The 57,671-nt window shown below is 72.1% G+C and carries 46 protein-coding genes; 26 read left to right on the top strand and 20 right to left on the bottom strand.

Annotation, left to right across the window (positions count from 1 at the left end):
* Positions 1-260: 260 nt before the first annotated feature.
* Both ACZ6QO_RS11990 and ACZ6QO_RS11985 read left to right on the top strand, forming a co-directional pair.
* A complete protein-coding gene (locus ACZ6QO_RS11990) occupies positions 261-1,307 on the top strand; it encodes a hypothetical protein (RefSeq protein ID WP_465850020.1) in 1,047 nt (348 codons plus the stop codon).
* A gap of 319 nt (positions 1,308-1,626) precedes the next feature.
* Positions 1,627-3,312 carry a penicillin-binding transpeptidase domain-containing protein gene (locus ACZ6QO_RS11985; RefSeq protein ID WP_465850018.1) on the top strand — a complete coding sequence of 562 codons (1,686 nt, stop codon included), beginning with the start codon at positions 1,627-1,629 and terminating at the stop codon, positions 3,310-3,312.
* A gap of 141 nt (positions 3,313-3,453) precedes the next feature.
* On the opposite strand, the gene ACZ6QO_RS11980 is transcribed toward ACZ6QO_RS11985, so the two are convergent.
* Positions 3,454-3,912 carry an NUDIX domain-containing protein gene (locus ACZ6QO_RS11980; RefSeq protein ID WP_465850017.1) on the bottom strand — a complete coding sequence of 153 codons (459 nt, stop codon included), beginning with the start codon at positions 3,910-3,912 and terminating at the stop codon, positions 3,454-3,456.
* 191 nt (positions 3,913-4,103) lie between these two features.
* Between ACZ6QO_RS11980 and ACZ6QO_RS11975 the strand changes: the two genes are divergently transcribed.
* Positions 4,104-4,679, top strand: a complete 576-nt coding sequence (locus ACZ6QO_RS11975) for an XdhC family protein (RefSeq protein WP_465850015.1) — start codon at positions 4,104-4,106, stop codon at positions 4,677-4,679.
* Between the two features lie 110 nt (positions 4,680-4,789).
* Here the strand turns inward: ACZ6QO_RS11975 and ACZ6QO_RS11970 are convergent, their stop codons facing one another.
* Together ACZ6QO_RS11970 and ACZ6QO_RS11965 are read right to left on the bottom strand one after the other, a co-directional pair.
* Complete coding sequence (locus ACZ6QO_RS11970) at positions 4,790-5,395, bottom strand: hypothetical protein (RefSeq protein ID WP_465850014.1); 606 nt, start codon at positions 5,393-5,395, stop codon at positions 4,790-4,792.
* 165 nt (positions 5,396-5,560) lie between these two features.
* Positions 5,561-8,518 carry an AfsR/SARP family transcriptional regulator gene (locus tag ACZ6QO_RS11965; RefSeq protein WP_465850013.1) on the bottom strand — a complete coding sequence of 986 codons (2,958 nt, stop codon included), beginning with the start codon at positions 8,516-8,518 and terminating at the stop codon, positions 5,561-5,563.
* Positions 8,519-8,588: 70 nt separating this feature from the next.
* Between ACZ6QO_RS11965 and ACZ6QO_RS11960 the strand changes: the two genes are divergently transcribed.
* Positions 8,589-12,344 carry a WD40 repeat domain-containing serine/threonine protein kinase gene (locus ACZ6QO_RS11960; RefSeq protein ID WP_465850011.1) on the top strand — a complete coding sequence of 1,252 codons (3,756 nt, stop codon included), beginning with the start codon at positions 8,589-8,591 and terminating at the stop codon, positions 12,342-12,344.
* A gap of 57 nt (positions 12,345-12,401) precedes the next feature.
* On the opposite strand, the gene ACZ6QO_RS11955 is transcribed toward ACZ6QO_RS11960, so the two are convergent.
* The 5 genes from ACZ6QO_RS11955 to ACZ6QO_RS11935 are packed head-to-tail and all read right to left on the bottom strand — an operon-like array spanning position 12,402 to position 18,349.
* Complete coding sequence (locus ACZ6QO_RS11955) at positions 12,402-13,850, bottom strand: DUF58 domain-containing protein (protein WP_465850009.1); 1,449 nt, start codon at positions 13,848-13,850, stop codon at positions 12,402-12,404.
* Positions 13,850-14,992: an AAA family ATPase gene (locus ACZ6QO_RS11950; RefSeq protein ID WP_465850008.1), complete on the bottom strand. Its 1,143-nt coding sequence runs from the start codon at positions 14,990-14,992 to the stop codon at positions 13,850-13,852. Before ACZ6QO_RS11950 ends, ACZ6QO_RS11955 begins: the two co-directional genes overlap by 1 nt.
* Before the next feature lie 23 nt (positions 14,993-15,015).
* Positions 15,016-16,209, bottom strand: a complete 1,194-nt coding sequence (locus ACZ6QO_RS11945) for a DUF4350 domain-containing protein (protein WP_465850006.1) — start codon at positions 16,207-16,209, stop codon at positions 15,016-15,018.
* Positions 16,206-16,886 carry a DUF4129 domain-containing protein gene (locus ACZ6QO_RS11940; protein WP_465850005.1) on the bottom strand — a complete coding sequence of 227 codons (681 nt, stop codon included), beginning with the start codon at positions 16,884-16,886 and terminating at the stop codon, positions 16,206-16,208. The genes ACZ6QO_RS11945 and ACZ6QO_RS11940 overlap by 4 nt, the downstream gene beginning before the upstream one ends.
* The gene (locus ACZ6QO_RS11935) at positions 16,883-18,349 is read right to left on the bottom strand and encodes a DUF7847 domain-containing protein (RefSeq protein ID WP_465850004.1); all 1,467 of its coding nucleotides are present in this window, start codon (positions 18,347-18,349) and stop codon (positions 16,883-16,885) included. The genes ACZ6QO_RS11940 and ACZ6QO_RS11935 overlap by 4 nt, the downstream gene beginning before the upstream one ends.
* Positions 18,350-18,653: 304 nt before the next feature.
* On the opposite strand from ACZ6QO_RS11935, the gene mtrA reads away from it, so the two are divergent.
* The 6 genes from mtrA to ACZ6QO_RS11905 all read left to right on the top strand — a co-directional run bounded on the left by mtrA (position 18,654) and on the right by ACZ6QO_RS11905 (position 25,987).
* Entirely contained in the window at positions 18,654-19,331 is a 678-nt protein-coding gene (gene mtrA / locus ACZ6QO_RS11930; protein ID WP_465850003.1) for an MtrAB system response regulator MtrA, read from the top strand.
* 40 nt (positions 19,332-19,371) lie between these two features.
* The gene (gene mtrB / locus ACZ6QO_RS11925; RefSeq protein ID WP_465850001.1) at positions 19,372-21,138 is read left to right on the top strand and encodes an MtrAB system histidine kinase MtrB; all 1,767 of its coding nucleotides are present in this window, start codon (positions 19,372-19,374) and stop codon (positions 21,136-21,138) included.
* A 64-nt stretch (positions 21,139-21,202) separates the two neighbouring features.
* Positions 21,203-22,981: an LpqB family beta-propeller domain-containing protein gene (locus ACZ6QO_RS11920; protein ID WP_465849999.1), complete on the top strand. Its 1,779-nt coding sequence runs from the start codon at positions 21,203-21,205 to the stop codon at positions 22,979-22,981.
* Positions 22,982-23,204: 223 nt separating this feature from the next.
* The gene (locus ACZ6QO_RS11915) at positions 23,205-23,948 is read left to right on the top strand and encodes a ComF family protein (protein ID WP_465849997.1); all 744 of its coding nucleotides are present in this window, start codon (positions 23,205-23,207) and stop codon (positions 23,946-23,948) included.
* Between the two features lie 517 nt (positions 23,949-24,465).
* Entirely contained in the window at positions 24,466-25,146 is a 681-nt protein-coding gene (hpf, locus tag ACZ6QO_RS11910) for a ribosome hibernation-promoting factor, HPF/YfiA family (RefSeq protein WP_465849995.1), read from the top strand.
* 136 nt (positions 25,147-25,282) lie between these two features.
* Positions 25,283-25,987 carry a response regulator gene (locus ACZ6QO_RS11905; protein WP_465849993.1) on the top strand — a complete coding sequence of 235 codons (705 nt, stop codon included), beginning with the start codon at positions 25,283-25,285 and terminating at the stop codon, positions 25,985-25,987.
* A gap of 91 nt (positions 25,988-26,078) precedes the next feature.
* Here ACZ6QO_RS11905 and ACZ6QO_RS11900 read toward each other — a convergent pair whose 3' ends face one another.
* Complete coding sequence (locus ACZ6QO_RS11900; RefSeq protein ID WP_465849992.1) at positions 26,079-27,431, bottom strand: winged helix-turn-helix domain-containing protein; 1,353 nt, start codon at positions 27,429-27,431, stop codon at positions 26,079-26,081.
* A 66-nt stretch (positions 27,432-27,497) separates the two neighbouring features.
* Positions 27,498-27,788, bottom strand: a complete 291-nt coding sequence (locus ACZ6QO_RS11895) for an HGxxPAAW family protein (protein WP_465849990.1) — start codon at positions 27,786-27,788, stop codon at positions 27,498-27,500.
* 293 nt (positions 27,789-28,081) lie between these two features.
* Between ACZ6QO_RS11895 and secA the strand changes: the two genes are divergently transcribed.
* Positions 28,082-30,883, top strand: a complete 2,802-nt coding sequence (secA, locus tag ACZ6QO_RS11890) for a preprotein translocase subunit SecA (RefSeq protein ID WP_465849989.1) — start codon at positions 28,082-28,084, stop codon at positions 30,881-30,883.
* A 120-nt stretch (positions 30,884-31,003) separates the two neighbouring features.
* Here secA and ACZ6QO_RS11885 read toward each other — a convergent pair whose 3' ends face one another.
* From ACZ6QO_RS11885 to ACZ6QO_RS11875, 3 genes are all read right to left on the bottom strand, one after another.
* Positions 31,004-31,651: an Rv3235 family protein gene (locus ACZ6QO_RS11885; protein WP_465849987.1), complete on the bottom strand. Its 648-nt coding sequence runs from the start codon at positions 31,649-31,651 to the stop codon at positions 31,004-31,006.
* A 168-nt stretch (positions 31,652-31,819) separates the two neighbouring features.
* On the bottom strand, positions 31,820-33,280 hold the full coding sequence (locus tag ACZ6QO_RS11880) for a PTS transporter subunit EIIC (RefSeq protein WP_465849985.1): 1,461 nt from the start codon (positions 33,278-33,280) through the stop codon (positions 31,820-31,822).
* 30 nt (positions 33,281-33,310) lie between these two features.
* On the bottom strand, positions 33,311-34,051 hold the full coding sequence (locus ACZ6QO_RS11875; RefSeq protein WP_465849983.1) for a GntR family transcriptional regulator: 741 nt from the start codon (positions 34,049-34,051) through the stop codon (positions 33,311-33,313).
* Between the two features lie 157 nt (positions 34,052-34,208).
* Between ACZ6QO_RS11875 and ACZ6QO_RS11870 the strand changes: the two genes are divergently transcribed.
* From ACZ6QO_RS11870 to ACZ6QO_RS11845, 6 genes are all read left to right on the top strand, one after another.
* A complete protein-coding gene (locus ACZ6QO_RS11870; RefSeq protein ID WP_465849982.1) occupies positions 34,209-35,243 on the top strand; it encodes an SIS domain-containing protein in 1,035 nt (344 codons plus the stop codon).
* A 40-nt stretch (positions 35,244-35,283) separates the two neighbouring features.
* Complete coding sequence (locus ACZ6QO_RS11865; RefSeq protein ID WP_380840265.1) at positions 35,284-35,520, top strand: PTS sugar transporter subunit IIB; 237 nt, start codon at positions 35,284-35,286, stop codon at positions 35,518-35,520.
* A 23-nt stretch (positions 35,521-35,543) separates the two neighbouring features.
* The gene (locus ACZ6QO_RS11860; protein WP_465849980.1) at positions 35,544-35,999 is read left to right on the top strand and encodes a PTS sugar transporter subunit IIA; all 456 of its coding nucleotides are present in this window, start codon (positions 35,544-35,546) and stop codon (positions 35,997-35,999) included.
* 300 nt (positions 36,000-36,299) lie between these two features.
* Positions 36,300-36,557 (top strand): HPr family phosphocarrier protein, encoded by a 258-nt coding sequence (locus ACZ6QO_RS11855; RefSeq protein WP_465849979.1) that lies wholly within the window; start codon positions 36,300-36,302, stop codon positions 36,555-36,557.
* 23 nt (positions 36,558-36,580) lie between these two features.
* Positions 36,581-38,251, top strand: a complete 1,671-nt coding sequence (gene ptsP / locus ACZ6QO_RS11850) for a phosphoenolpyruvate--protein phosphotransferase (protein WP_465849977.1) — start codon at positions 36,581-36,583, stop codon at positions 38,249-38,251.
* 68 nt (positions 38,252-38,319) lie between these two features.
* Positions 38,320-40,086: a glycoside hydrolase family 3 protein gene (locus ACZ6QO_RS11845; protein WP_465849975.1), complete on the top strand. Its 1,767-nt coding sequence runs from the start codon at positions 38,320-38,322 to the stop codon at positions 40,084-40,086.
* A 125-nt stretch (positions 40,087-40,211) separates the two neighbouring features.
* On the opposite strand, the gene ACZ6QO_RS11840 is transcribed toward ACZ6QO_RS11845, so the two are convergent.
* The 3 genes from ACZ6QO_RS11840 to ACZ6QO_RS11830 all read right to left on the bottom strand — a co-directional run bounded on the left by ACZ6QO_RS11840 (position 40,212) and on the right by ACZ6QO_RS11830 (position 41,668).
* A complete protein-coding gene (locus tag ACZ6QO_RS11840) occupies positions 40,212-40,922 on the bottom strand; it encodes a DUF4386 domain-containing protein (RefSeq protein WP_465849973.1) in 711 nt (236 codons plus the stop codon).
* 105 nt (positions 40,923-41,027) lie between these two features.
* Positions 41,028-41,246 carry a helix-turn-helix transcriptional regulator gene (locus ACZ6QO_RS11835; RefSeq protein WP_465849971.1) on the bottom strand — a complete coding sequence of 73 codons (219 nt, stop codon included), beginning with the start codon at positions 41,244-41,246 and terminating at the stop codon, positions 41,028-41,030.
* Between the two features lie 2 nt (positions 41,247-41,248).
* A complete protein-coding gene (locus ACZ6QO_RS11830; protein ID WP_465849969.1) occupies positions 41,249-41,668 on the bottom strand; it encodes a hypothetical protein in 420 nt (139 codons plus the stop codon).
* A 350-nt stretch (positions 41,669-42,018) separates the two neighbouring features.
* On the opposite strand from ACZ6QO_RS11830, the gene ACZ6QO_RS11825 reads away from it, so the two are divergent.
* The 5 genes from ACZ6QO_RS11825 (at position 42,019) to ACZ6QO_RS11805 (ending at position 45,428) form a co-directional block, all read left to right on the top strand.
* Complete coding sequence (locus ACZ6QO_RS11825) at positions 42,019-42,696, top strand: HAD family hydrolase (protein WP_465849968.1); 678 nt, start codon at positions 42,019-42,021, stop codon at positions 42,694-42,696.
* Between the two features lie 154 nt (positions 42,697-42,850).
* A complete protein-coding gene (locus ACZ6QO_RS11820) occupies positions 42,851-43,135 on the top strand; it encodes a MerR family DNA-binding transcriptional regulator (protein ID WP_465849966.1) in 285 nt (94 codons plus the stop codon).
* Positions 43,136-43,150: 15 nt separating this feature from the next.
* Positions 43,151-43,657 carry a DUF6912 family protein gene (locus ACZ6QO_RS11815; RefSeq protein WP_465849965.1) on the top strand — a complete coding sequence of 169 codons (507 nt, stop codon included), beginning with the start codon at positions 43,151-43,153 and terminating at the stop codon, positions 43,655-43,657.
* Between the two features lie 147 nt (positions 43,658-43,804).
* Complete coding sequence (locus tag ACZ6QO_RS11810) at positions 43,805-44,443, top strand: HAD family hydrolase (protein WP_465849963.1); 639 nt, start codon at positions 43,805-43,807, stop codon at positions 44,441-44,443.
* Positions 44,444-44,720: 277 nt separating this feature from the next.
* Complete coding sequence (locus ACZ6QO_RS11805) at positions 44,721-45,428, top strand: HAD family hydrolase (RefSeq protein ID WP_465849961.1); 708 nt, start codon at positions 44,721-44,723, stop codon at positions 45,426-45,428.
* Positions 45,429-45,432: 4 nt separating this feature from the next.
* Here ACZ6QO_RS11805 and ACZ6QO_RS11800 read toward each other — a convergent pair whose 3' ends face one another.
* Complete coding sequence (locus ACZ6QO_RS11800) at positions 45,433-45,651, bottom strand: helix-hairpin-helix domain-containing protein (RefSeq protein WP_465849959.1); 219 nt, start codon at positions 45,649-45,651, stop codon at positions 45,433-45,435.
* Between the two features lie 316 nt (positions 45,652-45,967).
* Here ACZ6QO_RS11800 and ACZ6QO_RS11795 point away from each other — a divergent pair, with 316 nt between their 5' ends.
* The 3 genes from ACZ6QO_RS11795 (at position 45,968) to ACZ6QO_RS11785 (ending at position 49,116) form a co-directional block, all read left to right on the top strand.
* The gene (locus tag ACZ6QO_RS11795) at positions 45,968-46,918 is read left to right on the top strand and encodes a DUF2218 domain-containing protein (RefSeq protein WP_465849957.1); all 951 of its coding nucleotides are present in this window, start codon (positions 45,968-45,970) and stop codon (positions 46,916-46,918) included.
* 146 nt (positions 46,919-47,064) lie between these two features.
* Entirely contained in the window at positions 47,065-48,945 is a 1,881-nt protein-coding gene (locus tag ACZ6QO_RS11790; RefSeq protein ID WP_465849955.1) for an acetoacetate--CoA ligase, read from the top strand.
* A 24-nt stretch (positions 48,946-48,969) separates the two neighbouring features.
* On the top strand, positions 48,970-49,116 hold the full coding sequence (locus ACZ6QO_RS11785; RefSeq protein WP_465849954.1) for a hypothetical protein: 147 nt from the start codon (positions 48,970-48,972) through the stop codon (positions 49,114-49,116).
* Between the two features lie 19 nt (positions 49,117-49,135).
* On the opposite strand, the gene ACZ6QO_RS11780 is transcribed toward ACZ6QO_RS11785, so the two are convergent.
* The 3 genes from ACZ6QO_RS11780 to ACZ6QO_RS11770 all read right to left on the bottom strand — a co-directional run bounded on the left by ACZ6QO_RS11780 (position 49,136) and on the right by ACZ6QO_RS11770 (position 52,275).
* Positions 49,136-50,086, bottom strand: coding sequence for a hypothetical protein (locus ACZ6QO_RS11780; protein WP_465849952.1), 951 nt, complete (start codon positions 50,084-50,086; stop codon positions 49,136-49,138).
* 74 nt (positions 50,087-50,160) lie between these two features.
* Positions 50,161-50,595 (bottom strand): VOC family protein, encoded by a 435-nt coding sequence (locus tag ACZ6QO_RS11775; RefSeq protein WP_465850161.1) that lies wholly within the window; start codon positions 50,593-50,595, stop codon positions 50,161-50,163.
* A gap of 165 nt (positions 50,596-50,760) precedes the next feature.
* Positions 50,761-52,275, bottom strand: coding sequence for an FAD-binding oxidoreductase (locus tag ACZ6QO_RS11770; protein ID WP_465849950.1), 1,515 nt, complete (start codon positions 52,273-52,275; stop codon positions 50,761-50,763).
* A gap of 357 nt (positions 52,276-52,632) precedes the next feature.
* Between ACZ6QO_RS11770 and ACZ6QO_RS11765 the strand changes: the two genes are divergently transcribed.
* Positions 52,633-57,546 (top strand): NAD-glutamate dehydrogenase, encoded by a 4,914-nt coding sequence (locus tag ACZ6QO_RS11765; protein WP_465849948.1) that lies wholly within the window; start codon positions 52,633-52,635, stop codon positions 57,544-57,546.
* Positions 57,547-57,671 lie beyond the last annotated feature (125 nt).

Raw genomic sequence — 57,671 nt, 5'->3', positions numbered from 1 at the left:
ACCGGGTCGCTTGATCGCGCGGACTCGGTGCTTGAGGGACCACTGACCGGCGCCGAAGCGGTGGGGCGTTGTACGGCGAATCCGGCGCCGCCGTACGGCGGTGAACCGTCGCACCCCGCGTACCTGGTGGGACTCGCGGACGGGGCGACCATGCGGATTGGCTGGACATCACCGCATCACCACCCCGGTTGACGGCATGCCAACTTTTCCGCCGAAAGGTGCGTCTCACTGATATGGGAATATTGCTTCGCGGTACCGCTGTGGCCGTCGCGTTCTTCGTCACCGCGGGGCCGGTCGCCGCCGAGGCCGAGGCGCCGGCCGGTCAGTGGAGTGTCGTCCACGACGACCGCCGCGACTCCTACGACGCGGTGACGGTGACGCCGGGCGGAGCGGTCTGGGTCGCCGGGACGAGGCGCACGCGTCCCGGATCGACCGGAGCCGAATCCCTTCTGCTGAAGGGCGGCGGGTCCACCTTCAAGCGTGTCACCGGGCCGGGCTTCCGGGTGAAGCGGCTGGCGTCGGCGTCCGACACCAGGGTGTGGGCGTTCGGCACGTCGCGATACGCCCGGTGGGACGGCAGGCGCTGGCAGGTCAAGCGGTGGAGCCACGGCCGGGTGGACCGGGCGTACGCCATCGGCGAGAACCTGTGGGTCATCGAGAACTCCAATGTGTTCCCGTCGGCCGGCAAGGCCGGATGGAAGGCGCGGTCCACGCTGCGGCGCCTGGTCGGGTCGGCGTGGCGCAAGGTCCCCACGCCGATCGTGGTCAAAGGACTCGACGGCAAGTGGGCGGCCGGCTCGGTGCGGGGCAGGGCCGCCATGGCCCGCTGGACCGGCACGGCCTGGCGCACGGTCGCGCTACCAGCGGTTCCCTCCGCGCACCCGGGCCAGATCTCTGAGCTGACGGACGTCGCGGTCGACGGTGAGACCGCCAGGGTGATGGCCGTCGGCTGGGTCGCCTGGCCGTGCGGCGGTGCGAAGCACACCTACTGCGGTGAGACCTTGCTGGTGTCCGGGTATCTGGGCAGCCTGACCTTCGAGGTTCGTAGCGAACCGGGCATCCAGCCGCGCGCCCAGGCGGAGCCCGACGGCAGAGGCGGGGCCTGGGTCGTCTACGACGCCGAAGGCGGAGGCAGCGAATATCTGCACATCACCGCCGACAGTGTCGAGCCGGGTGCCTTTCCGGCTCCGCCGCACGCGAAAGCGTCCGTCCGTGATATCGCCTTCCAGCCGGAGAACGGTTCCGTCTGGGCGGTCGGCGCGGCACCGTCCAACCGCGGCGGTGTGATCTGGGCCGACCGCCGCTGATTCGACCGGGCATCGAAGCCGGGATGTGAACGCAAGACAAGACAGGTTCGTTGGCCGGAGGGTTCGGGGGACGTGCTCCGGTCGATCTCGCTCCGTGGGACCGTCCAGCGCTGAAAGCGCGCAGGACGGTCGATACAGACGTGCAGGACGGTTGATACAGAGCGGTTGATGCGAGGCGGGGCGGGAGTTGGGTGGTCGGGAGGTAATGGGGATTAAGGGCCGGAAGTGGGGTGACAGCGCTGAATTTGTCGGTTGGGCGAGATATGGTTTTTGCGATCTTTTTCTGATTTGCACCCCTAGAAACCGGTGATGGAGACGCATGCGCACTCGGTGGCCACTGGTGATGGTCGCGGCGGTGCTGATGATCGTCGCTTTCGGCGTGGTAGCCATGCTCACCGCTCCCGACTCTCTGGAGGCGTCGCAGAACAGCGGACGGCGGTCCCCGTTGCCCACGCACAAGGCCGAGCTGACGCCGCCCGCCCCCGAGCCGGCGCCGGAGAACTCCGCCACGGTGGTCCCCGGCGTGCCCGACCCCCTGGGGACCACCGCGCCGTCGAACCCGGCCGTCGCCTCCACACCCACCGCCCCGGCGGCGCCCCTCTCGCAGGAGGGCCCGGACACAGTGGCGGCCCGGTATTTCACCGCCTGGCAGACGGGTGACTTCTCCGCCATGGCCGGGCTGGTGGCCGATCCTCCGGCGGACTTCGCCGACCGGCACCGGCGGTTCAGCGCCGAGCTGCGCATCGCCTCGCTCACCCTGACCCCGGGAACGCCTCGCCCCCAGGGCGCGGACGCCGCCGAGGTGCCGTTCCAGGGGACCCGCCAGGTGACCGGACTCGGCAGGTGGGACTTCGCCTCCGTGCTGCACCTGGCGCGGCGCGACGGGGCGTGGAAGGTGGTCTGGGGTCCCGAGACGCTGCACCCCTCGCTCAAGGACGGCGGCGCGCTGCGCCTGAAGGAGACCAAGGTGGCCCGGCCCGCCGCGCTCACCCGTGAGGGCAGGCCGTTCCCCGCGGACAGCAGGGCCGGGGACTACTTCCCCGGACTGGGGGCCACCGCGGTCCGCCTGGCCATCGAAGAGATCCCGTCCGGGAAGGTGCTACTGGCCACCCAGGACACCGCACCGCAGGCGACGCGGACGACCATCTCGGGGCGGGTGCAGAAGGCGGCGGCGCGGGCCCTGGACGGCGTCGGGCGGCCGGCGGCGATCGTGGCGCTGGACGCGCAGAGCGGGCAGGTGCGGGCCGTGGCCGACACGCTCGGCGGCAAGCGGGCGTTCAACGGCCTGTATCCGCCGGGGTCGTCGTTCAAGGTGGTGACCGCCGCGGCGCTGCTCCGTTCGGGACTCGCGCCGGACGCGCAGGTGGCTTGCCCGGGCAGCTACACCATCCCGAACGCACGCAGTTTCCACAACGACGGCGGCGCCGACCACGGCACCGTGACCCTGACCACGGCCTTCGCGCTCTCGTGCAACACGACCTTCGTCCGCCAGGCGTACGAGCGGCTGCGCGACGACCGGCTGCGGGCGGAGGCGGCCGACCGGTTCGGGTTCCGCGAGAAGCCGGGGCTGAGCACCTGCCGCATCCGGCCGTACGCGGACCTGAACGAGCTGGGCGCGGACGCCATCGGGCAGAACTCGGTGCAGGGTAGCCCGCTCTGCATGGCCGAGGTCGCCGCCGCGGTCGCGAGCGGCACGTGGAAGCCCGCCGTCATGACCGAGTCCCCGTCCGCCGGTTCGCCGGCCCCGGTGCCGCTGGACCAGGGCATCGTGGCCGGGCTGCGCACGATGATGGGCGCCGTCGTCACACAGGGCACCGCCGCGCGAGCCGGGCTGCCCGCCGGGACCGCCGGCAAGACCGGCACCGCCGAGGTCCAGGGCGCGTCCCCGCACGCGTGGTTCATCGGATATCGCGATTCGGTGGCCTTCGCGGTGTTCGTCCAGAACGGCGGCAGCGGCGGCGCGACGGCCGCCCCCATAGCCGCCAAGTTCCTCAAAGCCCTCTAGCGCCGCATCTGGGAAACGTCCGCCGATTTCCCCGTACAACGGCACTGCCACCTTCAGCTCACGACCCCATCAGCCCACGACCTCACCACTCCGCCAGCCCACCACTCCACCACCCGGTGCCGAACGAGCGCCCCGCGGAGGTCAGGCGTCCGCGGTGGGGAGGCCGTTGATGAGGAGGCGGTGGGGTTCCTGGAGGCCGGACGGTAGGTCTTGGGGGGCGAACCAGCCGGCCTCGATGACCTCGAAGGAGTCGAGGCTGATCGAGCCGCCCGTGAGCTCCGCCTCGAAGGCGACCTCGGCCCGCAGCCGGTAGCCGCTCTTGAGGAGCGTGAGTCCCCGCACCCGGATGTCCAGCCCGGTCTCTTCGCGGACCTCGCGAACGAGGGTGTCCTCGAAGGTCTCGGACTTCTTCGCGTAGCCGCCGGGCAGCCCCCACTGGCGGCCCTCCGGCCAGAACCGGTGCTTCACCAGCAGCACCCTGCCGTCGGCGTCGCGGACGACCCCGGTGACCCCGACCATGAACTTCGCGTGGGTGAACCACAGCACCCGCCACTGGACGGGGCGAAGTGCCCGCCAGGCCCGCACCATCAGCTTCCGCACGCCGCTCCTTCGAGGTCCCGCACGTCGCTCCTCGCTCGCCTTCCCCTGCTTTGCTCCGCAGCGTCACACGATAGGTCAGCGATCAGCGCGGTGATGGCCCCTCCGGGAGTTCGCGGTCAGGCTGTGGCGGGTGGTGGGGCGGGCCTTGGCGGGTGCTGTGCGGGGTGCGGGGCGGGTGCGAGACTGCGGCTATGGGCCACTCGCATGACGACCATGACCACGACCACGGAACGGACCCCGCCTGCGCGGTCGCGCACGGTGAGGCGGCGCCAGAGACCGCCGGCGCGTCCCAGGGGAACGAGCGGACCCTCCTCGCCGTGTTCGCCTCTCCGGTCGCCGGCCACCTGCTCCGGTACGGGGCCGACATCGGGTACAGAGGCATCCTGCTGGAGCCGGACCCCGAGCGGGCCGAGCGCGTCGCGGCCGAGGGCGTGCCCGGCGCCGAGGTGGTGAGCAAGGTGCCGTCCTGGCTGGACGGCGGCGTCGACGTGGTGCTCACCGACCACGACCGTCCTGAGCTGGGCGAGATGCTCCGCGACCTGCTCGCCTACCCCTGCCGGTGGATCGGCGTGATGGGCAGCCCTCGCCACACCGCGCCGCACGTGGCGGCGCTGGCCGCGCTCGGCGTGCCGCCCGAGGACGTCGCCCGGGTGCACCGGCCGATCGGGTTGAACATCGGCTCTCGGACGCCACCGGAGATCGCGATCTCCACGCTGGCCGGCCTGCTCGCCGACCGCAACGGCCGCCCGGGAGGCTTCGCCTTCTGACCGGCCACCGCTGTCGACGGCCGGTGCCGAAACGGCGGCAGGGCAGGTGGCCGTGGCCACCTGCCCTGCCTTCCGGGTTCCCGCTGCCGGCCCCCGCCGGCGGCTCGTCGTCAGCGGGCGTCGCAGTACTTGTTGCGGAGCGGGACGTCGTCGAAGGTGATCCCCTTGGCGAGCGTGAGCACGGGGACGCCGGAGACCAGGTACGCCGCGTTGACGCGGGTGACGAAGCATCCGCCCCGGTTCGAGGCGGCCGTGATGTGGTAGGCGGCCGAGGCGCCCTTGGTGAGGATGGCCGCCGCGCAGACCGCCATCCCCATGGGGTGGGGGATCTTGCTGCAGATCATGTAGGCGGCTCCGGTCGTGAACGTGGTGCCGGGACCCATCATGTCCTTCAGGTTCCTGGTGACCTTCTTGGACATGTACCAGGAGCAGGTGACCCATCCGCAGTTGCGCCGGACGCTCTTCAGCAGGCCGGCGGGCGCGGTTGCGGCGGCCCGGCTCGTCGCCGCGGCCGTGCCGGCCTCCGACGTCCCGGCCGTGCCGGTGCCTCTGGCCGCACCGGTGAGCGCGGGCGCGGCGGCAGGCGTGATCGTGGTGGTCCCGGGGCTCGTGGCCGCGTCGGCGGCCGGGGTGACGGCCAGTGTCACCGCCGAGCCGGCGCCCAGGAGGGCGAGGGCGGCGATACCGGTGCGCAGACGGGTGGGGATGGTGATCATGTCGGGTTCCTCTCTCGTGCCGGTGTGAGAGGAAGGTAGGTCGGCCCGTGTTGAGGAAATGTTGAGCTTCCGCTCACTCCACCACGGCCCACCGCACCCGCCCGCTCGCCCGCCGCCCGGCGAATGCCCGGTGGACGCCGCCGAGGGACCAAAGGCGCGGGTGGGTCAGCGGTGAGGGTCGCCCGCTCGGCGCAGAATGTCCAGGGCTCTGGATCGGCCGCGGTCGTCCGCGACACTTTCGAAGATCGGAAGCGCCTCGCCGGCCAGTTCCGCGGCCCGGTCCACGGTGCCCTCGGCCAGGTTGACCTCGGCGAGGGTGACCAGCGCGCCGGCGTCTAGGAGCCGGTCGCCGAGCCGGACGGCGATGCCCCGTGCCTCTTGGCCAAGGGACCTGGCCTCGGGGACGAGCCGCTGCGACATCCGCACCGAGGCCAGGTCGAGCAGTGCGTCCGCCTGCCCGTGCCGGTCGCGCAGGCTGGACAGCAGGGACACCGCCTTGGACAGGTGCGCCGCCGCCTCGTCCAGCCGGCCGGTGCGGTGCAACACGATGCCCAGCGCGCGGTGCGCCTCCGCCGCCCCTCTGCCGTCCGCTGTCGCCGCCGTGTGGCGGGCCTCCGCCGCGCCTCCGGCGTCCGTCGCCGGTTCTGGACGGTGTGCCTCCGCCGGTCCTCCGGTGTTCGCCGGACCGGTGTCGCCGCCGGAGGGCCGGCCGCCGGAGGGCGGGCCGTCGAAGGTGGTGAGGCAGGCGGTGAGGTTGCGCTCCGCGTCCGCGGGCCTGCCCTGCTCCAGCAAGACCTGGCCGAGCCGGCGCCTGGTGTGCGCGATGTCCTTGGCGGCGCCCGCGCGTAGGAACATGCTGAGCGCGAGCCGGAGCCGCTCGTGGGCGAGGTCCCATCGGTGCTCGGCCCGGTGCAGGTCGCCGAGGTCGCGCAGCGCCAGTGCCTCGGCGCGGGAGTCGCCGGCCTGGCGTGCCGCGTCCAGGGCGAGCTCGCCGATGTGGCGCCAGGCGTCGAGGAACCGGTGGCGTTCGAGGAACGGTACGAGCAGGTGGGCGAGCCGCCGGGCGCCGTCCCACAGCCTGGCCTTGTACAGGTCCTCCACGAGACCGGTGAGGAAGTCGCGCTCGGCGAGCAGCCAGGTCACGGAGTCCCGGATGTCGGTGGTGACGAAGGTCCGCGAGTGCGGGCCCGGGCGGGCCGAGCGGGGGTGGTCCGGCCGGCCGGGGAGAGGGTCGCCTGACAGGGCCTGAAGGGGGGTGGCAGGGAGCGGCTGAAGGGGGGTGGCCGCGAGGTGGTGGTCGGCCGGTCCGCCGGAGAGGAGGGGGAACCGGGATGCCTGGACTCTGGTCATGACGACGCTCAGCAGCCCGGCGAGCGTGTCGCGAACGGCGTTCTCACCGCTCTGGGCGATCAATTGCCCGCGCGCGTACAGCCGGGTCAGGTCGTGCATCCGGTAGCGGACCTGGCCGGCCACGTCGACCGTGTACGTCTCCAGCAGGCCCGCGTCGACCAGGGTCTCGGCCTCGTCGCCGAAGAGCGCGGCGACCCAGTCGGCGAAGTCGGGCGCGGAGATCGCCCCGAGCATCCGCAGCATGCGCCGGGCCTTGTCGGGCAGCCCCTGGTAGCCGATCGAGTACACGCTCCGCACGGTCTGGTCGCCAGAGTGCAGCAGGTCGAGCCGCAGGTGCTCGTCGTCGAGGAGCCCGACGAGGTGGTCCACCGTCCACGCCGGGCGCGCGGCGAGCCGGGCACCGGCGATGCGCAGGGCGATCGGCAGGCCGCCGCAGATGCGACCGAGCCTCACCGTGGCGGGGCGTTCGGCGGACGCGCGCTCGGAGCCGATCAGTTCGACCAGGACCTCCAGCGCGTCGTCGTCGCCGAGAACGTCCACGGGGAGCCGCACGGCGTCGGTGAGGCCGCCGAGTGCGGACCGGCTGGTGACGAACGTCGGGCAGGAGGTCAGCAGCGGCCGTACCTGGGCCTCGTCGGCGGCGTTGTCGAGCAGCAGCAGGAGCCGCCGGCCGGCGGTGTAAGCGCGGAACAGCCGCACGCGGTGCTCGATCGTGGCCGGCATGGCCTGTGCCGGGCAGCCGAGCCAGCGCAGGAAGTCGGAAAGGACCGCGCCGGGGTCGACCGGCCGGCCGTGGTCGCCGCGAAGGTCGGCGTAGAAGACGCCGTCGGGGAAGCGGTCGCGCCGGCGCCAGGCGGCGTGCACCGCGAGCGCCGACTTGCCCGCGCCCGCTTGGCCGTGGATGACGACCGTGGCCGGCGCGGCCGGGTCGGCGGTCAGCCGGTCGAGCCGTTCCAGCAGGTCCTGCCTGCCGGTGAAGTGGGCGACGTCGTAGGGCAGCAGCACGGGAGGCCCGGCGGAGACGTGCAGCGAGACGTCGTCGTGGAGCATCCGGTGGTACAGGAGTTGCAGCTCGGGGTCGGGCTCGAGGGCGTGCCCCTCGTCGAGCGCCTCGCGCAGCAGGGCGTACGCCTCCAGCGCCTCCACCCGGCGGCCGCTGCGGTAGAGCGCGAGCATGTACTGCCCATGGAAGCGCTGCCACATCGGATGCGATCTGGTGAGCTGCCGCAGGCCGGGGACGAGCTCGCGGTGGTGGCCGGCCTTCAGGTCGAGGTCGGCGCTCCGCTCGACGGCGAGCAGGCGGAGCTCTTCCAACTCCTCGCGGAGGGCCGCGGTCTCCACCCATCGGTGCCCGTCGGGGTCGACGTCCTCAAGGACGGGCCCCCGCCACAGGTCGAGCGCCTCGCGCAGGTGGGATCGGGCCTGGTCGTCCAGGCCATCCCGCGCGGCGCGCAGCCCTCGCTCCACGAGCCGCCGGAAACGGTGGACGTCGACCCGGTCCTCTTCGATCGCCAGCGTGTACGTGCCGGACGTGGTCGTGATCACGTCCTTGCCGACCAACTGCCGGAGCCGGCCGATGTAGCCCCGGAGCAGGGAGTCGGACCGGTCGCCGTCCTCACGCGGCCACAGCAGGTCCCGCAGCCGGGCGAGCGTCATGGGGCGCCGCGCGTTCAGGACGAAGACCGCCAGGAGGTCCCGGTGCTTGGGAGCCGTCGGGGTACGGTCCCGCGCGCCGTCCTGTACCTGTAACGGCCCCATGATCCGAAATTGCATGACACTCTCCGGGTGAGGCGCGTCAGACGTCCAGTAACCGCAAAGCCTTCATATACCACGGGAGGATCCGATGGCCCTGTCGCCGCTCACCCCCTCCGATCCGCAGCGGCTGGGCGGCTACTGGCTGGCGGGACGGCTCGGCGCGGGCGGCCAGGGAGTCGTCTACGAGGCCTACGGCGAGGAGGGAGAGCGCGTCGCGGTCAAGGTGCCCCGGCTGGACGACCCCGCCTCGCGCGCCCGGCTGGCCAAGGAGGCGGCGGCGGCCCAGCGGGTGGCGTCGTTCTGCACGGCCAGGGTGCTCGAGGCGAGGACCGACGTCTCCGCGCCCTTCATCGTCAGCGAGTACGTTCCCGGGCCGAACCTGCGCCAGGTGATCGACCGGACAGGCCCGTACGAAGGGGATCTGCTGCTGCGGCTCGCCATCGGTGTCGCCACGGCGCTCACGGCCATCCACCAGGTCGGGATCGTCCATCGCGACCTCAAACCGGACAACATCATCCTCGGCCCCGACGGGCCCCGAGTGATCGACTTCGGGGTGGCCCGGCAGCTCGGGGCCCCGGGAACGACCACCGGTCCGATCATGGGCACGCCGAACTACATGGCTCCCGAGCTCTTCGCCGGGCGCGAGGCCTCGGACGCCGCCGACATCTGGGCCTTCGGGTTGACCGTCCTGTTCGCCGCGACCGGCCACGACGCCGTCCCCGAGCGGGATCCGTTCGCCGTCGTCACGAAGGTGCTGGACTTCCGGCCCGACGTCGGCGTCCTGGCCGAGCCGCTCAGGAGCGCGGTGGCAGGCGCGCTGGTGCGCGAGGCGGAGGCGCGGCCCTCGGCGCGTGCTCTCCTGCTGACCCTGCTGGGTGGCATGGGCGTCACGTCCGGTACGGGCGGCCCGTCCGGCTCGGGGGACGCGGGTGGCGGTGCCCGGCCCGCCTCTGGGAGGGACGGGGCGGCAGACGGCCCGGACGGGGACCCACTGCTCGCGGACGGTGGTGTCGTCGCGGCCGGGGTGCGGCCACCGGACGCCGCGTCCGCCGCCGCGCCGGACCTCGGGACGCTCGCCGAGGAGCTCTACCAGGAGCTCTCCGAGGGAGAGCGCGCCGTCGCGCCGGAGGTGTTCCTGCGGATGGTCGGCGCCTCGGAGGACGGCCAGGAGACGATCAGGCACGTCCCGCGCGAGGAACTGCTCGGCGTCTCCGGCGACGGCCCGGCCGCGTCGCTGCTCGGCGTGTACGGCGCCGCCGGGCTCGTCGTCGAGACCGGTACCGCGTTCACGCTGGCCCACCCGGCGCTGATCCAGGCATGGCCGAGGCTGCGTGAGTGGGTGGCAGAAGACCGCGACGGCCTGCCCGTCCACCGGCGGCTCACCGAGGCCGCCCGGGCCTGGGACCGCCTCGGCCGCAAACCCGGCGACCTGCTGCACGGGTCCAGCTTGGACCGGGCGCTCCGCTGGGCGGCGGCCGAACGCCGGCACGTCACGCTGATCCCGCTGGAAAGCGAGTACCTGGAGGCCGCCGCGACCCTGGCCAGGCGGACGTCCCGGCGTCGCGGCATGCTCGCGGCGGCGCTCGCCGTCCTGCTCGTCCTCGCGCTCGCGGGCGGCGGCCTCGCCGAGTACCTGCGCCGCGTCGCCAACCGCGAGCGCGACGACGCGAGCGCCCGATCGCTCGCCCTGCGCGCCGCCGACCTGCGGCAACGCGATCCGCGGCTGGCGATGCTCATGAGCGTGGCGGCCTTCCGGCTCGCTCCGGGACTACCCCAGTCAATCGGCGCCCTGCACGACTCGCGGTCCCAATTCGTGATCGACTCTTTCACCGACCCCGACGTCACCGCCGGGACGGTGTACGCGTGCGGTCCCGGCGGGCGCACGCTGGTGGCCGTCCGCGCCGGTCAGGTGACGGTCTGGGACGTGCGCGCCCACAGGGTGGCCCGCCGCTTCTCCGGCGTCGGCACGTCGGTGGTGAAGGCGGCGCTGCGTCCCGACGGGAAGGTCCTGGCGCTGCAGGACGACGGCGGCGTGCGCCTGTGGGACCTCGCCACTGGTACGGCGATCGGGGACCGCTTCGCCGCCGGAGCGCCCCCCACGCACGGCGCCTCTCTGCGGTTCGATCCCACCGGGCGCCTGCTCGCCGTACCCGAGGACCGCGACCCCACCGTGGCGGTGGGGTGGTGGGACCTCACGCGGCACGAGAAGATCCGCACCGGTTCGGGCGCGGGCGTGGACGCCGTGAACGCCGACGGCACTCTGGGGGTCGTCCATTCGACCGGCACGGGCCGGGCGGAGCTGTGGGACCTGAAGGCGGGACGCCGCATCCCGGCGGACTGGCTCCCCAGGAAGAAGAACGTCAAGGACGTCCGGTTCACTCAGGACGGCCGTGCGCTGGCCGTCACCGCGAGCCTCCCCGCGCTGGGTGGCGGCGTGAAGCTGCTGCTGCGCCAGGCGCGCTCGGGCGCCCCGCTGAAGGCCGACGGCGCCGGGCCGGTGGGCGACGACATCGCCTTCGGGTACGGCGACCGCTTCGCGGCGTTGTGGGGGCCTCGCGACCTGCTCGTCCTGCGGCTCGCGGACGGTCAGATCGTCGCGCAGCGGAAGCTGAACGTGGAGATCGGTGACCTGTGGTTCGACGAGGCCGATCACGCTCTGCGGGTGCTGTCGTCCTTCGGCGCGGTGACCACGCTGGACATGGCACCGCTGCTCGACCGGCCGGTGGTGCCCGGGTCGAATGAGGGCGGCAAGGCCCTGCTCGGGCCGGGAGGCCGGGTGCTGGCCCTGTACGACGGCGACGCCGTACGGCTGTGGGACGTTCGCGCCGGCCGCACGCTCGGCCGCCCTGTCAGGCTGGAGAACCCGTCGTATTCGCTTCCCGCCCTGGCCTTCGGCCGGGACGGCAGGCTGGCCATCGGAGGATTCGTCCACCTCGGCGCGCCCAGCGCCCCCGAGACGGCCAAGGTCTCCAAAACGCCCACAGGTCCCACAGAGTTCTCCGGTGCTCGTCGCCCCGTCGGCACGGCCTCCGCGGCGGCGCGGCCCGGCGTGGTGATCGTGGACACCTCCGACGGGTCCGTGACCACCACCTTCCCGGTGGCGGACCGCGAGGCCCAGGGCGTCTCCGGTCTGGCGTTCAGCCCGGACGGCGCCACGCTCGCGGTCGCGCCGGACCACCTGGGACCCGCCGGGCCGCTCGAGCTGTGGGACCTGCGCCGCAGGCGGGCCGTCGTCGTGCCAGAGGCGACAGGATCGGCGCACATGGCCTACCGCCCGGATGGAAAGTTGCTGGTGGCGGCGGTCGACGCCGAGCTCTCGCTCGTCGATCCGGCCAAGCGCACCCCGCTCTCGCGGCCCGGCGGGACGGGAAGCCTGGCGTCCGGGCCGTACGCGTTCAGCCCGGACGGTCGTCGCGTCGCCATAGCCGCGGAGACGGCCCGGCTGTCGGTCTGGGACGCGGGCTTCCGCGCGCCTACCGGGCAGGCGTTCCCGGAGGAGAGCGAAGGCGCGATCGCGACCGCCGTGTGGTCCCCCGACGGCCGCACGATCGCCACGTACGGGTCAGGTGACAGGGTGAGGCTGTGGGACGTGTCCAGCCGCCTGCCGCTGGGACTGGTCTCCGACGGTCTCACCGAAGAGGGCTTCGGAGGGCAGGCGTCGCTGGCCTTCGGCGAGGACGGCCGCACGCTCGTCACCGCCACGCCCGACGGGGTGGTCAGGAGGCATCCCCTCGACGGCGACCGGATCGCGTCGGAGGTCTGCGCCCGGGCCGGGGGCAGGCCCGCGCCGCAGGAGTGGCGGCGCCAGGTCAGCGAGGTCGGCTACACCGACGTGTGCGGCTGAGCCCGCGCCCTGGGCGATCCGACACCCCTCGGGCTCGGTCCGCCGCCGCGGCCGCTGTCAGAGGCGGCCGGCGGCCTTGAGGGAGAGGTAGGCGTCGGCGAGGGCGGGAGCGAGGTCGTCGGGGGTTGCGTCGACCACTTCGCAGCCCTGGCGGCGCAGCATGGCGGTGAGCCGGGCGCGCTGGCCGCGCAGGTGCTCGGCCGCCGCCGCGTCGTACACCAGTTCGGCCGTGCCGCGCCCGGCCGCCATCTCGGCGACGCGCGGGTCGGCGACCGCCGCGACCAGCACCAGGTGGCGCGAGGCCAGCTGCGGGAGCACCGGCAGCAGGCCCTCGTCCATGGCCGCCGGGTTGAGGTCGGTCAGCAGGACGACCAGGCAGCGCCGCTTGGCGCGCGACAGCACGGCCGCCACCATGCTCGCCGAATCGGCCTCCACCAGCTCGGCCTCGATGGGGGCCATCACGTTGACCAGGGTGGCCAGCGAGTCGGTGCGGGAGGCGCCCGACGTCCATGCCCGCACGGTGCGGTCGTGGGCGAGGAAGTCGACGCGGTCGCCGGCCCGGGTCGCGAGCGCGGCCAGCAGCAGCGCCGCGTCCATCGACCAGTCGAGGCGGGGCCACCCCGGGTCACCGCGCATCCCGGAGGACGCCGCGTGGCCCGCATCCCCCTGAGGCCGTGCCGGGGCGCGGTCGTCGGAGCGGCGGCCACTCGGGGCGCGGTCGTCGGACCGGCGGCCATTCGGGGGGCCGCTGTTCGCCGTGGGGAGTGGTGAGACGCCCACGCGGCCGGCGGACGTGCGGCCGGTGTCCAGGACGATCAGCACCCGCCGGTCGCGTTCGGGGCGCCAGGTGCGCACGACGACGTCCGAACGGCGCGCCGTGGCACGCCAGTCGATCGAACGCACGTCGTCGCCGGGGACGTACTCGCGCAGGGAGTCGAACTCGGTGCCCTGGCCGCGCACCAGCGCGGGATGCTGCCCTTCCAGCTCGCGCAGCTTGGACAGCTTCGCGGGCAGGTGCTTGCGGCTGAGGAAGGGAGGCAGCACGCGCACCGACCACGGCACCTTGTGCGAGCCCTGGCGCGCGGCGACGCCGAGCGGGCCGAGCGAGCGCACCGTCACCGTGACGGCCTCCCGGTCGCCGCGCCGTGCGGGCGTCAGCGTCGTCGTCAGACGGCGCCGCTCACCGGCGGGAACGTCCACGCGCAGATGACGGGGCGCGGCCCCGGCCGACGGCGGCCACGCGTCCCGCAGCGTGCCCCGGACGCGGCGGCGGCCCGGGTTCTCCACGATGAGCTCCACGGTCACCGACTCGCCCAGCCGTACGAGGCGCTCGCCGCCGCGGCGGAAGCGCAGCGGGCGGACGCTCCCCGCGAGCAGCAGGTCCACCGTGACCAGCGCGGCGAGCACCAGCAGCAGCCCGAGCACGGCGTAGCCGGGCCGGGGCGCGAAGATCACGCCGACGGCGGCGAGCGCAGCGATGAGCCCGGCGCGGCCGGTGAGCGCCATCAGCGGGGGACCGGGACCGACGCCAGGACGCCGTCGAGCAGGCCGTCCGGCGTCGCCCCCTCCAGCTCGGCCTCCGGGCGCAGCTGCACGCGGTGCCGCAGCGCGGGCTTGGCCAGCGCCTTCACGTCGTCCGGCGTGACGTACGAGCGTCCGGACAGCCAGGCCCACGCGCGGGACGCGGCCAGCAACGCCGTGGCGCCGCGCGGGGACACGCCGAGCTGCAGCGACGGCGACATGCGCGTCGCCCGCGCGAGGTCGACGATGTACCCGAGGACCTCGGGCGCGACGTGCAGTTTGGCGACCTCGGCGCGTCCCGCGGCCAGGTCGGCTGCGGAGGCCACCTGCTTGACGTGCGAGAGGTCCTTGGGGTCGAAGCCGAGCGCGTGCCGTTCGAGCACCGCGATCTCCTGGTCGCGGGGCGGCAGCGGCACGGTGAGCTTGAGCAGGAACCGGTCGAGCTGCGCCTCGGGAAGCTGGTAGGTGCCCTCGTACTCGATGGGGTTCTGCGTGGCGACCACCACGAACGGGTCGGGCAGCGGCATCGGCGAGCCGTCGACGCTGACCTGCCGCTCCTCCATGGCCTCCAGCAGCGCGGCCTGGGTCTTCGGCGGCGTCCGGTTGATCTCGTCGGCGAGCAGCAGGTTGGTGAAGATCGGCCCTTCGCGGAAGGCGAACTCCGCCGTTTTGGCGTCGTAGACGAGCGAGCCGGTGACGTCGCCCGGCATGAGGTCCGGGGTGAACTGCACCCGCTTGGAGCCGAGGGCCAGCGTGGCGGACAGCGTGCGCACCAGGAGCGTCTTGGCGACGCCCGGTACGCCTTCCAGCAGCACGTGACCCCGGCACAGCAGGGCGATGACCAGGCCGGTGACCACGGCGTCCTGCCCCACCACCGCCTTGCCCACCTCGGCGCGCAACGCGCCGAGCGCCTCCCTGGCCTGGTCGCCGGGGCCGCGCGCGTGCGCGCCGACGGGCCGCGTGAGCTCGCCGCCGCCGTCGTGCGCGGGCTGACCGCCGACCGGCCCTGACGGGGCGGACGCGCCCGGAGCGGACGGGGCCGGCGGCGCGGACGTGGCCGGAGCGTTCGCGGGAGCGGACGTGGCGGGAGGCGTCGCGGGCCAGGGGTGACCGGGGGGTCCGCTCATTGGGGCTCCGGGCGGAGGTGTGGTCACTGCTCTCGTACCTGCCTTTCCAGGGTGTCGAGGTGGCCCGCCAAGGCGATGAGCCCGGCGTCGTCGGTCGGTACCGGGCCGTACATCACTGAACCGACCCAGACCGCATCTTGCCCGGTTCGCAGCGCGGTCGCGGCGACGATCTCGCCCGGCGTCGCCTCCGCGGACAGCCCGAGCCGCGGGACGAGCCGCGAGACGCACGCGGCGCGCAGCGTGGCCGACGCGCGGTCGCGGGCATGGCGGGCGCGGTAGAGGCGGCCGCGGCCCTCGACGGTCTCGGCCGCGCGGACGACCACCGGCAGCCGCTCGACCACGACGGGCCCGAGGCGGCGGCCCCGCCAGAACGCCACCACCGCGAGCGCGACGCCGAGCTGCACCACCGCCCAGGGGACGCCCTCCGGGATGAGGTCGGCGGCGCTCGCCTTCCCGGACCCGGGGACGACCTGCGGCAGGTCGGGCGCGACCAGCCAGATGAGCACGGGCTGGGCCCCCGCGAGGTTGATCGCCAGCGCGGCGTTGCCGTCCTCGGCGAGCCGCTGGTTGGTCATGAGCGAGTCGTCCCCGAGCACGGTCACCGAACGGGTGCCCGGCGAGTGCACCAGGCTCGCGCCGTCGTCGCCGGTGTAACAGCCGATCGACCAGGGCGGCACGGTGAACAGCGTGCCGCCCAGGTAGGCGCTGCCCGCCCGGACGGCGGCGGGGAACGCGCACCGGGGCTCGCGGGAACGCGTCGCGGCGTCGCCCGCGCGGCTCACGCCGGGGGCCAGCTCGGAGAGGCCCTCCACCGCGCCCAAGATGAGCCGGTGCGCCTGGGTGCGCGACAGCCGCGAGATGTCGTCGCCGGTCAGGAACGAGGTGTCCGACACCAGGATCCTGCTGCCGGGGCCGTCCAGCCGCACGACCTCGTCCACGGTGGACACCCGCTCGACCCGCACGCCGCGCCCGCGCAGGATCTGGGCGAGCGCCTTGCCGCCGGTCAGCGACGTGTCGGCGGGGTCGAGCCTGCGGCCCTCCGTCGAGGTGCCGGTGAACAGCGCGGCGACGGCGGCGACCAGCACCACGAGGACGCCGAGCAGCACCATGCCGCGGCCGCTGCGCCACATGCCGCGCGCCGTGGGCGAGGTGGAGGCGGAGGTGGCGCCGCCGGCTCCGGGTGGCGCGGCGTCCCGCTCGGGCGCGGCGAGGGTCATGACGCCCCCGCGGCGGCCACGGCGGCGGGACGGACCGCCGCGACGCCGGCGTCGAGGTCGGACATCGACCGGTACCCCTCGGCGGTGCCGGGCGCCTGGCCGTAGGTGACGTCGTCGAACAGCCGGGCGGCGGCGGCCAGCGCGGGCGCGAGGGAGGGAAGTTCGCGTCCGGCCGACGCGGCCAGCTCGTCTGCCGTGCGTCCCGGCTGCGGCGCCACGATGGCCCGGTCCTCCAGGTCGCGCGCGATCGCGCGCAGCCGCTCTTGGATGGCCTCGGCCCAGCGCGACTCGCCGGCGAGGCGCTCGGCCTCGGCGCGGTGCTCCTCGGCGGTGCGCGCCTTGGGCCCGAACATGCCCTCGGCCGCCGCGCGGCGGGCGCCGGTGGCCTTGCGGGCCTGCCAGACGATGAGGACGACGAGCGCGGCGACGACGAGGAGGACGACGATCAGCGCCAGGACGCCACCCGGCACCCCGCCGGGCGCGCTGTCGATCAGCTTGTCGATGAACTCCTGGAACATCCGGTAGAGACGCTCGAACAGCGACTCCTGCTGGTATTCGGGCTTGATGAGCTCTTCGATGGCCCTGCGCCGGGCCTCCTCGCGCCCGATGTCGTCCAGCGCCACCGCCGTGACCCCCGCACCGGTCGCCACCGCGCCGAAGCCCGCGGCGGCGGTCACGGCGCCATGCCGTGGCCGGGGACGTTCGGACCGGCGCCGCCGGCGGCGTGCGAGGGGTGCCACAGCTCGTCGGCGGTGGACGGCACCCAGCCCAGGCGCTGCTGCTCGATCGCGGCGGTCTGCAGCACCAGGTCGAACGCCTCGGCGCGCATGCGCAGGTCGGTGTACAGCAGGCCGTTGACGCCCGCCTGGATGGGATAGGTGATCATCGAGCTCAGGATGCCGCCGACCGTGAGCAGGATCGTGGTGATCACGGCGGCCACGACGCTTCCCTGCCCGCCGAACGACACGACGAGGCTGATGACGGTGACCGGCAACGACAGGATGTAGCCCAGCATGCCGGCCAGCAGCTGGGTCAGCAGCAGGATGCCCAGCACGCGCCAGAAGCCCGTGCCGACCAGCCGCCACGACCGTCGCATCGCGTCGATGACGGAGCGCCGCTCCAGCACGATCGTCGCCGACGCCAGGGAGAAGCGCGCGTTGAGCGCGAGGATGTAGGCGACGTAGGCGGCGAGGAGCAGCAGCGACACGGCGATCGTGAGGACGACGTCCGAGGCGGCGCTCGCGACGAACACCACGAGGAGCACCAGCACGACGAGCGGCAGCAACGCGAGCAGGCCGGTGAGCAGGGCGACGCCGAACAGCGCGGGAAGGCGCGACCGGGTGAGCCGCCAGGCCTCGCCGATGGTGATGCGGCCGCCGAAGACCGCCCTTCCGAGCACCCGGGTCAGGATGCCGGTCAGCACGGTGACCAGCACGAACTGAATGACCACCGTCAGCAGCGCGCCGCCGAGCTGGGCGATGAGCCCGCCCATCGGCAGCTCGTCACCCTGGCTGACGGCGTCGGGGTCGGTGATGAGCCCGCCGATGGAGTTGTAGTAGGCCGACTGCCCGATCGCCAGCGGCAGCGTGCCGATGGCGGCGGCGATCGCCGACAGGCCGAGCGTGGCCTTGGGGTTCGACCGGATCAGCTTGATCGTGCCGTCCAGGATGTCGCCGAGCGCCAGCGGGCGGAGCGGGATGATGCCGGGGCGCATGGCCTGCGGCGGCGGCCGGAAGCCGTACGGCCCGCCGTACCCGGGCGGCGGCTGCCCGTAGGGGGCGTGCCCGCCGTACGGCCCGGACGGGCCCTGACCGTACGGTCCGGACGGGTTCTGGTCGTACGGCCCGGACGGGCCCTGCGCGTACGGCTGCCCCTGGGAGGACGGCGGCGCGTACGGCGCCTGCCCCTGCCCATGCGCCTGCGGAGAGGGAGGAGCGTACGGCTGCCCGTCCTGCCGCGGCGGGGCGTCCTGCCCGGCGGGCGGCGCCGCGGCCGGGCCTGAGGGGGCCTCGTCGGCGGGCGGGTTCGGCGCGCCAGGGGCGGTCCACGACGTCTGCTCCGGGGGGACGTACGGCGGAGGCTGATTCTGCGCCCAACCTTGGGGCGGCATGCCGGGCGCGGAGCCGGGACCGTCTGACATATCCCAATCCTGGCATGTCGCACGCACCCGCGTGGTGCCAGGCCGAGCGATCGGCCGCCCGGATGGCCGAATACGACCTGTTTGGCGCAGACTTGTGTGCGACGCCCGTCGGGTGCCCGCCACGCCACGCCACGAGCCCATCGAGCCAGATCATTGGCGGGTTCCGTAACGTGCGCCTAAAATTCGGACCTCGGCGGGGCTATTGTTCGGTCGTTTATCACCCAGGGGTAGGTCACAGGTAGCCTTCGGTCGGTCGTACGGCTTTCGCCTCCACCTCCATACTGCGCAGAACGAATGAGGGGCCATGAAAGGACGCGTGCTGGTCGTCGATGACGACGCCGCTCTCGCCGAGATGCTCGGCATTGTCCTTCGGGGGGAGGGCTTCGAGCCGTCGTTCGTCTCCGACGGCGACAAGGCGCTGGACGCGTTCCGCGACACCAGACCCGATCTGGTGCTGCTCGACCTGATGCTGCCCGGCGCCGACGGCATCGACGTGTGCCGCCGCATCCGCGCCGAGTCCGGGGTGCCGATCGTCATGCTCACCGCCAAGAGCGACACCATAGACGTGGTGCTCGGGCTCGAGTCCGGCGCGGACGACTACATCGTCAAGCCGTTCAAGCCCAAGGAGCTCGTGGCCCGGGTGCGGGCCAGGCTGCGCCGCACCGACGAGCCGACGCCCGAGGTGCTGCAGATCGGCGACATCACCATCGACGTCGCCGGCCACTCGGTCAAGCGCGACGAAGAGACCGTCAACCTCACCCCGCTCGAGTTCGACCTGCTGGTCGCGCTCGCACGCAAGCCGCGCCAGGTGTTCACCCGCGAGGTGCTGCTCGAACAGGTCTGGGGGTACCGCCACGCGGCCGACACCCGGCTGGTCAACGTGCACGTGCAGCGGCTCCGCGCCAAGATCGAGAAGGATCCCGAGCACCCCGAGATCGTGGTGACCGTCCGCGGCGTCGGTTACAAGGCGGGCCCGGCGTAGGCGGCGCCCGCCGCCGCCCCGCCGTGACCAGGGACAACCCATGGCCCTCCCCACCTCCTCTTCCGGTGTCGCCCGCCCTTCCCAGGGCCGGCCAAAGCCCAAGAAGAAGACCCGGCGGACCCCGCGCCAGATAGTGCGCGGCGTCCGCCGGCGGGCCCGGCGCGCAGCGGGGCGGGTGCGCCGCGTGTGGCGCCGCTCGCTGCAGCTCCGCGTCGTCACCAGCACGCTGGTCATCTCGATGACCGTCGTGGTGGTGCTCGGCGTCTTCCTGCTGTCCATGATCAAGACGGCGGTGCTGGACGGGCGCAAGCAGACGGCGACCGCCGAGGCCCAGGCCAACGTCACCACCGTGGCGGGTTATCTCGCCCAGGCGCAGGTCACCACCGCCAAACAGCCGACGGCGACGCAGAGCGACGACCCCGACAACGCGATCAAGAACCCGGTCGACCAGGCGGCGGACGCGCTCGCCCGCCGGGCCGACGCGCGCTACAGCGTCGTGATCCTCAGCGGCTACCGCGTCGGCGAAGGGCGCGGCACGGGCGACATCGACCAGAGAAGCGTCACCCAGAAGCTGCGCGACGCCGTGCGGACGGCCAAGAACGGGCCGCAGGCGCAGTACACCTCGATGTACTACCAGGGAAGCCCGCAGCCGACGCCCGCGCTGGCCATCGGCGCCATGGTGCCGAACGTCGACGGCGACTACGAGGTCTACCACTTCTTCCCGCTCGACGACGACGTCAACACCCTGTCCCAGGTCCAGCAGTGGCTGATCGTGGTCAGCGTGGCCCTGGTGCTGCTGCTCGCGGCCGTCGCCTCGCTGGTCACCCGCCAGGTGGTCACCCCGGTCCGGCTCACCCGCCAGGCCGCCGAGCGCCTGGCCGCCGGCCGGCTGGAGGAACGGCTCAGGGTGCGCGGCGAGGACGACCTGGCCCGCCTGGCCGCCTCCTTCAACGAGATGGCCTCCACCCTGGCGTTGAAGATCCACCAGCTTGAGGAGCTCTCACAGGTGCAGCGGCAGTTCGTCTCCGACGTCTCGCACGAGTTGCGCACGCCGCTGACCACCGTCCGCATGGCGGCCGACCTGCTGTACGAGAGCCGCGAGGACTTCGAGCCGGCCGCCGCCCGCTCGGCGGAGCTCATGCAGAACCAGCTCGAACGGTTCGAGTCGATGCTGGCCGACCTGCTGGAGATCAGCCGGTACGACGCGGGCGCCGCGACGCTCGACATCGACTCGGTCGACATGCGCGACGTCGTGCTCAGGGCGGTGGGCGACTCCCAGCCGCTCGCCGAGCGCAAGGCCACCCGGCTCGACCTGCGGCTGCCCAACGAGCCGTGCATGGCCGAGGTCGACAGCCGCAGGGTCGAGCGCATACTGCGCAACCTGCTGTTCAACGCCATCGAGCACGGCGAGGGCCGCGACATCGTGGTCACCCTCGGCGGCGACCGCGACGCCGTGGCCGTGGCCGTGCGCGACCACGGCGTGGGGCTCAAGCCGGGCGAGGAGAACATGGTCTTCGACCGGTTCTGGCGCGCCGATCCCTCCCGGGCGCGCACCATCGGCGGCACGGGCCTCGGCCTGGCGATCTCCCGCGAGGACGCCATCCTGCACGGCGGCTGGCTGCAGGCGTGGGGCATGCCGGGCGAGGGGTCGCAGTTCCGGCTGTCGCTGCCCCGGCAGGCCGGGGCCGATCTGCGCGGGTCGCCGCTGCCCCTGGTCCCGCCCGAGATCGAGATGCGGCGCACCTGGAGAGGCCAGGCCACGCCCGTCCTCTCCCCGGCCATCGAGGGAGCCTTCGATGGCGACTAGGACGGTGACGACTAGGACGGTGACGACTAGGACGGTGACGACTAGGACGGTGACGACTAGGACGGTGACGACTAGGACGACCGCGGCCAGGACGCTGCCGCGGGGCGTGGCGGTGGCCGTGGCGGCGATGCTCATGGCGCTCACGGCGGCCTGCTCGACCGTGCCGACCGGCGGCAACGTCTTCGCGGCGGGCGGCGGGCGCGGCGGAGACGCACTCAGCCAGCCCTATGTGCGCATCCTGCCCGAGTCGCCCAAGCCGAAGGGCACGCCGCTGGAGATCGTCACCGGCTTCCTGGCCGCGGCGGCGAGCTTCGACGACCCGCTGCGCTCCAAGGCCCGCGAGTACCTCACCGGGGAGGCCCAGCGCACCTGGAGCCCCTTCGACTCGGTCACCGTGTACGACGGCTCCCTCGGCCTCGACCCCCCGAGGGTGGACCTCCAGCAGTCCCGCGTGACGCTGAAGGGCACCGTCCTCGGCACGCTCGACGGCGACGGGCACTACGTGCCGACCGACACCGCCGCGAGCGGCGAGTTCGACCGCGAGTTCACGCTGGTCAAGGTGCAGGACGAGTGGCGCATCTCCTCGGCGCCCTCGGGGCTGTGGCTGACCGACGACGACTTCAAGCGCTCCTACCGCTCCTTCAACCTGTACTTCGCGGCCTACCAGGCGATCGGCCTGGTGGCCGACCAGGTGCGCGTGCCGATCAACCCCAGCGAAGGGCTGGCCAAGTCGCTGGTCCACCGGCTGCTCCTCGGCCCGACGGCGCCGCTCAGAGGCGCCGTGGAGTCCGCGTTCGGGCCGAACGTCGATGTCAACAACGTGTCCGTGGAGAACGACACGGTCGTGGTCGACTTCACCTACGGCGTGGTCGACGCCGCGCCGGCCGAGGTCAGAGGCGAGGCGCTGGCGGCCCAGCTCGCCTGGACGCTGAAACCGCTGACCGAGTCGCGGCGCATCGAGGTGCGGGTCAACGGCGAGCAGTTCCCCGGTGGGCCGTTCATCATCGACCCGCGCGACTACGACCACTTCGACCCCGACGTGCTCGCCCAGCCGCAGGCCTACTACCTGCAGCAGGGCAGGCTGCACCGGCTGGACGAAGACAGCGGCAACCCCGTGGTGGTCGGCGTCGGCCAGGTCGGGACGCGGCAGTTCAGCCATCTGGCGGTGTCCAGCGACCAGGCGGTCAAGGTCGCGGCGCTTGAGAAGGCCGGCGGCGTCTACGTCAGCGGCATCAACCCCGGCAGCCAGTGGCAGCGCTGGATCGAAGGGGCGCACCTCACGCCGCCGTCCTGGGACCGCTACGGCGATCTGTGGTCGGTCGTCCGGCAGGGGCCGCGCAAGTCGCAGGTGCTCAGGGCGCACGACGCCACGCGGCAGATCCCGGTGAGCGCTCCCCTCCTGGAGAACAGCGACGTGCGTGCCTTCCGCGTGGCGCGCGACGGCGCCCGGGTGGCCGTCATCGCCGACGACGGGCACGGCGAGCGCGTGCTCGTCGGCTCCGTCAACCGGCACGAGGGCAAGATCCAGAACCTGCGGCCGCTCGTGCCGGCGAACGAGGGCCAGCGGATCATCGACATCGCCTGGCGGGACGCCGACACGCTGCTCGTGCTGATGATGAGCAAGGCCGACCGCGAGCTGCGCACATGGTCGGTCACGCAGGGCGTGCGGGTGGAGACGCCCAAGGCCGCCGGGCGCATCGAGAGCATCGCCGCGGCCCCCGACCCGGCCCCCATCCTCGCCGGGACGGCCAACGGCGAGATCATGGTCTGGAACACCCAGAAGAGCCAGTGGACCACCTTGGTCAAGGACGGCGCCGACCCCCCGGCCTACCCCCTCGGCTGACCGCCCGAGCATGACTGCGGGGCCGGCGGGGGACATCGGCTCCCGCTCCAGCGGGCCGTCCGTGCCCGTGTGGCCTTCCGCGGCGTCGCCGCGGCCTGTGGTCCTGTGGACGGCCGCCGCGGCCTGTGGACGGCGGGCGTTTCGCACCGGTTCGGCGTGGGCGCCTGTGGACGGCCGCGGCAGGACGCCCGGCGCCGTCGGTGCCGGGCCTCATGGTGGGCGGGTGCTGACCGCCCTCCTCGACCTGATCTCGTCCCGCCGTTGCGCCGGATGCGCGCGGCCGGGCGCCGCCGTGTGCGGCCTGTGCGCCGCCGAGCTGCTCGGCGACCCCGTCCCCCGGCCGCCGAGCCCGCCGCCTCCCGGGCTTCCCGACTGCTGGTCGGCCGCCCGCTACGAGGGCGCCGTCCGCCGCGTCGTGCTGGACTACAAAGAGCGGGGCCGCACCGCGCTGGCGCCCGCGCTCGCGGCCTGCCTGGTCTCCACGCTGCTCGCGGCGCTCGCCGCCCGCGGCCTCCCGTCCGGCACGCCGCTGGTCCTCGTGCCCGTCCCGAGCTCGCGCCGGTCGGTGCGGCGGCGCGGGCACGACCCGGTCCGGCGCCTGGCCGCGCTGGCGGCGCGGGCCCTGCGGGCGCGGGGGTGGCCGGCCGTGGCGGCGCCCGTCCTGGCGCAGGCCGGGCGGGTGCGCGACCAGGCGGGCCTGAGCGCATCCCAGAGGGCCGACAACCTCGCCGGGGCACTTGTCCTCCGGCGCGGGCCCCGCGCCTTCGAGCGTCGCCTCCAGGGCTCGCCCGGGGCCGTCGTGGTCCTCCTGGACGACATCGTCACCACCGGCGCCACGCTGGCCGAGGCGGCGCGGACGCTGCGCGGCGAGGGGGCGTCCGTGCCGCTCGCCGTCACGCTGGCCGCCACGCCGAGGCGCGCGCGACACGCCCGGATTCGAGACAACTGCGAGGATTACGCAGGGTAATGACAGGGTCAAATCATGAGCATGTCCGGTCGGTCACATCTTGCTGTCCCATACCACTGCGTCACCTGCCGACTCGACGTGAGAACCCTTCGCGGAACGGGTCCCAGCATGGTCAACGCGCGGTCGGTGGATGTTCTCATTCTCGCCACCGAATCACTCATAGTGATCCTTCGGTCGATCCCGCGGCTGACATTCGCGCCGGTAGGGACTAGCGTTCGAGCATGGCACCCGTTCGGGTCCGTGGTTGCGCCGGACCGACCCCCGTAAGGGGACCGGACTGGCTAGCCGATGCCAGCCGCAGGCGAAACGGCCCACGTAAGGCGACTCTTCGTCGACCGATCACGGTGCGGCTTAGAGGTAAGTCCTGCCTTCCCGGAGGTCCAGATGTCCTCCGTCAGAAGAGAAGGGCAGTAGTGGCCACAGAGCCGCGAACCCCTCAGCAGGCGGATGTGGGGACGAAGACCAGGTCGGCCGGACGGGTGCCCTCCTCGCAGTCGAGACGAAGGGGGGCCTTTGAGTGGACATCATCGTCAAGGGACGGCACACCAGTGTGAGTGACCGGTTCCGCGATCATGTGACGACCAAGCTGGCCAGGATCGAACGACTGGACAACAAGCTCATACGCGTCGATGTGGAGGTGTCGAAGGAAGCGAACGTGCGGGCGACCGAGCACCGCGAGCGGGTGGAGCTGACCATCCACTCCAAAGGACCGGCGATCCGGGCGGAAGCGTCCGCCGACGACCGGTTCTCGGCCCTCGACATCGCCCTCGGCAAGCTCGAAGGACGGCTGCGGCGCATCGCCGACCGCCGGAAGGTCCACCACGGCAACCATTGCCCCCCATCGGTAGCCGAACTGACCTCCGTCCTGGCCGACACCTACGAGTCCTTGCCCGAACCGCTTCCGCCCGAGCCCGTCGCGCCGGCCGAGCAGGCCGCCGAGCGGGCCGCCGAGCGCGCCCGGCATGAGACCGAGTACCCCGAGCCCATCGTCCCGATCGAGATGGACGGCGACGGGCCCCTCGTCGTCCGAGAGAAGTTCCACCAGGCCGATGCCATGACGATCGATCAGGCACTGCTGGAGATGGAACTGGTGGGCCACGACTTCTACCTGTTCAGAGACAAGGAGTGCGGGCTGCCCAGCGTCGTGTACCGGCGTGTCGGGTACGCGTACGGCGTGTTGCGGCTCGTGGAACAGTAACCGACGCGTTCGATGATCCTCTCGACCACCCCCGCGCGCCGGAAAGCCATGTAATGATGGCGGTTCCGAGGGCGCGGGAGCGTCGCACGGCAGGGGTCGACCTGCCCGCGCGACCGGCTCCCCACGAGGAGGAGGCGTGACGCAGACCGACGAAACGGCCGGCCGCTCCGGGCGTCAGGAGCCGATCCGGGTGCTGATCGTGGACGATCACGCGCTGATCCGGCGGAGCCTTGAGCTGGCATTGGCCGCGGAGCCGGACATAGAGGTGGTCGGCGAGGCGAGCGACGGCAAGGAGGCGGTCGAGATCGCCGACCGCCTCCTGCCGGACGTCGTGCTGATGGACGTCCGCATGCCGCGTCAGAGCGGCATCGAGGCGACCCGGGTGATCAAGGCGTCCGTGCCGAGCTCGCGCGTCGTGATGCTCACCGTGAGCGACGAGGAGGAAGACCTCTTCGAGGCCATCAAGGCGGGCGCCACGGGCTACCTGCTCAAGGACGTCCAGATCGACGAGGTGCCCGACGCCGTGCGAGGCGTCCACGAGGGCCAGTCGCTCATCAACCCGGCGATGGCGGCCAAGCTGATCAGCGAGTTCGCCAACATGAGCCGCAAGGAGGCCGAGCGTCCTCCGCAGCTGCCGGTGCCGCGGTTGACCGACCGCGAGATGGAGGTGCTGCGCCTGGTGGCCAAGGGCATGAACAACCGTGAGATCGCCAAGCAGCTGTTCATCTCCGAGAACACCGTCAAGAACCACGTGCGCAACATCCTGGAGAAGCTCCAGCTGCACTCGCGCATGGAGGCCGTCGTCTACGCCGTCCGGGAACGCCTCCTCGAGATCACCTGAGCCGCCCCGCCCGTGCGCTGAGGCGGCGGAGGCCACGACGCGCGGCGGCCGTGCGTCTCAGTGGGCGGCCGACGGGTGGCGGTCGTGCGTCTCAGAGGGCGGCCGGCGGGCGGCGCAGGGCCGCTTCCAGCGGAGCGGCGAGGTGCGGGGCGCTGACGCGCTCGGCGCGCACGTCGTCGCAGCCGACCCAGGCCGCGGCCTCCCACAGCGCGTCGCTCATCGCCTCGACGGCGGCGGCGGTGCGGGCCGTGCCGCCGCGCCCGGCCTCGGGCTCGAACCCGACGTACCGCGCCACGAGCGTCGAGCCCTCGCGCGCGGGATCCACCCGCCCGATCAGCCGGCCGCCGGCCAGCACCGGCATCGTGAAGTAACCGTGCACCCGCTTGTCCTTGGGCACGTAGGCCTCCAGCCGGTGGGTGAAGCCGAAGACCCGCTCGGTGCGGGCGCGGTCCCACACCAGCGAGTCGAACGGCGACAGCGCGGTGGTGCGGTGGCGGCCGCGCGGGGCGGTGGCCAGCGCGGCGGGGTCGGCCCAGGCGTTGGCCGCCGGCCGCGCGCCCGCCACCGCCCCGTGCCCCGAGCCGCCCGCCCCGCCCCCGGAGCCGCCCGCCCCGCCCTCGGAGCCGCCCGTCCCGCGCCCTGAGCCGCCCGCGCCGCGGCGCGAGGTGCCCCAGCCGTCGACGTACACCGGGACCAGGCCGGCGGAGCCGTCGCGCAACGCCTCGTCCAGCAGCGCCCCCTGCGGGCCCCGCACCCGGATGAAGTCGGCCAGGTCGGCGCGCGCGGCCACCCCCAGGGCACGGCCTGCGTGGCCGGCCAGGCCGCTCACGCACTCGGCGTCGGTGAGCTCGCGACCGAGCAGGGCGGAGGGGACCACGCGCTCGGCCACGTCGTACACGCGGCGCCACCCGACCCTGCGGGTGCAGACCACCTCGCCGACGTCGAGCAGGAACTCGACGGCGATCTTGACGTCCGACCAGTCCCACCAGGGGCCGCCGTTCTTGGCGCCGCCGAGGTCGGTGGTGGTCACCGGCCCTTCGTTCCTGACCTGTTCGAGCACCTTGTCGATGGTGGGCGGCACCTCGTGCCAGCGGATGCCGCGCTCGCGGTAGGCGCGGCGGCGGAAGGCGTACAGCGGCCAGTCGTCGATCGGGACGACGCAGGCGGCGTGGCACCAGTATTCGAACGCGGTGGCGGGCTGGTGCCAGTAGGCCCGCTCGACCTTGGGCCGCCCGACGGCGCCGAGCCGTGCGTACGCCACCAGCTCGTGGGAGCGGGCGAGCACCGAGATGGTGTCGAGCTGCACGGCGGCCAGCCGGCGCAGCATGCCGGCCACCCCGCCCCTGCGGGAGTCGGCTCCGAGGAACCCCTGGGCGCGCAGGATGACGCGGCGGGCCTCGTCTGCGGACAGTTCGAGCACGGGGGCGGGGAAACCGTTCGGCATGTGTCGATGGTAGGGCGGGCCACCGACAAAACAGCTATGAAGGTGTCGTCCCGGGACGGGCGCCGATCAGGCGTGCTCGCCGCGGTGCTCGAAGGGAGAGTGGTGCTCCTGCACCGCGATCTGGCGCGGGGCGTCCTCGATGACGTCGGAGAAGATGTCGAAGACGAGAGCCAGGATGCCGCCGATGACGATGACCGCGCCGCCGCCGACCCAGAAGAGAAGCCAGTTGGGACCCATGACGAGGGCGATGCCGCCGATCGTGAAGCCCAGCAGGATCACGGTCACCGCGAGCCATGACGAGGCCCGCCCGGCGTGCGACTGACCGCTGTGTGATTTCGCCGGTGCGCTCTCGGCCATCCCGACTCCTTGTTCTCGTTAGTTTTCACTTGCCGCCGGAGGGCCGCCCCGAGGCAAAGATTCCCTGCCCGTACCATCGCACGATATACAACGTCACCGGCCGTGCCGCATGCCGTACCCTCTCAAGCCGCCGCTGGAAGACGCGCGGAAACCCTCACGCTCTCCGACAGCGTCGTTGACGATGGCTGTGTCCGGTGGTGAAACCGCCTACCATGGCTGTGGGGAACCATGTCTCGTCCTCATGTCCGCAGCCGCCGGGCCGCGGTACAGACCTGCGAGGAGCTTTACTCAAAGTGCCAGCCATTCTCGACAGAATTCTTCGCGCCGGCGAGGGCAAGGTCCTGCGTAAGCTGAAGCGGATCTCCGAGCAGGTCAACTCCATCGAGTCCGACTTCACCAGCCTGAGCGACGCCGAGCTGCGCGCGCTGACCGACGAGTTCAAGCAGCGCCACACCGACGGCGAGTCCCTCGACGATCTGCTTCCCGAGGCGTTCGCCGCCGTGCGCGAGGCGGCCCGCAGGGTCCTCGGCCAGCGTCACTTCGACGTGCAGATCATGGGCGGCGCCGCGCTGCATCTCGGCAACATCGCCGAGATGCGCACCGGTGAGGGCAAGACCCTGACCTGTACGCTGCCGTCCTACCTCAACGCCATCGGCGGCAAGGGCGTCCACGTCGTCACGGTCAACGACTACCTGGCCAAGCGCGACGCCGACAACATGGGACGCGTCCACCGCTTCCTCGGCCTCGAAGTGGGCGTCATCCTCGCCAACATGGCGCCCGACGAGCGCCGCCGGCAGTACAACGCCGACATCACCTACGGCACCAACAACGAGTTCGGCTTCGACTACCTGCGCGACAACATGGCGTGGTCGCTGGAAGAGTGCGTCCAGCGCGGCCACAACTACGCCATCGTCGACGAGGTCGACTCCATCCTCATCGACGAGGCCCGCACGCCGCTGATCATCTCCGGTCCCGGCGAGCAGTCCGGCAAGTGGTACGCCGAGTTCGCCAAGATCGTCCCCCGCCTCCGACGCGGCGTCGAGGGCAAAGACGGCGAAGAGAGCACCGGCGACTACATCGTCGACGAGAAGAAGCGCACGGTCGGCATCCTGGAGGCCGGCGTCGAGCGGGTCGAAGACTGGCTCGGCATCGACAACCTGTACAAGCCCGAGCACACCCACCTCGTCGGCTTCCTCAACAACGCCATCAAGGCCAAAGAGCTGTACAAGAAGGACAAGGACTACATCGTCGTCGACGGCGAGGTCCTGATCGTGGACGAGTTCACCGGTCGCGTCCTGCACGGCCGCCGCTACAACGAGGGCATGCACCAGGCCATCGAGGCCAAGGAGGCCGTGAAGGTCAAGGACGAGAACCAGACCCTCGCCACCGTCACGCTGCAGAACTACTTCCGCCTCTACACCAAGCTCGCCGGCATGACCGGCACGGCGGCCACCGAGGCCAACGAGTTCCACCAGACCTACAAGCTCGGCGTCATCCCGATCCCGACCAACCGGCCGATGGTCCGCAGAGACCAGGCCGACGTGGTCTACAAGACCGAGGACGCCAAGTTCAACGCCTGCGTCCTCGACATCAAAGAGCGCTTCGAGAAGGGCCAGCCGGTCCTCGTCGGCACCACCTCGGTCGAGAAGTCCGAGAAGCTGTCGAAGGCGCTCAAGCGGGCCGGCGTCACCCACGAGGTGCTGAACGCCAAGAACCACGCGCGTGAGGCCGCGATCATCGCCGAGGCGGGCCGCAAGCACGCCGTCACCGTCGCCACCAACATGGCCGGCCGCGGCACCGACATCATGCTCGGCGGCAACCCCGAGTTCCGCGCCGATCTTGAACTCCAGCAGCGCGGCCTGTCTCCGTCCGAGACGCCCGAGGAGTACGAGAAGGCCTGGCCCGAGGCGCTCGAGAAGGCCAAGGAGGCCGTCAAGGCCGAGCACGAGGAGGTCACCGAGCTCGGCGGCCTGTACGTCCTCGGCACCGAGCGCCACGAGTCGCGCCGCATCGACAACCAGCTGCGCGGTCGTTCCGGCCGTCAGGGCGACCCTGGCGAGTCCCGGTTCTACCTGTCCCTGGAAGACGACCTCATGCGGCTGTTCAACTCCGCCCGCGTCGAGATGATCATGACGCGGCTGAACATCCCCGAGGACGTGCCGATCGAGTCGGGCATCGTCTCCAAGGCCATCGCCTCCGCCCAGCACCAGGTCGAGCAGCAGAACTTCGAGATCCGCAAGGACGTTCTGAAGTACGACGAGGTCATGAACCGCCAGCGCAAGGTGATCTACGCCGAGCGCCACCGCGTGCTGGAGGGCGCCGACCTGCACGAGCAGGTGCGCCAGTTCATCACCGAGGTCGTCGACGGGTACGTCCAGGCCGCGACCGCCGAGGGCTTCGCCGAAGAGTGGGATCTCGACAAGCTCTGGAAGGCCTTCCAGCAGCTCTACCCGATCTCGGTCACGGTCGACGAGCTGGTCGAGGAGGCCGGCGGCGAGCGCGAGGGCCTCACCGCCGAGCTCATGGCCGAGCGCATCAAGGCCGACGCCCTGGCGGCCTACGACCGGCGCGAGGAGGAACTCGGCGCCGAGACCATGCGCGAGGTCGAGCGGCGGGTCATCCTGTCGGTCCTCGACCGCAAGTGGCGCGAGCACCTCTACGAGATGGACTACCTGCGCGACGGCATCGCGCTGCGCGCCTACGCCCAGCGCGACCCGGTGATCGAATACCAGCGCGAGGGCTTCGACATGTTCGCGGCCATGCTCGACGGCATCAAGGAAGAGTCGGTCGGCTTCCTGTTCAACCTCGAGATCGAGGTGCAGGACAACCCGATCGTCGAAGAGGTCGCCCCGCAGGACGCCAACGTCTCCGAGGCCCAGGCGATCATCTCCAAGGCGCTGCGCCGCCCGCAGCGTCCCACCGAGATGATCTACAGCGCGCCCGGCGAGGGCGGTGGCGTCGAGCAGACCCGGGTGCGCACCACGGCCGAGGAGCGCGCCGCGTACGGCAACGTCGAGCGCAACGCGCCCTGCCCCTGCGGCTCGGGCAAGAAGTACAAGCGCTGCCACGGCGACCCGAAGAACGCCACCGCCTGACAGCGGCCCGTTCGAGGCGAACGGCCCCGTGACCCGCCGGTCACGGGGCCTTCTCCGTTCGCGGGACGCCGTCCGCGGCGCCGTCTGCGGGGCGCCGGCTGCGGGGCGCCGTCCGGGTGGTCAGGCGGTCTCGAAGTCGGTGACGAGCCACTGGACGCCGCGCCGTTCCAGGCGGAGCGCCAGCACGTGGCTGCGCTCGCCGCAGCGCACCAGCAGGCACGCCTCGACGGCGCCGTCGTGCGGCTGCTTGACGTGCGGCAGGGCGACGAGCGGCGGCCGCCTGGTGCGGATCATCGTGCCGGCGCGCACCAGGTCGGCGTACGCCTTGCCGGTCAGCCGGTCGGCGACCGTGCCGGGCGGCCGCCGGCCCGCGAGGATCTCGGCCAGCGCCTGCCCGATGCCGCGCAGCCTGCGCGCGTCGGGCGGCGCGGCCGCCGCCCGGCGTGCCTCGTACCCCCGGGAAGGGACGCCGGCGCCGCGGGCCGGGCCGGGGGACGCCGGGTCTGAGGGCGCCGGTGCCACCCACGGCAGGTCGGGGGAGACCGGGACGGGGGACGCCGGCGCCTCCCACGGCAGGTCGTAGGTGAGGGCCGGCGCCGCCTGCGCGGGAGGCTGCGGCGGGTACGCGGGGTCGCGCTCGTCGTCGTAGGGCGGGTCGGCCGGCGGGACGGGACGCAGCCGGGGGAGCGGCGCCGGCCGCGAGAGGCCGGCGGGGCGGCGGGCGCGCGACGGGGTGCGAGGACGGGACGGCTCGGGGGAGCGGGACATCGGGACTCCGGTGACGTCGGGGAAGTGACGCACTAAGGAGTTTTCGGCCGGCCGCGCTGATACCGCGGTGGCAGGTTGGGCTGCCAACTAACCGCGCCTGCGGTGTGGTTCGTCCGGCTTGCACCGAGAAGATCGGCCGGCGCGGACGCCACTGATGTCGGCGATGCGCTATTCGGGTCGTTCGCCGCCGGTCCGGCCGCCGTCCGAAACCCGCCCGGCGGCGGGGACGCGCGCGGCCGGCGCGCCGGCGCCCTCCCCGGCGTCGACGTCCGGCTCCGGCTCCCGGCCGGGGGTCATGATGTTCAGCCGCCTGATCAGGAAGCCGAACACCGCGTAGTACACCACCGCGTAGACCACGCCGAGCAGCATGATCTGCCAGAACCCGTCGGTGTTGGACTTGGTGGCGTTGAGCGTGGCGTCGATGGCCCCGGCCGAGAAACTGAAGCCGAGATGACCGTCCATCGCGGCCACCAGCGCCATCGACAGCCCGGTGAGCAGCGCGTGGATCACGAAGAGCAGCGGCGCGACGAAGATGAACGCGAACTCGATCGGCTCGGTGATGCCGGTGACGAACGCGACCAGCGCCGCCGAGATCATGATGCCGCCGACGGCGCGGCGGCGGTGCGGCGGCGCGGCGCGCCAGATCGCGATCGCGGCGGAGGGCAGGCCGAACATGATGACCGGGAAGAACCCGGCCATGAACTCGCCCGACCCGGGGTTGCCCTGCAGGTAGCAGGTGAGGTCGCCGGCGAACTCCTTGCCCGCCACGGTGCAGTCGGGCACCTGGAACCACACGATCGAGTTCAGGAAGTGGTGCAGCCCGAGCGGGATGAGCAGCCGGTTGACGACACCGTAGATGCCCGCGCCGGCCGTGGAGTGGTCGACGAGCCACTGGCCGAACGCGGTCATGCCCTCGCCGACCGGCTGCCACAGCAGCCCGAAGACCACGCCGAGCAGCAGGGCGGCGAACGCCGTGACGATGGGGACGAACCGCCGGCCGCCGAAGAACGCCAGCCAGGTGGGCAGCTTGATCCGGTGGTACCGCTGGTAGAGCAGCGCGGCGGTGATCCCGATGACGATGCCGCCGAGCACGCCGGTCGGGTTGCCCGCCGCCAGGTCGATCACCTGCACGGCGCGCCCGTCGGCCCGCACGACCGTCTGGGAGACCCGGTCGTGCACGGCGAACCCGGAGGCGTCGAAGAACAGCAGCCGCGACACCCGGTCGAAGACCAGGTAGCCGACGAGCGCCGCGAGCGCCGTCGAGCCGTCCGAGCGGCGGGCGAACCCGACGGCCACCCCGATGGCGAACAGCAGGGGGAGGTTGTCGAACAGCACCCCGCCCGCGCCGCCGACCACCTCGGCGATCTTGTCCAGGGCCGCGTTGCCGGTGCGTCCGAGCAGGTCGTCCTGGCCGAGCCGCAGCAGCAGGCCCGCCGCGGGGAGCGCGGCGATCGGCAGCATCAGCGAACGCCCGATGCGCGACAGGATCGCCATGAGGGCCGGCCCGAGCGAGGGCGAGGAGGACGGCGCGCCGCCCCCGGCGGAGGACGAGGCGCGCGAGACGTCCGGGGCGGTGGTGCCGGTGGTGTCGGGGAGGGGCGGGGTGGCGTCGGCCGAAGGGGGGCTCATCGGCTTTCCTCCAGGGAAGAGAAGGGAGGTTCAGCCTCGCCGCGTCGGTATTTCCAGCACCGTGCGGAGCTGGTACCGGTCGGCACGGTAGGTCGAGACCCCGAACTCGACGCAGACGCCGCCGGAGAACGACCGGCGCTGGAGCAGCAGCACGGCGCCGCCTCGTGGCAGCTTGAGCAGGTCGGCGTCGCCCGGGTCGGCGATGCCGCCGTCGATGGTCAGCTCTCCCGCGTCCAGCACCACCCCGTGGCGGGTCTCCAGCAGCGCGTAGAGCGACCGTCCTGACAGGTCGAACGACTCCAGGTCGGGCGCGAAGGACACCGGGATGTGCGCCCTTTCGATGCACAGCGGTTCCCCGTCCGCCGTGCGCAGCCGCTCGATGAAGTGCACGGCCTCGCCCGGCTGGATGCCGAGTTCGCGCGCCAGGTGGGCGCTGGCCCGGACCACCCGGCGGTCCAGGTCGCGCGAGCCGGGCTCCATGCCCCGCGCGCGCATGTCGTCGCTGAACGAGGTGAGCCGCAGCGCCATCTCGATCTTCGGGCGGGCCACGAAGGTGCCCTTGCCCGCGACGCGGTGCAGCCGCCCCTCGGACACGAGATGGTCGACGGCCTGGCGTACAGTCATGCGTGACAGGCCGAAACGCTGGCAGAGCTCCCGCTCGGAGGGGATCGCCGCTCCGATGGTGAGCTCGTTGCCCTCGATGAGATCGAGGAGGATCTCGCGAAGCTGGAAGTACTTCGGCACAGGGCTGTCGGGGTCGATCTTGGCCACTGTTTCCCTCCTCTCGATCTCCGCTTGGGTTTGAGTTAGGGTTTGTGCTGGTCTAGTCCGGACTAGACCACATGCCAGAAATGAGTGTCAACGTACGGACCGGCGACGGATCGATAACGGCCCGATCTCGCCCTCCAGAGCCTAAGGACGGGCACCCATGACCACGATGATGCGCAGCGAGATAGCCGAGCAGCCGGCCGCGCTCCGAGCGACCCTGGACGCGTTGCTGCCGATGATCGGCGAGGTGCGGGCCCTGGCGGGGCAGACCAGGCAGCTCGTCTTCATCGCCAGGGGCACCTCCGACAACGCCGCCGTCTACGGCCGCTATCTCGTCGAGGCGCACGCGGGTAGGATGTCGTCGCTCGCCGCGCCGTCCATCGCCACCACCTACAAGCGCAAACTCGACCTCACCGGCGTGCTCGCCGTCGCACTCTCGCAGTCCGGCAAGACCGAGGAGATCGTCGAGACCCTCGCCTGGGCCAAGGACTGCGGCGCGGGCGCCGTCGCGATCACCAACGGCGGCGAGCACTCGCCGCTCGCCGAGATCGCCCACCTCGCCCTGTGCACCCAGGCCGGCGAAGAGCGGGCCGTCCCGGCCACCAAGACCTACACCACCGCGCTCGCGGCCCTGGCCGTGCTGGCCCTCGGCCTCGGCGCCGACGTGGACGCGGCCGACCTCGAACGGGTCCCGGGCGCCGTCGAACGGCTGATCGCCGACCCGGGGGACATCGACGCCGTGGTGGAAGGGCTGGCGGAGGTGTCCGGCGTCGTGGTGTCGGGCCGCGGCATGGCGTTCTCCACCGCGCTGGAGACCGCGCTCAAGCTCAAGGAGGCCTGCTACCTGCACGCCATGGGCCTGTCGTACGCCGACCTGCTGCACGGCCCCATCGCGGTCGTGGACGAGAAGACGCCCGCGCTGCTGGTCGCCGCCGACGAGGGCCCGACCCTGCCCGGCACCGTCGCCCTCGCCCGGCGGGTCACCGGCGCAGGCGCGTCCGCCTACGGCGTCGGCGGCGGCGCCGAGCTGGCCGGAGCCTCCACGGCGGCGCTCAACGGGCCCGCGCTGCCCGAGTGGGTGGCCCCGATGGGCCTCATCGTCCCCGCGCAGATCCTGACCGAGGCCCTCGCCCGCCGGCGGGGCATCGACCCCGACTCTCCTCGCGGCCTGAACAAGGTGACGCAGACCGAATAGCGCCACTAGCTTTGCCCCAGGCGTAACGAGGAGGACGGACATGGCGGCAGACGCCAACGCGATCATCGCCGGGCTCGGTGGCGTCGACAACATCATCGAGATAGAGCCGTGCATCACCCGCCTCCGCACCGAGGTGCGCGACGCGTCCAAGGTCGACCACGCGGCACTGCGCGCGGCCGGCGCCCACGGTGTCATGGCGGCGGGCAACGTCGTCCAGGTCGTGGTGGGTCCGGACGCCGACACGATCGCCTCCGACATCGACGATCTCATCGAGTGAGCCTCGCGGCCGGTGGGAGTGCCATGACGACCGTTCTCGCCCCCGTGGCGGGGCATGTCGTGGGACTCGCCGCCGTGCCCGACCCGGTGTTCTCCGAGGGGCTCGTGGGCCCGGGGACGGCGATCGACCCGGCCAGGCAGGCCGGTGAGGCGCTCGCCCCGATCGGCGGGCTGGTGCTCAAGCTCCACCCGCACGCCTACGTGATCGCCGGCGAGGACGGCCGGGCGGTGCTCGTCCATCTGGGCGTCGACACGGTGCTGCTCAAGGGCGAGGGGTTCCGGGTGCTCACCGGCGAGGGCGAGCGGGTGCGCGCCGGGCAGCCGATCGTCGCCTGGGACCCCGCGGTCGTCGCGGCCGGCGGGATGTCGCCCATCTGCCCGGTCGTCGCCCTGGACGCACCTTCCGGCCTGCTCACCGCCGTTCTCACCGCGGGCCCCGTGCGCGCCGGGCAGCCGCTGTTCCGCTGGCACCGGTCCTGACGACCCCGCCGGGCCGCCGGTCGCGCCGGTGCCCTCGCTCAACAGGTGGGCGCGGGCGGCCACGGGACGACGACCAGGTACGCTCGTGCCGCCTGCCACCGCCGGGGGCGGGTATGAACACGCTGGGCCGGCGCCCCCACCGGGCGCGTGTCAACTGTCCGTCGCCGAACCAGCCATGCCAGATATGCCCGGTGTTATCCGGCCATTCCCGGAGATAGCAACTATCTCGGAATAACGTGCGAGCTGTACTGCTTGTCACCGGGTGGTCCGGACCGCCCCGGACGCAATGAAGGAGGAACCGTGGCCGAGCGCAAGGTCATCGTGGAGTCAGCGGTGGGTCTGCACGCCCGCCCGGCGGCGACGTTCGTGCAGACCGCAGCCAAAGCCCCCATCGACATCACCGTGGCCAAGCCGGGCAGCACGCCCGTCAGCGCCAAGAGCATCCTGTCCATCCTGGCGCTGGACGTGCGGAACGGCGAGGTCATCGTCATCCACGCCGACGGCGACGGCGCCGATCAGGTGCTCGACGAGCTGGCCGCGATCGTGTCGACACCCTGACACCCGATGCGAGGCCGGAGGCCATGGAGAGGTTGACGGGCACCGGGGTCAGCCCCGGCGCGGGCTACGGCCCGGCGTACCTCATGGGCGCGACCGTTCCGGAGCCGCCGGCCGGTTCCCGGCACGGCGGGGACGTGGTGGGCGAGGTGGCGCGGGTGGAGTCGGCCGTCGAGCGGGTGGCGGCCGAGCTCGAGGCGCGCGGCGAGGCCGCGGGCGGCGACGCGCAGGACGTCCTCGCGGCGCAGGCGCTGATCGCGCGCGACCCCACGCTCTCCAGCGAGGTCGCCGACCTCATCAACGCCGGCACGTCCGCCGAGCGGGCCGTGTACGAGGCGTACATGCGGTACAACGACATCCTCTCGCAGATCGGCGGCTACCTGGGCGAGCGCGTCGCCGACCTGGAGGACATCCGCGACCGGGTGATCGCCGAGCTGGCCGGGCTGCCGACGTACGGCCTGCCGGAGAAGGGCGACGAGCCCTACGTGCTGGTCGCCCGCGATCTCGCTCCCGCCGACACCGCGCTGCTGTCCAGGGACATCGTCGCGGCCTTCGTCACCGAGCAGGGCGGTCCCACCAGCCACACGGCGATCCTGGCCCGCTCGATGGGCGTGCCGGCCGTCGTGGCCTGCGCCGGAGCCACCTCCATCGCCAACGCCACGCCCGTCCTGGTCGACGGCACGACCGGCACGGTCGAGCTGGTGCCCTCCGAGGAGGAGGTCGCGGCGACGCTGGAGGCCGCGCGGTCGCGCGACACGGCGCTCACCGCGGTGACCGGCCCGGGCGCGACCGCCGACGGCCGTCCCGTGGCCCTGCTGGCCAACGTCGGCGGCCCTCGCGACCTGGAGCTGGCCCGCGAGTACGGCGCCGAGGGCATCGGGCTCTACCGCACGGAGTTCCTGTTCCTCGACCGGGACGTGGCGCCCACTGAGCAGGAGCAGCAGGACGCCTACCGGGAGGTCATCTCCGGGTTCCCCGACGGGCCGGTGGTGGTGCGCGTGCTGGACGCGGGCGCGGACAAGCCGCTGGGGTTCCTGCCGCCGACCGAGAACGAGCCCAACCCGGCTCTGGGCGCACGCGGCATCCGCATTATGCGGATATTTCCTGACGTCATGGCCGGGCAGCTGCGGGCGCTCGCCCGCGCCGCCGAGGGCATGACGGCGAGGGTCCAGGTCATGGCCCCGATGGTGGCGACGCCCGAGGAGGCCGCCTGGTTCGTGGCGGCGTGCAGGGCCGCGGGCCTGCGCTCGGCCGGCGTCATGATCGAGATCCCGGCCGCCGCGCTCCGCGCCACCGACCTCGCCCCCGCCGTCGACTTCTTCTCCATCGGCACGAACGACCTCGCCCAGTACACCTTCGCGGCCGACCGCGAAGTGGGCGCGCTGACCGCGTTCCAGGACCCGTGGCAGCCCGTCCTGCTCGACCTGGTGGCGATGACCGCCTCGGCGGGCGTCCCGTGCGGCGTCTGCGGTGAGGCGTGCGCCGATCCGGCTCTGGCGTGCGTGCTGGTCGGCCTGGGCGTGAGCTCGCTGTCGATGGGCGCCCCGGCCCTTCCCTGGGTACGCGCCGCGCTGGCCCACCACACGTTCGCCCAGTGCCGCGCCGCCGCCGTCGCCGCCCGAGCCCAGAGCACCCCGGAAGCCGCCCGAACCGCCGCCCGCACCCACCTCCCCGGCCTCTCCACCTTGGGCCTCTGACCCACCCACCCCCGCACTTATCCACAGAGAGGCGACGGTGCGGACGGTGACGCGGATACGGTTGTGGCATGGCCGGACCTTCCCCCGCAGTGGTGCTCTTGCTGGTCGCGACGTTGACGGCCGGGTGCGCCGCCACATCGACCACGACCGGCGAGGCGCCGCCACGCGCGGGCACGGCTCCGCCGAGCACCGCCGGCACCAGCGCCGCGGCCCCGAGTCCCACCTCCGCCGGGTCCGCCTCCGCGCCGCAGTCCACGGCCGGCGCCTCCGCTGATTCCTCGGTCGCCTCCCGGCTCGCCGCGATGAGCCTGCAGGAAAAGGTCGGCCAGCTGTTCATGCCGGTCGTGTACGGCTCGCGCGCCGACGGCGCGCACGGCGACAACCAGGCCAGGTTCGGGGTGGGCGCTCCCGCCGCCGTGGTCGAGAAGTACCACCCGGGCGGGGTGATCCTGTTCCCGTGGGCGGGCAACGTCGGCGATGCCCGCCAGTTGGCCGCGCTCACCCGCGGCCTGCAGAAGGCATCCAAGGTCCCGCTGCTCATCGGCGCCGACCAGGAGAACGGCGTGGTCTCACGGCTCGGCTCCATCGTCACCGACGTGCCGGGCAGCATGGCGATCGGCGCGACGCGCGATCCGGCCTCGGCCCGGGCGGCCGCCCGGGTGACCGGCGAAGAGCTGCGGGTCCTCGGCATCAACCTCGACTTCGCGCCGGTGGCCGATGTCAACGTCAACCCGGCCAACCCCGTGATCGGCGCCCGGGCGTACGGGTCCGACCCGAAGCGCGTCTCGGCCATGGTGGCGGCGGCCGTCGAGGGCTTCCACGACGCGGGCGTGGGCAGCGCCGCCAAACACTTCCCCGGGCACGGCGACACCCAGGTCGACAGCCACAGCGGCCTGCCGGTCATCCGCCACACGCGGTCCCAGTGGGAGAGGCTGGACGCTCCGCCCTTCAAGGCGGCCGTCGGCGCCGGCGTCGACATGGTGATGTCCGCCCATGTCGTGATGCCGAAACTCGACCCGTCCGGCGATCCCGCGACCCTGTCCAAGCCCATCCTGACCGGGCTGCTCCGCGGCAGGCTGGGCTTCGACGGCGTGGTCAGCACCGATGCCCTCGACATGCAAGGAGTGCGTGAGAAGTACGGCGACGCCGAGGTCGCGGTGCGCGCCGTCCTCGCGGGGGTCGACCTGCTGCTCATGCCGCCGAACTTCCGCAAGGCGTACGACGCCGTGCTGGGCGCCGTGAAATCGGGGCGCATCTCCCGCCAGCGGCTCGACCGGTCCGTGACCCGGTTGCTCACGCTGAAGGCCACCCGGGGCATCCTCGACGGCCCGGCGGCCGACGCCGGCCGGGCGGCCGAGGTGGTGCGCTCCGACGAGCACCGCAAGACCGCCCAGGGCATCGCCGACCGCTCGGTCACATCGGTCAAGGGCGCCAAGAACCTCCCGGTGAAGGGCAGAGTGCTGGTCACCGGGCCGGCGAGCCGGCGCCTGGCGGGCATGCTCGACGGCGCGTCCGCTTCGAGCACCGGCGACACCCCGACGGCCTCCCAGATCGCGAGTGCCAGGTCGGCCGCCGCCAGGGCCGACACGGTCGTCGTCACCACCAAGGACGCGGGGCCCGCACAGGCGCGCCTGGTCTCCGCCATGGGCGGCACCGGCAAGAAGGTCGTGGTCGTGTCGATGGGCGCCCCGTACGAGCTGGCGCGGCTGCGAGGGTATGACTCGGCACTGGCCGTCTACTCCGACGGCGACGCCTCCCTCCGGGCGGCCGCCAAGGCGCTGACCGGCGCCCTCACCCCCAAGGGCGCCCTCCCGGTCCGCTTACCCTCCCGCTGACGACTCCCGTCCGCCGTCGGCCGGGTGCGGCGGACCCGGCCGCGGCGGGGCGGGCCGGGCTGCGGCAGGGCGGACCGGGCTGCGGCGGCGCGGACCTGGCCGCGGCGGCGCTGTCGCGGTCAGGGTCACGCGGCGGCGGCGACGGCGGCCGGATGGTCGCGCCGCGGGGCCTTGACGCCCTTGATGAGCAGCCAGAGGATCATCGATACCTCCGCGACGGCGGCCGGGGCGACGGCGAAGGGGCTCAGCGCCGCGCCCAGGTCGGGGGCGGTGAACCGGGCGAACGCGTCGACGAGGTAGCCGAAGCAGCCGACCATGAGCAGCACGCCGATCACGCGCGGGATCATGCCCGACCGGTGGACGAGGTAGCCCATCGGCAGCAGCCACAGGCCGAAGAAGATCTGCGTCATCAGGTACCCATGGTGATGCAGGTCGAGCATGAGCAGCACGAATGCGTCGGATCCCTGCGCGCCGAAGGCGCTCGTGTAGGCCGCGTCGCTCATCTGCAGCGCCTCGAACTGGTGAGCCAGGTTGAGTGCCATCATGGCGGCGGCGATCGCCAGGAAGGCCACCATCGCCCGGGCGGCGTTGGCGTGCACGTGTTTGAGCAGCAGATACAGGGCCATGGCCGTCAACACCCCGGTCACGGTGGTGACGAGGTCGGCCACGACGCCGGCCCGTAAGAGGCCGGCATGGGCCGCGACGTTCTTCGCGGTCGTGGTGGCGTCACCGGCCTGGTACACCATGACGCGCACGATCTCGGCGAAGGCGCCGCCGATGCCGACGGTGAGGTAGAGCAGTCCCGCGATACGGGCGAGACGTTGAGGGGTGTGCACGGTTTCCTCCCTGGTTTCGGGGCATGACTGGCCGGACTTGGTTTCGGGCGTGACGGGCCGGACCCGCGAGGCGATCGCCTCGCGCGCCGGGTGAGGTCGTGGGGGTCAGTCCTGGGGGCGCTGGAAGACGTCCTCGAGCGGCACGTTGAAGACGCGGGCTATCTGGAAGGCCATCTCCAGCGACGGCGAGTAGCGGCCCTGCTCGATGGCGATGATGGTCTGCCGGGTCACCCCGACGCGGTCGGCCAGCTGCGCCTGCGTCATCTCGCCGTTCGCGAACCGCAGGGCTCTGATCGAGTTCGTGATCTTCGTGGGTTTGACCATGGCTAGAAGCCCCGGCGGTACAAGACGATCTTCGTGATCGACGAGGCGAGCATGGCCAGGACGAACGCCAGGTACAGCGCGTTGGCGATCCAGAAGTGGGCGGCCTCCGCCATGGCCAGGGCGAGCGGGATGATCGCGGCGATGCTCATGACGTAGAACCCGACGTACTCGCCCAGCCGGTGGATCTGCCGGTCGCGCTCGTCGGTCCGGTCGGCCTCCTCCGGCGAGACGATGCCGGCCGCGATGCCGGCGACGATGCTCAGCCCGATCGCGACGCCGATGGCGGTGAGCATCGGCCGCACATAGGCGATGCGCGCGACGTCCGCGCCCGGCACCTTCGACAGGACCGTGATGAAGTAGACCGCGGCCACGCCGACGCCGACCACGACGTAGATCCACGCACGTTTCTCTTCGGACGACATGTCCCACCCCCATGTAAAAAAACTTTGACATGGCCAAGGTAAAGCAATGCAGACATGATGTCTAGAATTTTTTACTTTGACCTTCCGGCCGTACGCACCGAACGCGCTGGATCGTGGTGGCGACGGCCGGGTCGCGGTACCAGCCCAACGCCCTGACCTGCCGGTCCGCTCGCATCCCGCCGATGCCGGCTGTGGCGAGGGGCAGGGCGGAGGGCGTTCGGTGGGGTGGGGGAGGGGCCGGAAAAGCGTTCGGCTTACTCTGAAAGGCCCGGCGCGGACGTGAGGGGTGAAGCGCGATGGATGGGGGCTCGGCTTAGTCTGAAAGGTCCGGTGGGACGTAAGGAGTGAACGTGGTGAAAGGTGTGCTGATCGACTGGGGTGGGGTGCTCACCACCAGCCTGCACGAGGCGATCGCCGAATGGCTCGACGCGGACGGCATCGACGCGGAGCACTACCGCGAACTCATGCGCGAGCTCGTCAGGCATGCCTACGAGCAGGGCGCCGCCACCGGCGAGAACCCGATCCACGCGCTGGAGCGCGGCGAGGTCGACGTCGCGACGTTCGAGCGCGATCTGGCGGCTCGGCTGATCACTCTGCATGGCTCGCCGCCGGTCGCCGAAGGGCTGATCAACCGCATGTTCGCCGGCTTCCGTCCGGTGCGGCCGATGTACGAGATGCTGCGCGTCGCCCGCGAGGCCGGTCTGGCCACCTGTCTGCTCTCCAACTCGTGGGGGAACCACTACACCCGGGACGGCTGGGAGCACTACTTCGACCAGGTCGTCATCTCCGGCGAGGTCGGCATGCGCAAGCCCGAGCCGCGCATCTTCCACCACGCCCTCGGCCTGGTCGGGTTGCGGGCGCACGAGTGCGTCTTCATCGACGACATCGAGGCCAACATCGAGGCCGCTCGCGCTCTGGGCATCGTCGGCCTGCACCACCGCGACGCCGACACCACCATCACCGCCCTGGAAACCCTCTGCGACCTCCCCCTCCGGCCCTCGACTCCTCCCAGAGCCACCTTCGTCTAGCGCATGCCCGGAGTGGGTCGACCTTGACGTGTGGGTCGACGTTCACGGTCGCCGCCATGACACAGATGAGCATGGCGCGTGAGGTCCGGCCGGTCGCCCGCGTCGAGAAGGGTCCGGGTACCGTCATCGTCGAACCGCGGCGGGAGGCGGGCGGATGCGCATCGGAGAGGCCGCGCGGGCGGCGGGAGCCACCACCAGGGTGCTGCGCTACTGCGAACAGCAGGGCCTGCTGACCGCCCGCCGCACCGGCGCCGGTTACCGGGGAGTACGACGAGCGGGACGTGCGACGGGTCCGCGACATCCGCGAGCGTGGCTGGTTCCGGGGCGGTTCACGGTGGGAACGCCGGTCGCGGGATGGTGTACGGTCCGTGTGCGGTGGCTGGCACACTCGTTCAGGTGGTCGGCGCCGCTTCGACGCCGATGTCCGGCAATATCGTGATTGAGGAACAAGCGCATGCGCGTCTACCTGCCGTGCACCCTTCCCTCGCTGGCCCGGGTGGTGAGCGCGGGCGAGGTCGGCCCGGCTCCCCTGATCGGCTACGCGGTGACGCCCGCGCTGGTCGAGTGGTACGTGTCGGGTGACACCGAAGAGCTGGAGTACGTCGCCCTGACGGACGCGGCGAAGGCGTCCCTGCGGATGCTCGCGGCCGACCGCGCGGACGGCGTCGACGTCGCCGCCCGGCGGGTGGTCATCGCCGCGGAGGTGCCCGATGACGTCGTCATCGCAGGCACCGACATCGAGGAGCGTTCCCGGGTCCGCATCCCGGCCGAGGTGCGGATGAACCAGATAGCGGCCGTCCATGTGGACGACCCGCAGGCCATGCCCGACGTCGAGGCCGCCGTCGCCGCGGTGTTCGCGGCCGACGCGGGCGACGACGACGCGCGGTTCGTGGTGGACGGAGCCGAGGACCACGAACTGCTGTGGTACGCCACCCAGGAGATCCCCGACCTCCTCATGTGAGCGGCGCCTACTTCAGGTGAGCGGCGCCGGCCTCACGTGGGCGGCGCCGGTCGCTGGTGAGCAGAGCCGGCGCGTCGTTCCGAGCGGGCGGCGACGGCGATAATCCGGTGAACCGGGCGGAGGCGCGGCGTTAGGCTTGACGTCACCATGAAGCACATCATCTGGGACTGGAACGGAACACTTTTCCACGACATCGACGCCGTCGTCGGGGCGACCAACGCGGTGTTCGAGCCTTACGGAATGGCCGCGCTGGACGCCGAGGGGTTCCGCGCCGCATACACCCGGCCGATCTGGGTGGCCTACGAGCGCATACTCGGCCGGCCGCTGCACGACGGCGAGTGGGAACGGCTCGACCAGGCCTTCCACGACAACTACCACGAGCTGATGCACGCGTGCGAGCTGGCCGCCGACGCGCTCGACTGCCTGCACACGTGGGCCGAGTCCGGGCGCACGCAGTCGCTGCTGTCCATGTGGGCTCACGACCGGCTGGTGCGCAAGGCCGCCGAGCTGGGCATCGACCGGTACTTCGCCCGCATCGACGGTCTGAGCGACGGCGCCCCCGGCGGCGGCAAGGCCGAGCACATGGTGGCCCACATCAAGTCGCTCGACGTGAAGCCGTCGCAGATCCTGGTGATCGGCGACAGCCTCGACGACGCGCACGCGGCCGAGCACGTCGGCGCCTCGGCGGTGCTGTACGCGGGCGGCATGACCAGCCGCGCCGACCTCGCCGCCTCCGGCTTCGCGGTCGTCAGCACCCTTTCCGAGGCCTTCACCTACACCCCGTGACCGAAGCCGTGTGACCGGAGATCCGTGACGGGCGATCCGTGACGGGCGATCCGTGACCGAAGCCGGGTGACCCGTGGCCGGTGCCGGTGAGGTGATCCGCGGCCGATGGCACATGGCCGGTGGCCGGTGATTCGTGATCGGGCATCTCGGGTCGATGATCCGGACATATGGCAGGTGAGGTGACGAGTTGGGCATCGTTCGGCGCTGGAGGCGTGCGGGCGTCGTACCCTGAGCGCACTGGTTCGCGCGCGTTCGGAGGCCCCCCATTAACCGTCTCGTGCTCTGGAACATCGACCTGACGCTGGTCGACGTGACGATCGTCACCCGTGAGGCCTACGCCGAGGCATTCCGGCAGGTCACCGGGCGTCCACTTGTGAAGCTGGCCCCGGCGATGGGGCGTCCCGACTCTGAGATCATCTTCGAGACGCTCGCCATCAACGGCATCGTGACCGGCGACGAGCACCTCCCCCGGTTCATCGACGCCCTGGCGCGGTCCTTCGCCGCCCGGCGCAGGCGTCTGAACAAGGACGGGCAGGTCATGCCCGGGGCCAAGGACGCGCTCAAGGCGGTGGCCCGGCTCGACGGCGTGGTCCAGTCGGTACTCACCGGCACGATCAAGAGCAATGCCGCGCTCAAGCTGAACGCCTTCGGCCTGGACAAGTACGTCGACGTCGAGGTCGGCGGCTACGGCGAGGAGGTCTACCCCAAGGCCACCCTGCTGCAGGTGGCCCAGGGCAGGGTCAAGCAGATGTACGGCTTCCGATGCGACGGGAGCAACACCGTGCTGATCGGCGACTCCGCCAGAGACGTCCAGGCGGCGCGCATCGCCGGCGCCTCGATGATCGCCGTCGCCTCCGGCCGCTCCACCGTCGCCGAACTGCACGAGGCCGGGGCGGACATCGTCCTGCCGGACCTGACCAACGCCTCCGAGGTGGTCGCCGCCGTGGCGAAACTCACCAGCCCGATGGACCGCAAGGCGGGCTGAGGTTCTAGCGGGTGGCGAAGGCCAGGCCGTGGCCGGCGAGTGCCTGGCGCAGCAGTGCGACGGCCTTCGGGCCCATGCCGTGCAGACCTCGGAGGTCGGCCTCGGTGACCTGGGTGAGCTGGTCGAGGCGGGTGTACCCGGCCGCCGCGAGCGCCCGCTGCGCCGGTTTGCCCAGGCCCGCGGGCATCTCCAGGCCGCCGCTGTCGTTCCGTTCTGATGCCATCGGTGCCTCCTGGAGAGAGCGTGGACGCAAGGGACGTCAGGGACGCGATCCGCACCGAACTGTACTTCGGGGTGTCACGACCACGACCCGTCGAGTGGCGCGGCCGGACGGCCGGCGATCACAGCCGGACGGCCCGCGAGCGCGGCAGGGCAGGCGCGACAGGCGGCAACCCGCAGGACGCGGGGACCACGCGTGCGGCCTACCTTGGTCCTATGAGTCACCACCGGCGGCCGGGACGAACCGCCTTCCGCCGGACGCCGACGCCGACGCGGCCGTCCTGCGCGACCCGCGTCCCTCTCACCCCTTGAGGACATCGATGCCTTATTCGACGGCGCACGTCGTGACCGCCCGGCCCGGGCGGTACATCAAGCAACTGGTCTCGCACATGGCGCACAAGACGACGACGGAGATCTCCGGTGACGGCCGCGGAGTGATCACGTTGAAACGCGGGCGGTGCGTACTGGTCCCGACGGGCCCCGCGATCAAGATGATCGCCACGGCCGCCGACGCCGGGTCGCTGAAGCACGTGGAGGAGGTGGTGACCCGCCACCTGCTGCGCTTCGCCACCCAGGAGGAGCTTGTCGTCGACTGGACGGCGCCCGTGACCGCCGCCGAGATGCGCATCGTGGACCCGCTGGTCGACGACTACCTGACCACCCAGTGCACCCCGGCCGACGAGGTGCTCCAGGAGCTCGCCGTGAAGACGCGCGAGACGACCGGCGACGCCTGGACGATGCAGATCTCGCACGACGAGGGCGCGTTCCTCACCATGCTGGCCCGGATGGCCGGCGCGCGGCAGGCCGTCGAGGTCGGCGTGTTCACCGGGTACTCCTCCATCTGCATCGCCCGGGGGCTGGCCGACGGCGGCCGCCTGCTCGCCTGCGACGTCAGCGACGAGTGGACCTCCGTCGCGCGCTCGTACTGGGAGCGCGCGGGCGTCGCCGACCGCATCGACCTCAAGATCGCCCCGGCGATCGAGACGCTGCGCGCGCTGCCCGACGAGCGGTCCATCGACTTCGCGTTCATCGACGCCGACAAGGTGAACTACCCGGCGTACTACGAGGAGATCGTGCGCCGGCTGCGTCCGGGGGGACTGGTCGTCCTGGACAACGTGTTCCTCGGCGGGCGCGTCGTCGATCCGGCGTACGAGGAGGAGCACCACCTGGCGATGCGCGCTCTGAACGACGCCATCGTCGCCGACGAGCGGGTCGAGTCGGTGATGCTGCCCGTGCGGGACGGCGTGACGATCGCCCGCAGGCGCGGGTGACGGGCGGCCGTTCCCGGGACCGGTCGCGACCCACATGACCACACGGCGTCTCCTCTGAAAAGGTGCGGTTCCCGCCGGACTCGCGGGAGGCGCTGTGTGGGTGGGCGGGATGGTGCCGTGGCACAGGTGGGGGCAGGATGGGGGCCATGGTTGAGGAAGGTGCGCTGCTCTGGGAGCCGTCCCCCGAGGTGATCCGGAACGCCAAGATCACCCGGTTCGCCGAATGGCTGGGGCGTTCCGAGCACGATTACGACGCTCTGTGGCGATGGTCGGTCGAGACTCCCGAGGAGTTCTGGCCGGCGGTCTGGGACTATTTCGCGGTCGTCGGCAGTCGTGGTGACGGGCCCGTCGTAAGTGGAACGATGCCCGGCGCGAAATGGTTCGCGGGAGCGGTGCTGAACTACGCGCGGAACGCCCTGCGCGGCGACCCCGGCCGCGTGGCCGTCATCGCACGCGACGAGACCGGCGGCAGGCGCACGCTGACCTACGGTGAGCTGGCCGAGGAGGTCGCCCGCGTCAGGGCGGGGCTGGTGCGGCACGGCGTCACCCGCGGCGACCGTGTGGCGGCCTACCTGCCGAACACCCCTGAGGCGCTGGTCGCCTTCCTCGCCACCGCCAGCCTCGGCGCCATCTGGTCATCCTGTTCGCCCGACTTCGGCGCTTCCAGCGTCGTCGACCGCTTCACCCAGATCACCCCGAAGGTGCTGATCGCGATCGACGGCTACCGGTACAACGGCCGCGAGTTCGACCGCTCGGACGTCGTCGCCGACATCGCCGCCCGGCTGCCGAGCCTGGCCGCGACCGTGGTGGTCGGCACGGAGTCGTGGGAGGAGCTGCGGTCGCTGCCGGGCCCGCTGGACTTCGAGCCGGTGCCGTTCGACCATCCTCTGTGGGTGGTGTACTCCTCGGGCACCACCGGGCTGCCCAAGCCGATCGTCCACGGCCACGGCGGCATCGTGCTGGAGCACCTGAAGGCGCTGAGCTTCCATCAGGACCTCGGCGAGCAGGACGTGTTCTTCTGGTACACGACCACCGGCTGGATGATGTGGAACTTCCTCATCGGCGGCCTGCTGCTCGGCGCGACGGTCGTCCTGTACGACGGCAGCGCCACGCACCCGGAGGCCGACGCGCTCTGGCGGCTGGCCGCCGAGGAGGGCGTGACCTACTTCGGCACGGGAGCGCCGTACATCGTCGCCTCCATGCGGGCGGGGGTGCGTCCCTCGGGCCTCGACCGGCTGCGCGGGGTCGGCTCGACCGGCTCGCCGCTGCCCCCCGAGGGGTTCGCCTGGCTGTACGAGGTGCTGCCCGACGTGCAACTCGGGTCGTTCTCCGGCGGCACCGACGTGTGCACCGGCTTCGTCGGCGCGGTGCCGGTGCTGCCGATCAGGGCCGGGGTGATCTCCTGCCGCTGCCTGGGCGCGCTGGTGGAGTCCTTCGACCCCGAGGGCGAGCCGCTGGTCGGGGAGGTCGGCGAGCTGGTCGTCACCCGGCCCATGCCGTCCATGCCGGTGATGTTCTGGAACGACCCGGACGGCGCCCGGTACGAGGAGAGCTACTTCGCCGAGTACCCGGGGGTCTGGCGGCACGGAGACTGGATCAAGATCCTGCCCGACGGCGGCTGTGTCATCTACGGGCGTTCCGACTCGACGCTGAACCGCGGCGGGGTCCGCATGGGCACCAGCGAGTTCTACCGCGTCGTCGAACGGTTCCCTGCCATCGAGGACAGCCTGGTCATCGACACCGGCCGGCTCGGGCAGGAGGGCCGGCTGCTGCTGTACGTGACGATGGCCGAGGGGGAGGCGCTGACGGACGCGCTGGTGACGGACCTGAAGAACGCGCTGCGGACCGAGCTGTCGCCGCGCCACGTGCCCAACGAGATCATCGAGGTGCCGGGCATCCCGCGCACGCTGAGCGGCAAGAAGCTGGAGGTGCCGGTCCGCAAGATCCTGCTCGGCACGCCCGTGGAGCAGGCCGCCAACACCGGCGCCATGGCCAACCCGGAGGTCTTGAAGCACTTCGTGCCCTGAGCGGCCGGGCCGGCCGGTGAACCGGTGGCCGGTGAGCGGGCGGGCAGGCTCGGGCCGGCCGGTGAGCTGATGGCCGGTGAGCGGGTCGAGGTCGGGGCCGCCGGAGGGTCGGCGGCCTGGACGGGGAAGCGGGGAAGCGGGGCCGCCAGGCGGATGGCGGCCTCGGCCTAGATCGAGGTGGTGCGGGCGGTCACTGGGTCGCGGTGGCGTCCTGGTCGTCGACCTGCGTGCCGCATTCGTGGTCCTTGGGCAGTTCCGGGCTCATCACGATGTCACCCAGGTTGGTGCCCTCGGCGGCCCGCCGCACCGTGACCTGCTTGTCGCAGTCGTAGAAGGCGTAGACGCCGTCGGACTCCCCGAGGAGCAGCATGTGGCGGCCCTCGTAGAGCGGCTTGTCGTCGCCGTCCTTCAGCACGGCCCACTGGTTCTGGAAGCCCACGAAGTCCAGCAGGGTGTTGCCCGCCATGCCGGGCAGCGGCTTGTCCTGGCCGTACTGGTACACATCCGCGGCGGCGAGGACCATCTGCCAGATGAGCAGCCAGCCCAGGCCGACGCCGGTCAGCGCGCCGACGACCAGTCGCATTCCGGAGCGGCCGACCGGCTTGCGGCGCATCAGCCGGAACGGCACGAGGAAGGTCAGCACGCCGAGTCCCACCGCGATGGGCACCATGCTCGCGGCCGTGACCTCGCCGAGGACGCTGAACACGCCCCAGTAGGTGGCGCCGCTCCACAGCGCGGCGATCGTCGCGGCCACCCAGGGGTGCACCCTGAAGAACCGCACCAGCCGGGACAGCCCGCCGAAGGTCACCTTGTCGAGCACCCAGTACAACCCGACCAGCAGCCCGAGGGCGGGCAGGGCGATGAGCAGCATCAGGATCAGGGTGCCGGAGAGCCGGCCGAACAGGACGGACTGGTCGATGCCCGCCTGTTGCGGCGTGATGCCGAAAAGGTTGTAGATCGCCTCGACGCCGAGGTAGAGCACCGCGTAGAGCCCGACGCCGATCGGCAGGACCACCGAGGCGATCCGTTCGAGCAGGGCCAGGGCGCTGGGCTTCTCGCCGTCCACCTCGGCGGCTGGGGCGACGGCGGTGGTATTCGTCCCGTTAGAAGCATGTTCTACGGGAATCTGCTGGTTGATCACGGCGTACGAGCGTAGCGGGGCTACTGAGCGGTAATGGACCTTTATGGATTTCGGTCAGGGATGTAACACGACGTTCAAGTGGCGAACACCTGGCTGTCGTCCGCGAACGCCTTGAACTCCATGGCGTTGCCCGCCGGGTCGAACAGGAACATGGTCCACTGCTCTCCCGGCTCCCCGGCGAAGCGCAGATAGGGCTCGATGACGAACCGGGCGCCCGCGGCCCGCAGGCGCTCGGCCAGCAGGTGGAACTCCGGGATCGGCAGGATCAGCCCGAAGTGCGGCACGGGCACGTCGTGCCCGTCCACCGGGTTGTGCGCGGGCGCGGGGGCACGCTCGGCCAGATGGGTGACGAACTGGTGCCCGCGCAGGTTCCAGTCGATCCAGATGTCGGAGCTGCGGCCCTGCTCGCACCCGAGCACCCCGCCGTAGAAGGCCCTGGCGGCCTCCAGGTCGTCGACGGGGACCGCCAGGTGGAAACGGGGGATGGACGATGGGGCGGGCGGAACCATGCAGATCTCCTCGTGGTCCGTACGGGTCACAAGGTCAGTATGGTCATGTTCGGGACGAATCTATCGCTCAGGGGGCAGATCGCCCGGGGGGCGAACGGCCTGAAGGGCAGACGGTCTGGGGCAGACGGTCTGGGGCAGACGGTCTGGGGGCAGAGGGCCTGCGGGTCAGACGGCCTGCGGGAAGCGGAACAGGCGGCCGGGGTCGTAGGCGGCCTTGACCTTGGCCAGGCGCGAGGCGTTGGCGCCGTAGTACGCCTGACGCCAGCCGCTCAGCGCCGGGTCGATGTAGTTCACGTACGCGTGGTCGCCGAAGTGCGGCGCCATCGCGCCGTGCGCGCCGCGCAGCCAGCCCGCCGCGCCCGCCATGTGCGCGTAGTACTGCACGCTGAACAGCGCCGCGCGGTGCGGGAAGGCGGTGTCGCCGGGCCGGACGCGGCCGACGGCCCCGCCGAGGGCGTCCAGCAGCACGGCGTGCCGTCCTGGGCGGGCCACCCGGTCGACCAGGGCGGCGATGCCGGACGCGGACAGCGGCCGGTAGGCCATGTGCGACTTGGCGCCGAACGCGTCGCGCGGGAAGCGGCCGTCGGCCGTCTGTCCCGGCAGGTTCCCCGGCCGGTGGCACTGCGAGACGGTGCGCGAGGAGCAGCCCGCCTCGATCATCATGGCGTGCTGGTAGGAGGTCCGGGTGATGTACCGGCTGGACGGCTCCGCCCCGATCTTGGCGATCAGCGGTTCGAGCAGCCGCTCGCAGTCGGCCCGCGGGCCGAGGTAGACCCCGCCGATCTGCAGGTCCAGCGCGGGGTCCTGCGACAGGTGCAGGTTGCTCCACAGCGCGTCCGGCGCGAACGGCGCCCACGCCTGCCAGGCCGCGACCGCCTTGCGCGCCCGCGACCAGGGCCAGTGCAGGAAGAACAGGGTGAGGTCCTGCGTGCGGTGGGTGCGGAAGGTGAACGAGACCGCGACGCCGAAGTTGCCGCCACCGCCGCCGCGCGAGGCCCAGTACAGCTCGGGGTCGTGGCGCGCGTCGCAGGTGCGCACCCGCCCGTCGGCCGTGACGATCTGCAGTGACTCCAGCACGTCACAGGTGAGGCCGTACTTGCGCGCGACGACGCCGATGCCGCCGCCGAGCGTCAGCCCGGCGACGCCCACGGTGGGGCACGAGCCCGCCGGGATGCTGACGCCGCGCGCGGCCAGCCGGTCGTAGACGTCGACGAGCTGCGCGCCCGCGCCCACGACGGCGCGGCCGGAGGAGGCCCGCACGGTGTTCATGCGCGACACGTCGATCACCAGGCCGGTGCCGGTGGACCATCCCGCGTAGCTGTGCCCGCCCGACCGCGAGGTCACCGGCACGCCGAACCGCCGCGCGAAGGCCAGGCACTCGGCCACATCGGAGGGGTTCGCGCAGTACGCCACGCCGCTCGGCCGGACGCCGTCGAAAGACGGGTTGTACAGGCGGCGGGCCGCATCATAGGAGGCGTCGCCGGGCCGGATCAGTCGGCCCGCGAGACCTCTGCCGAGGGAGGACCAGTCGGAGGGGGAGGGGCCGCCGCGCGCGCCCGTCGCGGCGGTCGTGGCCCGCGCGGTGGCGCCGGAGGGGGCGCAGGCGGTGGCCGCGGCCGCCGCCGCGGCCGTCACGGCGGAGGCCCGGAGGAAGGTCCGCCGGTCGAGCGCGGGGTGCATGATCACTCATCTCTCGGGGACGGTCATTGGTAGCGAAAGGTAACGCTTGTCCAATGAGACGTCCTGGAGAGGGTCATGGTTTATCACGGATAGGTCACGGCGCACGTGGCGGCCGTGGAAGACTCGCACTGACCGGGGAATTGCGCACGATACCGGACAAGTTGACGTTTGAGGTGTGATGGGCTGATATCGGGTACGGCGTGGGGAACCTGGTCAATGGCGACCAAGGGCCCCGGTCCGCCCGCGGAAGTGTCACGCGCCCGGGAGCGTGGCACGCCCTGTCATGACCCCGACCCGGCTGAGACCAACCTGTACATCGCGTACAAGGCGAACGCTCACAAAGGAGTGAGAAGCGACATGTCGCTCGACGAGGCAAAGGACCGGCTGCTCCGGTCCGCTGCTGAACTGTGTGCCGACACCCCGGATGCCGACCACCTCGACGGTGAGAGCATCCTTGCCTTCCTCCGGCTCTACTACCGGCATGTCGCGCCCGAGGACGTGATCGACCGCGACCCCGCCCAGGTGGGCGCCGCCGCCCTGGCCCACCGCCGGTTCGCCTCGCACCGCCCGCAGGGACGGGCGCTCGTCCGCGCATACACGCCCGCGCAGCAGGAACAGGGGCGGCAGGAACAGGTACGGCTGGGCGCGCAGAGCGCCGGAGCGGTCGTCGAGGTGGTCACCGACGACATGCCCTACCTGGTCGACTCGGTCACCATGGAGCTGGAGCGCCACGGCATCGGCATCCAGCTCATCGTGCACCCGCAGGTCAAGGTGCGCCGCGACATGACCGGCCGCATGCTCGGCGCCGACCAGGCCGACCTGACCGGGCAGTTCCTCGTCGAGTCGTGGATGCACATCGAGCTCGACCGCCGTCCCGCCCCCGAGGCGCTCGCCGAGATCGAGGCCGACCTGCAGCGGGTCCTGCTGGACGTCCGCGCCGCCGTCGAGGACTCGCCCAAGATGCGGGCCCTGGCGCTGAGCATCGCCGCCGACCTCGCGTCCGCGCCGCCCTCGCTCCCGCAAGGCGGCGTCGAGGACAGCGTCGAGCTGCTGCGATGGCTGGCCGACGGCCACTTCACCTTCCTCGGCTACCGCGAGTACCGCCTGGAGCAGGCGCCGGACGGCGACGGGCTGCGCGCCTTCCCCGGCACGGGCCTCGGCATCCTGCGCGCCGACAAGGCCGGCTCGGCGAGCTTCGCCGCCATGTCCCCCGAACTGCGCGCGAAGGCCCGCGAGAAACAGCTTCTCGTGGTGACCAAGGCCAACAGCCGCGCCACCGTGCACCGCCCGGCCTACCTGGACTACATCGGCGTCAAGGTCTTCTCCCCCGAGGGCGAGGTCGTGGGCGAGCGCCGCTTCCTCGGCCTGTTCTCGCACGTCGCCTACAGCGAGTCCATCTCGCACATCCCGGTGCTGCGCCGCCGCCTGTCCGCGGTGCTCGACCGGGCGGGCCTGACCGCCGACAGCCACGACGGCAAGGATCTCATCGAGATCCTGGAGACCTACCCGCGCGCCGAGCTGTTCCAGGTGTCCGCCGACGAGCTCGCCCCGATGGCGCTGGAGGTGCTGCGGCTGCGCGAGCGCAAGCGCGTCAAGCTCTTCCTGCGCGCCGACGACTACAACCGCTACATCTCCTGCCTGATCTACCTGCCCCGCGACCGGTACAACACCGACGTGCGCGTCCGCATGCAGGAGATCCTGCTGGAGGCCCTGGACGGCGCGACCCTCGACTACAGCACGATGCTCGGCGAGTCGCCGCTGGCCCGGCTGCACATCGTCGTGCGCGGAGAGCGCGGCAAGGCCCTCGGCAGGCGCGAGGTCGACGTGCCGGCGCTGGAGGCCCGCATCGCGGCCACCACCCGCACCTGGGAGGACGACCTCCTCGACACGATCGCGCAGCTCCCCGAGGAGCAGGTCGCCAAGCTGCCCTCCGGCCGGCCGGGCACCACGCTGTCGGGCAGGTACGCCGAGGCCTTCCCCGAGGCCTACAAGGCCGACTTCGACCCGCGCACGGCCGTCGCCGACCTGTGCACCCTGGAGCGCCTGGCGGGCGCCCCCGGCGAGGTCGCCATGAACCTTTACCGGCCCGGCGACCGCGCCCAGTGCGAGTGGCGGTTCAAGCTCTTCCGCATCGGCGCCCCCGTCTCGCTGTCGGACGTGCTGCCGCTGCTGTCGCGGATGGGCGTCGAGGTGGTGGACGAGCGGCCGTACCAGATCGGCAGGCCGGGGGACCAGCCCGTCTGGATCTACGACTTCGGCCTGCGCTCCCCGTCCACGGTGACGATCGCCGACGAGGAGTTCAAGCGGCTGTTCGAGGACGCCGCCGGGGCGCTGTGGCGCGGCGAGATCGAGAGCGACGGCTTCAACGGGCTGGTCACCGCCGCGGGGCTGACCTGGGAGCAGGCGCTGTTCCTGCGCGTGTACGCCAAGTACCTGCGCCAGGCCGGCACCGCCTTCAGCCAGCTCTACATCGAGAAGGTGCTGCTCGGCAACATCCGGCTGGCCAAGCTGCTGGTGCGGCTGTTCGAGGCCCGGCTGGACCCGCGCCGCGCCGACGACGTGCGCGAGGACATCGCCGACGCGCTGCACGAGGAGATCCTTGCCGCCCTCGACGAGGTCGCCTCGCTGGACGAGGACCGCATCCTGCGGGCCTACCTGGAGATGATCTGCGCGACGCTGCGCACCAACGCCTTCCAGCGCGCCGAGGGCAGGCGCAAGCCGTACATCTCGCTGAAGCTCGACTCCTCGGCGATCAGCGTGCTGCCGCTGCCCCGCCCGAAGTACGAGATCTTCGTGTACTCGCCCCGTATGGAGGGCGTCCACCTGCGCTTCGGCAAGGTCGCGCGGGGCGGCCTGCGCTGGTCCGACCGCATGGAGGACTTCCGCACCGAGGTGCTCGGCCTGGTCAAGGCCCAGATGGTGAAGAACACCGTCATCGTGCCCACCGGCTCCAAGGGCGGCTTCGTCGTCAAGCGGCCGCCGGTCGGCGGCGGCCGGGACGAGGTGCTGGCCGAGGGCGTGGCCTGCTACCGGCAGTTCATCTCCGGGCTGCTGGACATCACCGACAACCTCGTCGACAACAAGGTGGTCCCGCCGCACGGCGTCGTCCGGCACGACGGCGACGACACCTACCTGGTCGTCGCGGCCGACAAGGGCACCGCCACCTTCTCCGACATCGCCAACAGCGTCGCCAAGGAGTACGGCTTCTGGCTCGGCGACGCGTTCGCCTCCGGCGGTTCGGTCGGATACGACCACAAGGCCATGGGCATCACCGCGCGCGGCGCCTGGGAGTCGGTGGCCTACCACTTCCGCTCGATGGGCGTCGACGTCCAGAGCACCGACTTCACCGTGGTGGGCGTCGGCGACATGTCCGGCGACGTGTTCGGCAACGGCATGCTGCTGTCCCCGCACATCAGGCTGGTCGCGGCGTTCGACCACCGGCACATCTTCGTCGACCCCTCGCCCGACGCCGGCCGCGGCTTCGCGGAACGGTCCCGCCTGTTCGGGCTGCCGCGCAGTTCGTGGGCCGACTACGACGCCGGCGCCATCTCGGCCGGCGGCGGCGTCTGGCCGCGCACGGCCAAGTCGGTGCCGGTGTCGCCGCAGATGCGCGCCGCGCTCGGCATCCGCGAGGGCGTGGCGGCGATGACGCCGAGCGACCTGATCAGCGCCATCCTCAAGGCGCCGGTGGACCTGCTGTGGAACGGCGGCATCGGCACCTACGTCAAGTCCTCGCAGGAGAGCCACGCCGACGTCGGCGACAAGGCCAACGACGCGCTGCGCGTCAACGCCGCCGACCTGCGTTGCAAGGTGATCGGCGAGGGCGGCAACCTCGGGCTCACCCAGCTCGCCCGCATCGAGTTCGCCCTCAACGGCGGCTACGTCAACACCGACTTCATCGACAACTCGGCCGGCGTGGACACCTCCGACCACGAGGTCAACATCAAGATCCTGCTGGACCGGCTGGTGCGGGACGGCGAGCTGAGCGAGGGCGACCGCGACCAGCTCTTCCTGGACATGACCGACGAGGTCGCCGGCCTGGTGCTGCGCGACAACAAGGCGCAGAACACCGTCCTTTCCGCCGCCCGCTCCCAGGCGCAGGAGATGCTGCACATCCACGCCCGCTACCTGCGCAAGCTCGAACGCGACGGCTGGATCAACCGGGAGCTGGAGGCCCTGCCCTCGGACAAGACGCTGGCCGAGCGGCGCCAGTCCCACCTCGGGCTGACCGCGCCGGAGTTCTCGGTGCTGCTGGCCTACACCAAGCTGGTGGCCGACCACGAGCTGCTCGCCTCCGACCTGCCCGACGACCCCTACCTGACCTCCTGGCTGGTGTCGTACTTCCCCTCGGCGCTGCGCGAGCGGTTCCGCGCCGCCATGGACGCCCACCCGCTGCGCCGCGAGATCATCACCACCGGCGTGGTGAACGACCTGGTCAACGCCAGCGGCACGACGTTCATGTTCCGCTTCGGCGAGGAGACCGGCGCCTCCACCCCCGACATCGCCAGGGCCTACCTGGTGTCACGGGAGGTCTTCGAGCTGCCCGGCTTCTGGCGGGCCGTGGAGGCCCTGGACAACAAGGTCGACACCTCGACGCAGCTCGCCATGCTGCTGGAGGGCCGTAAGCTCGCCGAACGCGGCGCGCGGTGGCTGCTCGGCAACCGCAGGCCGCCGCTCGACCTGGCCGGCGCGGTGCGGTTCTTCGTCGAGGGCGCCGACGGGCTGCTGCCGCACCTGCCCAAGCTGCTCACCGGGCCCGACCTCGCCGCCTTCGAGGAGCGCCGCGACGGCTTCCTGGCGCGCGGCGTGCCGGCCGACCTGGCCGAGCGCGCGGCGGTGATGGTGCCGGCGTACTCGACCTTCGACCTGGTGGAGATCTCCTCGCGCACCGGCCGCCCGGTGAACGACGTCGCGGAGGTCTACTTCGACCTGGCGGAACGGCTGCAGCTCGCCCGGCTGCGCGAGCGGGTCATCGCCCTGCCCCGCGACAACCGGTGGAACTCCATGGCCAGGGCCGCGCTGCGGGACGACCTGTACGCCGCGCACGCCACCCTGACCAGGGACGTGCTCATGCACAGCGAGCCGGGGCTGTCCCCGGAGGAGCGACTGGGCCGCTGGTCGGAGGTCAACTCGGCCGCCGTCGCGCGGGCGCGCCAGACGCTGTCGGAGATCTGGGAGAGCGACCACTTCGACCTGGCCACCCTCTCGGTCGCCCTCAGGGCCATCCGCACCCTGGTGGCCACCAGCAACCTGCCGCACGACGGACGCTGACCCCGTCCCGGGGGGGGGGGGGGGGGGGGGGGGGGGGGGGGGGGGGGGGGGGGGGGGGGGGGGGGGGGGGGGAGGGAGGGGGGGGTGGGGGGGGGGGGTGGGGGGGGGGGGGGGGGGGGGGTTCC

This window comes from Sphaerisporangium sp. NPDC049457 (genome assembly GCF_055586705.1).
The sequence above is the reverse complement of the archived record's forward strand: the minus strand, read 5'-3'. Positions and strand labels throughout refer to the sequence as shown.

Bases quoted from the DNA above. Each gene is read 5' to 3' on its own strand.
- ACZ6QO_RS11985 (WP_465850018.1), top strand. From the start codon at position 1,627: ATGCGCACTCGGTGGCCACTGGTGATGGTCGCGGCGGTGCTGATGATC.
- ACZ6QO_RS11975 (WP_465850015.1), top strand. From the start codon at position 4,104: ATGGGCCACTCGCATGACGACCATGACCACGACCACGGAACGGACCCC.
- ACZ6QO_RS11970 (WP_465850014.1), bottom strand. From the start codon at position 5,395: ATGATCACCATCCCCACCCGTCTGCGCACCGGTATCGCCGCCCTCGCC.
- ACZ6QO_RS11965 (WP_465850013.1), bottom strand. From the start codon at position 8,518: ATGCAATTTCGGATCATGGGGCCGTTACAGGTACAGGACGGCGCGCGG.
- ACZ6QO_RS11960 (WP_465850011.1), top strand. From the start codon at position 8,589: ATGGCCCTGTCGCCGCTCACCCCCTCCGATCCGCAGCGGCTGGGCGGC.
- ACZ6QO_RS11955 (WP_465850009.1), bottom strand. From the start codon at position 13,850: ATGGCGCTCACCGGCCGCGCCGGGCTCATCGCTGCGCTCGCCGCCGTC.
- ACZ6QO_RS11950 (WP_465850008.1), bottom strand. From the start codon at position 14,992: ATGAGCGGACCCCCCGGTCACCCCTGGCCCGCGACGCCTCCCGCCACG.
- ACZ6QO_RS11945 (WP_465850006.1), bottom strand. From the start codon at position 16,209: ATGACCCTCGCCGCGCCCGAGCGGGACGCCGCGCCACCCGGAGCCGGC.
- ACZ6QO_RS11935 (WP_465850004.1), bottom strand. From the start codon at position 18,349: ATGTCAGACGGTCCCGGCTCCGCGCCCGGCATGCCGCCCCAAGGTTGG.
- mtrA (WP_465850003.1), top strand. From the start codon at position 18,654: ATGAAAGGACGCGTGCTGGTCGTCGATGACGACGCCGCTCTCGCCGAG.
- mtrB (WP_465850001.1), top strand. From the start codon at position 19,372: ATGGCCCTCCCCACCTCCTCTTCCGGTGTCGCCCGCCCTTCCCAGGGC.
- ACZ6QO_RS11900 (WP_465849992.1), bottom strand. From the start codon at position 27,431: ATGCCGAACGGTTTCCCCGCCCCCGTGCTCGAACTGTCCGCAGACGAG.
- ACZ6QO_RS11895 (WP_465849990.1), bottom strand. From the start codon at position 27,788: ATGGCCGAGAGCGCACCGGCGAAATCACACAGCGGTCAGTCGCACGCC.
- ACZ6QO_RS11885 (WP_465849987.1), bottom strand. From the start codon at position 31,651: ATGTCCCGCTCCCCCGAGCCGTCCCGTCCTCGCACCCCGTCGCGCGCC.
- ACZ6QO_RS11880 (WP_465849985.1), bottom strand. From the start codon at position 33,280: ATGAGCCCCCCTTCGGCCGACGCCACCCCGCCCCTCCCCGACACCACC.
- ACZ6QO_RS11870 (WP_465849982.1), top strand. From the start codon at position 34,209: ATGACCACGATGATGCGCAGCGAGATAGCCGAGCAGCCGGCCGCGCTC.
- ACZ6QO_RS11865 (WP_380840265.1), top strand. From the start codon at position 35,284: ATGGCGGCAGACGCCAACGCGATCATCGCCGGGCTCGGTGGCGTCGAC.
- ACZ6QO_RS11860 (WP_465849980.1), top strand. From the start codon at position 35,544: ATGACGACCGTTCTCGCCCCCGTGGCGGGGCATGTCGTGGGACTCGCC.
- ptsP (WP_465849977.1), top strand. From the start codon at position 36,581: ATGGAGAGGTTGACGGGCACCGGGGTCAGCCCCGGCGCGGGCTACGGC.
- ACZ6QO_RS11845 (WP_465849975.1), top strand. From the start codon at position 38,320: ATGGCCGGACCTTCCCCCGCAGTGGTGCTCTTGCTGGTCGCGACGTTG.
- ACZ6QO_RS11835 (WP_465849971.1), bottom strand. From the start codon at position 41,246: ATGGTCAAACCCACGAAGATCACGAACTCGATCAGAGCCCTGCGGTTC.
- ACZ6QO_RS11830 (WP_465849969.1), bottom strand. From the start codon at position 41,668: ATGTCGTCCGAAGAGAAACGTGCGTGGATCTACGTCGTGGTCGGCGTC.
- ACZ6QO_RS11820 (WP_465849966.1), top strand. From the start codon at position 42,851: ATGCGCATCGGAGAGGCCGCGCGGGCGGCGGGAGCCACCACCAGGGTG.
- ACZ6QO_RS11815 (WP_465849965.1), top strand. From the start codon at position 43,151: ATGCGCGTCTACCTGCCGTGCACCCTTCCCTCGCTGGCCCGGGTGGTG.
- ACZ6QO_RS11810 (WP_465849963.1), top strand. From the start codon at position 43,805: ATGAAGCACATCATCTGGGACTGGAACGGAACACTTTTCCACGACATC.
- ACZ6QO_RS11800 (WP_465849959.1), bottom strand. From the start codon at position 45,651: ATGGCATCAGAACGGAACGACAGCGGCGGCCTGGAGATGCCCGCGGGC.
- ACZ6QO_RS11795 (WP_465849957.1), top strand. From the start codon at position 45,968: ATGCCTTATTCGACGGCGCACGTCGTGACCGCCCGGCCCGGGCGGTAC.
- ACZ6QO_RS11790 (WP_465849955.1), top strand. From the start codon at position 47,065: ATGGTTGAGGAAGGTGCGCTGCTCTGGGAGCCGTCCCCCGAGGTGATC.
- ACZ6QO_RS11775 (WP_465850161.1), bottom strand. From the start codon at position 50,595: ATGGTTCCGCCCGCCCCATCGTCCATCCCCCGTTTCCACCTGGCGGTC.
- ACZ6QO_RS11770 (WP_465849950.1), bottom strand. From the start codon at position 52,275: ATGCACCCCGCGCTCGACCGGCGGACCTTCCTCCGGGCCTCCGCCGTG.
- ACZ6QO_RS11765 (WP_465849948.1), top strand. From the start codon at position 52,633: ATGTCGCTCGACGAGGCAAAGGACCGGCTGCTCCGGTCCGCTGCTGAA.